This window comes from Microcoleus sp. AT3-D2, from assembly GCF_036705715.1.
In the GTDB taxonomy this organism is placed as follows: Bacteria; Cyanobacteriota; Cyanobacteriia; order Cyanobacteriales; family Microcoleaceae; genus Microcoleus.
This window is the reverse complement of the sequence record NZ_JAUBVE010000019.1, coordinates 9985-67655: the sequence shown is the minus strand read 5'-3', so window position 1 is coordinate 67655 and position 57671 is coordinate 9985. Positions and strand designations below refer to the sequence as shown.

The 57671-nt window shown below is 46.3% G+C and carries 36 protein-coding genes and 1 pseudogene (1 of these 37 running past the window's edge); 21 read left to right on the top strand and 16 right to left on the bottom strand.

The annotated features are described in order from the left end of the window. From QUB44_RS11305 to QUB44_RS11290, 4 genes are all read left to right on the top strand, one after another. Positions 1 to 3675, top strand: the 3' portion of a protein-coding gene (locus QUB44_RS11305; protein ID WP_333366788.1) for a PAS domain S-box protein. 1833 nt of this gene lie to the left of the window's left edge; 3675 of the gene's 5508 nt are visible here — the last part of the coding sequence; the start codon falls outside the window, past its left edge; the stop codon is at positions 3673 to 3675. Positions 3676 to 3984: 309 nt separating this feature from the next. Beyond that, the gene (locus QUB44_RS11300; protein ID WP_333366785.1) at positions 3985 to 4107 is read left to right on the top strand and encodes a hypothetical protein; all 123 of its coding nucleotides are present in this window, start codon (positions 3985 to 3987) and stop codon (positions 4105 to 4107) included. Positions 4108 to 4232: 125 nt separating this feature from the next. Beyond that, complete coding sequence (locus QUB44_RS11295; protein WP_333366782.1) at positions 4233 to 8369, top strand: ATP-binding protein; 4137 nt, start codon at positions 4233 to 4235, stop codon at positions 8367 to 8369. Between the two features lie 100 nt (positions 8370 to 8469). Further along, the gene (locus QUB44_RS11290; RefSeq protein ID WP_333366779.1) at positions 8470 to 9792 is read left to right on the top strand and encodes a response regulator; all 1323 of its coding nucleotides are present in this window, start codon (positions 8470 to 8472) and stop codon (positions 9790 to 9792) included. Between the two features lie 327 nt (positions 9793 to 10119). On the opposite strand, the gene QUB44_RS11285 is transcribed toward QUB44_RS11290, so the two are convergent. Continuing rightward, the gene (locus tag QUB44_RS11285) at positions 10120 to 10659 is read right to left on the bottom strand and encodes a GIY-YIG nuclease family protein (protein WP_333366776.1); all 540 of its coding nucleotides are present in this window, start codon (positions 10657 to 10659) and stop codon (positions 10120 to 10122) included. Positions 10660 to 10718: 59 nt separating this feature from the next. After that, positions 10719 to 11045 carry a hypothetical protein gene (locus QUB44_RS11280; RefSeq protein ID WP_333077206.1) on the bottom strand — a complete coding sequence of 109 codons (327 nt, stop codon included), beginning with the start codon at positions 11043 to 11045 and terminating at the stop codon, positions 10719 to 10721. Between the two features lie 231 nt (positions 11046 to 11276). Here QUB44_RS11280 and QUB44_RS11275 point away from each other — a divergent pair, with 231 nt between their 5' ends. Next, positions 11277 to 12074, top strand: a complete 798-nt coding sequence (locus QUB44_RS11275; protein WP_333366772.1) for a hypothetical protein — start codon at positions 11277 to 11279, stop codon at positions 12072 to 12074. A gap of 204 nt (positions 12075 to 12278) precedes the next feature. Here QUB44_RS11275 and QUB44_RS11270 read toward each other — a convergent pair whose 3' ends face one another. Next, positions 12279 to 13142, bottom strand: coding sequence for a sulfite exporter TauE/SafE family protein (locus QUB44_RS11270; RefSeq protein WP_333160005.1), 864 nt, complete (start codon positions 13140 to 13142; stop codon positions 12279 to 12281). A gap of 80 nt (positions 13143 to 13222) precedes the next feature. Beyond that, complete coding sequence (locus tag QUB44_RS11265) at positions 13223 to 14065, bottom strand: pentapeptide repeat-containing protein (RefSeq protein ID WP_333092378.1); 843 nt, start codon at positions 14063 to 14065, stop codon at positions 13223 to 13225. Positions 14066 to 14862: 797 nt separating this feature from the next. On the opposite strand from QUB44_RS11265, the gene ilvD reads away from it, so the two are divergent. After that, positions 14863 to 16548 (top strand): dihydroxy-acid dehydratase, encoded by a 1686-nt coding sequence (gene ilvD, locus QUB44_RS11260; RefSeq protein ID WP_333366768.1) that lies wholly within the window; start codon positions 14863 to 14865, stop codon positions 16546 to 16548. Positions 16549 to 16664: 116 nt separating this feature from the next. Here ilvD and QUB44_RS11255 read toward each other — a convergent pair whose 3' ends face one another. Both QUB44_RS11255 and QUB44_RS11250 read right to left on the bottom strand, forming a co-directional pair. Beyond that, positions 16665 to 17195, bottom strand: coding sequence for a hypothetical protein (locus tag QUB44_RS11255; protein WP_333366764.1), 531 nt, complete (start codon positions 17193 to 17195; stop codon positions 16665 to 16667). Positions 17196 to 17456: 261 nt separating this feature from the next. Then, entirely contained in the window at positions 17457 to 19385 is a 1929-nt protein-coding gene (locus QUB44_RS11250; RefSeq protein ID WP_333366761.1) for an ATP-binding protein, read from the bottom strand. 982 nt (positions 19386 to 20367) lie between these two features. Here QUB44_RS11250 and QUB44_RS11245 point away from each other — a divergent pair. From QUB44_RS11245 to QUB44_RS11220, 6 genes are all read left to right on the top strand, one after another. Continuing rightward, entirely contained in the window at positions 20368 to 28608 is an 8241-nt protein-coding gene (locus QUB44_RS11245; RefSeq protein WP_445299888.1) for a PAS domain S-box protein, read from the top strand. A 9-nt stretch (positions 28609 to 28617) separates the two neighbouring features. After that, positions 28618 to 29694: a hybrid sensor histidine kinase/response regulator gene (locus QUB44_RS11240; RefSeq protein WP_333366755.1), complete on the top strand. Its 1077-nt coding sequence runs from the start codon at positions 28618 to 28620 to the stop codon at positions 29692 to 29694. Between the two features lie 57 nt (positions 29695 to 29751). Further along, entirely contained in the window at positions 29752 to 30885 is a 1134-nt protein-coding gene (locus QUB44_RS11235) for a hybrid sensor histidine kinase/response regulator (RefSeq protein ID WP_445299890.1), read from the top strand. A gap of 424 nt (positions 30886 to 31309) precedes the next feature. Continuing rightward, positions 31310 to 31456, top strand: a complete 147-nt coding sequence (locus QUB44_RS11230) for a hypothetical protein (protein WP_333366752.1) — start codon at positions 31310 to 31312, stop codon at positions 31454 to 31456. A gap of 79 nt (positions 31457 to 31535) precedes the next feature. Continuing rightward, a complete protein-coding gene (locus QUB44_RS11225; RefSeq protein ID WP_333366749.1) occupies positions 31536 to 33179 on the top strand; it encodes a GTP-binding protein in 1644 nt (547 codons plus the stop codon). Positions 33180 to 33412: 233 nt separating this feature from the next. Beyond that, entirely contained in the window at positions 33413 to 34342 is a 930-nt protein-coding gene (locus QUB44_RS11220) for a phosphoribulokinase (protein WP_333366746.1), read from the top strand. 76 nt (positions 34343 to 34418) lie between these two features. Here the strand turns inward: QUB44_RS11220 and QUB44_RS11215 are convergent, their stop codons facing one another. After that, a complete protein-coding gene (locus QUB44_RS11215; protein WP_333366742.1) occupies positions 34419 to 34607 on the bottom strand; it encodes a hypothetical protein in 189 nt (62 codons plus the stop codon). Between the two features lie 110 nt (positions 34608 to 34717). On the opposite strand from QUB44_RS11215, the gene QUB44_RS11210 reads away from it, so the two are divergent. Further along, positions 34718 to 35698, top strand: coding sequence for an ABC transporter ATP-binding protein (locus tag QUB44_RS11210; RefSeq protein WP_333366737.1), 981 nt, complete (start codon positions 34718 to 34720; stop codon positions 35696 to 35698). 167 nt (positions 35699 to 35865) lie between these two features. On the opposite strand, the gene QUB44_RS11205 is transcribed toward QUB44_RS11210, so the two are convergent. Beyond that, positions 35866 to 37911, bottom strand: coding sequence for a S8 family serine peptidase (locus QUB44_RS11205; protein WP_333366734.1), 2046 nt, complete (start codon positions 37909 to 37911; stop codon positions 35866 to 35868). Positions 37912 to 38165: 254 nt separating this feature from the next. Here QUB44_RS11205 and QUB44_RS11200 point away from each other — a divergent pair, with 254 nt between their 5' ends. From QUB44_RS11200 to QUB44_RS11185, 4 genes are all read left to right on the top strand, one after another. Beyond that, complete coding sequence (locus QUB44_RS11200) at positions 38166 to 39221, top strand: UPF0104 family protein (RefSeq protein WP_333366731.1); 1056 nt, start codon at positions 38166 to 38168, stop codon at positions 39219 to 39221. A 220-nt stretch (positions 39222 to 39441) separates the two neighbouring features. After that, positions 39442 to 40095 (top strand): DUF1190 domain-containing protein, encoded by a 654-nt coding sequence (locus QUB44_RS11195; protein WP_333366728.1) that lies wholly within the window; start codon positions 39442 to 39444, stop codon positions 40093 to 40095. 294 nt (positions 40096 to 40389) lie between these two features. Then, positions 40390 to 41697: a glutathionylspermidine synthase family protein gene (locus tag QUB44_RS11190; RefSeq protein ID WP_333366725.1), complete on the top strand. Its 1308-nt coding sequence runs from the start codon at positions 40390 to 40392 to the stop codon at positions 41695 to 41697. 18 nt (positions 41698 to 41715) lie between these two features. Continuing rightward, entirely contained in the window at positions 41716 to 42441 is a 726-nt protein-coding gene (locus QUB44_RS11185) for a hypothetical protein (RefSeq protein ID WP_333366722.1), read from the top strand. A 160-nt stretch (positions 42442 to 42601) separates the two neighbouring features. On the opposite strand, the gene QUB44_RS11180 is transcribed toward QUB44_RS11185, so the two are convergent. Continuing rightward, complete coding sequence (locus QUB44_RS11180) at positions 42602 to 43351, bottom strand: amino acid ABC transporter ATP-binding protein (protein WP_333366720.1); 750 nt, start codon at positions 43349 to 43351, stop codon at positions 42602 to 42604. Beyond that, a complete protein-coding gene (locus QUB44_RS11175) occupies positions 43317 to 44780 on the bottom strand; it encodes an ABC transporter substrate-binding protein/permease (protein ID WP_333366718.1) in 1464 nt (487 codons plus the stop codon). The genes QUB44_RS11180 and QUB44_RS11175 overlap by 35 nt, the downstream gene beginning before the upstream one ends. 389 nt (positions 44781 to 45169) lie before the next feature. Between QUB44_RS11175 and QUB44_RS11170 the strand changes: the two are divergent. Further along, a pseudogene (locus QUB44_RS11170) lies at positions 45170 to 45301 on the top strand (GMP synthase (glutamine-hydrolyzing)); the annotation flags it as partial. A gap of 96 nt (positions 45302 to 45397) precedes the next feature. Here QUB44_RS11170 and QUB44_RS11165 read toward each other — a convergent pair. Continuing rightward, on the bottom strand, positions 45398 to 45931 hold the full coding sequence (locus QUB44_RS11165; RefSeq protein WP_333366713.1) for a DUF2726 domain-containing protein: 534 nt from the start codon (positions 45929 to 45931) through the stop codon (positions 45398 to 45400). Positions 45932 to 45952: 21 nt separating this feature from the next. Next, positions 45953 to 46225 (bottom strand): hypothetical protein, encoded by a 273-nt coding sequence (locus tag QUB44_RS11160; protein WP_333366710.1) that lies wholly within the window; start codon positions 46223 to 46225, stop codon positions 45953 to 45955. A 361-nt stretch (positions 46226 to 46586) separates the two neighbouring features. Here QUB44_RS11160 and QUB44_RS11155 point away from each other — a divergent pair, with 361 nt between their 5' ends. Then, positions 46587 to 50012, top strand: a complete 3426-nt coding sequence (locus QUB44_RS11155) for an NACHT C-terminal alpha/beta 1 domain-containing protein (RefSeq protein ID WP_333366708.1) — start codon at positions 46587 to 46589, stop codon at positions 50010 to 50012. Positions 50013 to 50554: 542 nt separating this feature from the next. Here the strand turns inward: QUB44_RS11155 and QUB44_RS11150 are convergent. Next, on the bottom strand, positions 50555 to 51475 hold the full coding sequence (locus QUB44_RS11150; RefSeq protein WP_333366705.1) for a cation diffusion facilitator family transporter: 921 nt from the start codon (positions 51473 to 51475) through the stop codon (positions 50555 to 50557). A 241-nt stretch (positions 51476 to 51716) separates the two neighbouring features. Between QUB44_RS11150 and QUB44_RS11145 the strand changes: the two genes are divergently transcribed. Further along, entirely contained in the window at positions 51717 to 52064 is a 348-nt protein-coding gene (locus QUB44_RS11145; RefSeq protein ID WP_015174783.1) for a hypothetical protein, read from the top strand. A 126-nt stretch (positions 52065 to 52190) separates the two neighbouring features. On the opposite strand, the gene QUB44_RS11140 is transcribed toward QUB44_RS11145, so the two are convergent. From QUB44_RS11140 to mtnA, 3 genes are read right to left on the bottom strand one after another with little or no spacing between them, the layout of a single operon-like run. After that, a complete protein-coding gene (locus tag QUB44_RS11140) occupies positions 52191 to 53048 on the bottom strand; it encodes a rhodanese-like domain-containing protein (protein ID WP_333366702.1) in 858 nt (285 codons plus the stop codon). Between the two features lie 3 nt (positions 53049 to 53051). Continuing rightward, on the bottom strand, positions 53052 to 53537 hold the full coding sequence (locus tag QUB44_RS11135; protein WP_333366700.1) for a type IV pilin-like G/H family protein: 486 nt from the start codon (positions 53535 to 53537) through the stop codon (positions 53052 to 53054). Positions 53538 to 53574: 37 nt separating this feature from the next. Next, complete coding sequence (gene mtnA / locus QUB44_RS11130) at positions 53575 to 54636, bottom strand: S-methyl-5-thioribose-1-phosphate isomerase (protein ID WP_333366697.1); 1062 nt, start codon at positions 54634 to 54636, stop codon at positions 53575 to 53577. A gap of 532 nt (positions 54637 to 55168) precedes the next feature. Between mtnA and QUB44_RS11125 the strand changes: the two genes are divergently transcribed. Next, positions 55169 to 57671 (top strand): DUF4347 domain-containing protein (locus tag QUB44_RS11125; protein WP_333366694.1); only part of this gene is annotated, 2503 nt, incomplete at its 3' end.

Below are 57671 nucleotides of genomic sequence, written 5' to 3'. Positions count from 1 at the left end.
CTGAAGGCTCGCGGGCGGGTAATGGGTTCCATCACTTGCTTTACCTCAAAGTTTAGCCGCCGCTACAGTGCAGAAGACATGGCAATGCTAGAAGACCTAGCATACCGCGTGGCGATCGCCCTAGACAACGCCAGACTCTACGCAGAAGCGCAGCAAGCACTATCTCAAACATCGCAATCCTTTGCGTTAATTGACTCGCTGTTAGAAGCATCTCCCCTAGCGATTTGCTTTATGGATCGCGAAATGCGCTTCATCCGTATCAATCAAGTATTAGCAGAACTCAACGGTTTGCCGATAGAACAGCATCTCGGCCAAGACTTCCGCCAATTGTTGCCAGAACATGCAGCCAAATTTGCGCCGATAATTCAGCAAGTTTTAGAAACCGGTCAGCCTGTTTTAAACTTAGAAATGAGCGGGGAACCTGATGGAAAACCGGGATATTTCGGTTACTGGCTAGCCAACTACTACCCAGTGAAAAATGAAAGGGGAGAAATAATCGGAGTCGGCCTAATTATCACAGATATTACCGCAGCAAAACAAACCGAATTAGCTTTGACAGAAAGCGAAATGCGCTTCCGCAGCGTGGTAGAATCTAACATGATCGGCATCGGTTTCTGGGATGTCAGCGGCGAAGTTACGGACGCTAACGACGCCTTGCTGGAAATGATCGGATATACGAGGGAAGACTTAGTTTCGGGACAGATCCGCTGGCTCGAACTCACGGCGCCGGAATATCTAGAACTCGATCGCATCGCCATCGCGCAAGTCGAAGCATCAGGAAGTTGCGCACCTTTTGAAAAAGAATATCTCCGCAAAGACGGCACGCGGTTCCCAGTTTTAGTCGGCGGCGGAAACTTCCCAGGATGCAAAGACAAAGGAGCATTCTTCGTACTAGATATCACCGATCGCAAACAAGCCCAAAACCAACTTCGAGAAAACGAAATACGCATTCGCCGCCAACTAGCAGAACTCGACTTAGTTTACAAAACCACACCAGTCGGGCTGTGCTTTGTCGATACCAATTTGCGCTACATCCGCCTCAACGAATGCCTCGCTGCGATCAACGGCCGATCGATCCGAGAGCACCTCGGGCGCACCGTTAGAGAAGTAATTCCCGAAATGGCCGATATGGTAGAGCGGATTTACCGCCAAGTGCTGGCGACGCAAACCCCCGTGCTCGACTTGGAAATTAAGGCAGAAACCAAGCAACAGCCGGGAGTCTTGCGGGATTGGCAAATCAGCTTTTACCCCGTGAGCGATGAATCAGGAACACTGCTGGGAGTCAGCACTGTGGTAGCCGAAATTACCGATCGCAAACAAGCAAAACGAGTAATACAGCAAAGCGAAAGCATATTCCGGCGGCTGTTCGAGTCAAATATTTTCGGAGTCGCGATCGGCGATTTTAGCGGCCGCATCGCCTACGCCAACCAATCCCTGCTCAACATGGTCGGCTACACCCGCTCAGACTTGCTCTCGGGTCAAATGCGGTGGGACAGAATGACCCCCCCCGAATACCTGCACCTCGACGCCCTGGCGGCCGGGGAACTGCGGGCTAAGGGAGTCGCAACTCCTTTCAAGAAAGAGTACATCCGCAAAGATGGCAGCCGCGTGCCGCTTCTGATGGGGGGAACCACTCTGTGCCCGGAAAACGGCGAACCAGAGACGATCGTCGCATTCTTCATCGACTTGACCGAGATCTCGCGGGTGGAAGCAGAACTCAAAAACAATCAAGAACGGCTGCAAATCGCTCAGCAAGCAGGCAAAATCGGAACTTTTGAATGGAACGTCCAAACCGGCGAGCTCGCGTGTACGCCGGAGTTCGAGGCTTTGTACGGGCTGCCTGCAGGCGGTATCGACAGCTATGAAAGTTGGGCCCAAATGGTGCATCCAGACGAGCGCGCTGTTATTCAAAAGCAGGTAAAGGCTGCGAGGGCGTCCGGGGAGGAATTAAACATTGAGTTCCGCATCTGCCGCCCGGACAAAAGCGTGGGCTGGATTGCTTGCAGGGCTAAGGTGTTTCCCGACGATCGGGGTTTGCCTTTGCGGATGATCGGGGTGAATGTCGATATCAGCGATCGCAAACAAGCAGAAGCAGCGCGATCGCACATCCATCAAACTTTAGAAGCCTTGATTCAGGCTTGTCCCCTAGCAATTACCGTTTTGGACTGCGACGACGGGACTGTGAAAATGTGGAACCCAGCAGCCGAGAAGATTTTTGGCTGGCATGAATCAGAAGCGGTAGGTCAATTTGTGCCCTGCGTTCCCGCAGACAAGCGGGAGGAATTCACAGCGAACTTGAAAAGAATTCGCCAAGGAAACGCGATCGCCGGCATGGAAACCCAGCGCCAAAGGAAAGACGGCAGCTCGATCGACATCAGTTTGTGGGCAACTCCAGTCCGCGACAGCAACGGCAATATCAACTGTATGTCGATCACCGCCGACATCAGCGATCGCAAGCAAGTCGAGGCCCAACGCGCTCAGTTACTTGAGCGCGAACAAGTCGCGCGGGCAGAAGCAGAAGCTATCAGCCGCCGGAAAGACGAGTTTCTAGACTCTCTTTCCCACGAATTGCGAACGCCTTTAAATGTGATTCAGGGGTGGGCACAGATCCTGCGCGCCCATCCCTACAACGAAGATAAATTAGCTTCGGGTTTGGAAGCCATTGAACGTCAGTCGAAGGTGCAGATTCAGCTAGTGGAAGATTTGCTCGACGTTTCCCGGATTATTCAAGGCAAGCTAGCCCTGAAACCCGGCTGGTTCTACATGGTAAGGACGATCGAGGCGGCTCATAATTCAGTTAGTTCGGCAGCCGAGGCCAAGTCTGTCACCATTTCGTCAGAATTTGACCCCGCAGTCGGCTTGATGTGGGGCGACGCCCAGAGGTTGCAGCAGGTAGTGTGGAATTTGCTGACTAACGCCGTGAAGTTTACGCCTTCGGGGGGAAATGTGCAACTGCGCTTGTCTGCGGTGGCTGTTAGCGGTTCCTCATCACCCAATTACGTGCAAATTACTGTCAGCGATACCGGAAAGGGCATTTCTGCTGAGTTTCTGCCCTACGTGTTCGATCGCTTCCGACAAGCAGACGCCTCTAAAACTAAGGCTGAGAGCGGTTTGGGACTGGGATTGGCGATCGTCGAGCACTTGGTGCAACTCCACGGGGGTACTGTGACTGCGGAAAGTCCCGGTCCAGACCAGGGTGCGACATTTACGGTGACACTGCCACTCAAACAGCCTCGGAGTAAGCAGCCGCACTTGAGAGGAGAAAGGAAATCCAATCCAAGGCATCCGGGTATTTTGACTGGTTTAAAGGTGTTGGTAGTTGACGACGAGCCCGACAACCGCCAGTTTTTGATGGTTGCGCTCGAACAGTGCGGGGCGACTGGGACTGCGGCTGCTTCGGCTGCAGAGGCGATCGACATTTTGCAGCAGTCGCCGCCGGATATTTTAGTCAGCGATATCGGTATGCCCGTTGAGGACGGCTACTCGCTGATCCGCAAAGTGCGATCGTCCGAATCCGACAAAATCAAGCGCTTGCCGGCCGTGGCGCTGACAGCTTATGCTAGCGAAGAAGGCCGCGATCGGGCGATCGCCACTGGTTACAACGAACACTTAACAAAGCCGATCGAACCTGCTCTCTTCGCCACCGTTTTAGCCAAGTTAACAAATGGGCATTAGGGCGATCGGGTTCGGACGATCGCACGAGTAATACCAGTTTAAGGTGAAGTTGCACATATCTCGATCCCCCTAAATCCCCCTTAAGAAGGGGAGTAGGGGTTGACTTTGAAAAGAATCTTGTCCCCCCCTTATTAAGGGGGGTTAGGGGGGATCAGATTCTATGCAGCCTCATAAAAAATTAGTATAAGATCATTTCCGTTTGATTCTGATTTGTATAATGTTAAATGTTGTAAGGGCGGGTTGACCAATAATAATTGCCCATAATCTACAATCTCATAAACCCGCCCCCGCTGGCTTTTCATTAACGACATGATTGCCGATACACACAAAGAAATTAGAAAAGTTATCACAGTTTATGTAAGTAAAAATGAATCAAATGCCCAACAGCTAGAAACAGAACTGACAGAAGCAAATTTTCGCATCCGCGTCTAATCTTTGCTAGTAGTTGGCTATATTGAACCGGGCGGAAAATTTCACAGTTTTTAGGGCGCGCCAATTGCCGGGAAGGCACGCTACAGCAGTTAAAATACGATTATCAGCGCAATTGGTTCATACCCATGCCCCTTTATCCCCTCAACCGCCTAACCGCCAAATTTTTCAGCAAGCTGCCGCTGCGAACGGTTCTGATTGTTCCGTTTGTTTTGCAAACAGTCAGCGCCGTCGGGCTAGTGGGCTATCTTTCTTTCAAAAGTAGTCAGGAATCAGTCGCAGATGTAGGCCACCAGCTAATCGAACAAGTAGAAGAACGGATTAGCGATCGCCTCACAGATAATGATGGACTCTCGGCAATCAATACCTTTCTGGCTAGGCTGCAATTCTCGGCTTCAGGACAAACTTTTATTATGGATCGATCGGGCAATCTGATTGCCACATCCACACTAGAAACACCCTTGGTGACGCCAACAAAAAAGCCACCGACGCCATTGCTAGCCATCAACAGTAAGAATGCCCAAACGCGAGATATTGCTAGACAACTCGCCAACCGATTTGGCAACCTCCGCACGTTGCAAACAACTCAGCGATTTACCTTGGCTAGCAAGGGCGATAGGCAGTTTGTCCGCGTCACTCCCTATCGAGATTTCCGTGGCTTGGATTGGTTGATTGTGGTGGTGGTGCCAGAGTCTGATTTCATGGCTCCAATTCAAGCAAATACGCGCAATACATTGTGGTTATTGATCGGTACACTGCCGTTGGCGATCGCGATCGGATTGTTGACTTCCCGTTGGGTAACAAAGCCAATTATGCGTTTGAATACGGCAGCCAAAAATGTTGCCAAAGGAAAATGGGATCAACCTTTAGAAAATAAACGCTTGGATGAAGTCGGAGAACTCGCCAATTCCTTCAATTTTATGGCAGCGCAACTGCAACAGGCTTTTGCAGACCAAAAATCTTTAAATGAAGCTTTAGCGCAAAGAGAGAGCCAACTCAAGCAATTTCTCGAAGCCATACCTACGGGAGTATCTATCCACGATACCTCCGGTAAAGTCGTGTACTTGAACGAAACTGCCAAGCATTGGCTCGGCGTAGCAACTATTCCCGATGCGACTTTAGAAGAAGCAGGAGAAGTTTATCAAATCTACCGCCAAAACCAGCTTTATCCCACTGAAGAGCTGCCCGCATTCCGAGCACTGCGTGGCGAAACAGTATTCCTTGAAGATGTAGAACTTCATCGAGATGGGAAATTTATTCCTTTTGAGGTGCGCGCCACACCAATTTTTGACGAAGGCGGAAACATTATTTATGCCATCAATGCTTTTTATAACATCGCACAGCGCAAACAATCTGAAAAAATATTAACTGATTACAATCGCACTTTAGAAACCGAAGTGGCAGAACGTAGCTACGCCTTAGCTGGTGCTAACGAACTATTACAATATGAAATTGCCGATCGCAAATTGCTTGAACAAAAACTTTACACTTCTACTGAGCAATTTGTGAAAATATTTGAGTCGATTACAGATAGTGTATTGATTTTTGATGTCCAAGAAGAAACCATCCAAATTATACCAACTAAGGGAATTTTTCAATACAACTATCATACGAATCAGATCGACTCCATCATCGAACAATTTTTTCAGGATGCCAGCGAGGAGATTTATTTCGCTCAAGTTCGACAGGCATTGGAAACCCAACAAACTATTAGTTTTGATTACAGTCTGCGGATTAATAACCAAGAAGTTTGGTTTGCTGCTAAAATTTCGCCGCTGTCGGATAGCTCTGCGGTTTGGGTAGCGCGCGACATTAGCGATCGCCAGTTTGCCGAAGCCCGACTGCTGGAAGCCCAAAAAATTGCCCGTATTGGCAGTTGGGAATACGATATCGCCACAGCAAAAACCACTTGGAGTGAAGAACTCTATCGCATTTATGAGCTCGATCCAACTCAAAAACCGCTGCCAACCGAACAATTAATCGAGCGTTTTCATCCAGAAGATCGATCGCGCTATCTGACAATGGTGCGCGATCAAGCTATGTCGGGGCAAAGCTTTGAAATTGATCTGCGGCTGATCCGAAGAGATGGCTCGCTTAGTTACATTGAAGTCCGAGGGAAACCTGTTTATGATGAAAAAGGGCAGTTGATCCGTTTGTTCGGCACTGTCTTGGATATTAGCGATCGCAAACAAGCCGAGTCAGCTTTGCGAGAAAGCGCCCAGGGAGAACAAGCCATCGCCCGATCGATCGAGCGCATCCGTCAATCCTTAGATATTGACACAATATTCAAAACCACAACCTCTGAGTTGCGACAAACCCTAAAATGCGATCGTGTCGGTATCTATCGCTTTAATCCTGATTGGAGCGGGGAATTTGTTGCCGAGTCAATGGCTCCTGGCTGGATATCTTTGATGAAACAACCCGACGATGGTAATGTGCCAAACACTCTCGTCGAAGACTCTCGCTGTACCGTGAAAACTATGCAAGCCGGCGGTACACCAGTGCTGGATACCTATCTACAAAAAAATCAAGGCGGTATGTACGCTAGAGGCATTCCTTACCGCATAATTGAAGACATATACAACGCTGGATTGAGTCATTGTTACATAGAACTGTTAAAACAATTTCAAGCTAGAGCCTACGTTATTTTCCCCATATTTTGTGGCAGTCAACTTTGGGGTTTGCTCGCCAGCTATCAAAATTCTGCACCCCGCACTTGGCGCGAAGCAGAAATCAATATTGGGCTGCAAATTAGCACTCAATTGGGAGTCGCCTTACAACAAGCTCAATTGCTCGAAGCCACTCAAAAGCAAGCTGTACAGCTTCAACAAGCCGCCTGGGCCGCAGAAGCTGCCAACCTTGCCAAAAGCACTTTCCTGGCAAATATGAGCCACGAACTCCGCACCCCGCTAAATGCAATTCTGGGATTCTCCCAATTGATGCAGCGTTCTACCAACCTCACTCGCGAACAACAGGAAAATATCCGCATTATCAACCGCAGCGGAGAACACTTGCTCGCTCTGATCAATCAAATATTAGATTTAGCCAAAATAGAGGCGGGACGGATTACAATCAATCCAACAGACTTTCAATTAAGCAGCCTGTTGAACGATCTGGAAGAGATGTTTCAACTTCAGGCAATGGAGCAACAATTGCAGTTAATATTTGACTGCTCTAGCGAAACTCCCGAATATCTACGAACAGATCAACTGAAGTTGCGCCAAGTTTTAATTAATCTGCTTTCTAACGCCATTAAATTTACGAAACAAGGAGTAATTAGGTTAAGAGTAAGTGCATTAATAGACGGTGAGAATCAGCAATTACCAATCAGTAATTACCAATTACATTTTGAAATAGAAGACACGGGTTCCGGCATAGCTGCTGATGAGTTAGATAAGCTTTTTCAAGCCTTTGTGCAAACCAAAACAGGAACCAAATCTCAGCAAGGAACAGGCTTGGGACTAGCTATCAGCCAACAGTTTGTCAAACTGATGGGCGGCGTAATTACTGTACGCAGTGAAGTAGGACGCGGCACCACCTTCGCGTTTGATATCCCCGTCAGCGCCGTTTATGCCCCAGCGGCTCAACCCGTACAGCCACCGCGTCGGGTGATAGCGCTGGAACGCAACCAGCCACGCTATCGTATTTTGATTGTGGACGATCGATCAGACAACCGCCAACTGCTGATTAAACTCCTCGCTGCCTTTAACTTTGAACTCGAAGAAGCCAGCAACGGCATGGAAGCTATTGAAATGTGGTCGAGTTTTGAGCCACACTTAATTTTTATGGATATGTGGATGCCCGTGATGGATGGACATGAAGCGACCAAACGCATTAAAGCCACCGTTAAAGGTCAAGCTACGGCAATTATTGCCGTGAGTGCCGGTAACGCCGAGGAAGCGCAAACCGTTACTGTATCAGATGATTGCGATGACTTTATCCACAAACCCTTTCGAGATACAGAAATTTTTGCCACCCTGCACAAACATCTGGGAGTGCGTTACATTTACGGTGAACCGGAGAGTGTTCCCGAGTCAACTCAAATCCAGGCTCCGACTCCAGAGACTCTGGCAGCTTTACCCGCAGATTGGCTGGCAGCTTTAGAGAAAGCCACAATTGAGTGCGATTTAGAGTTAATTCTGATCCAAATTGAGCAAATTCGCGATCGTAATGACGCTTTAGCTAGCGCTCTAGCCACATTGGCTAACGACTTTCAGTTCAATCAAATACTAGCTCTCATCCATCCCGAAACGAAAGAGAAATGATATTATACCGTGTTTGTAGTGAGTACGATCGTCCTCATAAAACCCGCTAGGACGATCGTACTCACTACAAACCTATAAAGCTTATTTTACCGAACTAGATATGAATTACGAACCAACTCCCGTCTTAAAAGGGAATATTTTAATTGTTGATGATATTCCGGCTAATTTGCAACTTTTAGCTCAAATACTCTCGCAGCAAGGGTACAAAACACGCACCGCACCCGACGGCAAACTAGCGCTAAGGTCGATCGAGTTAACTCCTCCTGACTTGATTTTGCTCGACATCATGATGCCCGGTATGGACGGCTACAAAGTCTGCCAAGCATTGAAAGCTTCTCCCACAACCAAGGACATTCCGGTTATTTTTATCAGTGCTTTGAATGAAGTATTAGATAAAGTCAAAGCCTTTGAAGTTGGTGGTATAGATTATATCACAAAACCGTTTCACGAACAAGAAGTTCTCGCCCGCGTCTCCAATCAACTCGTGCAGCGCCAGTTGTTCCAGCAAACACAATCCTACGCCCAGCAACTCGAACAAACCGTAACTGAACTAAAGAAAACTCAAGCTCAGTTAATACAGAAGGAAAAAATGGCTTCTTTAGGTCAGCTAGCGGCAGGAATTGCTCACGAAATCAACAATCCCGTCAGCTTTATCTACGGCAATATTGCTCTAGCGGCGGAGTATGCACGAGATTTGCTTCGCCTCGTCGAATTGTACCGACATTACTACCCCCACCCCGTGGCAGAAATTATCGGCGAATTGGACGAGATTCAACCCGAATTCATCGCAGAGGATTATCCAAAACTGCTGCATTCGATGACAGAGGGTGCTTCTCGGATTAGCGAAATTGTGATGTCTTTGCGGAAATTCACCCGCCTTGGCGAACAAAAGTACAAGCCAGTGGATATTCATGAAGGCATTGACAATACTTTACTTATTTTGCAGCATCGGCTGAAGGGAACAAACAAAGCTGGTGAGATAGAGGTCATTAAACACTACAGCCAACTGCCAAGAGTCACCTGTTACGCCAGTGAGTTAAATCAGGTGTTCATGAACCTGCTAAGTAATGCTATTGATGCCCTGGAAACTCAACCGTCTCCCCGAAAAATTACCATCAGCACTTCAGTAAGTTGTGAGTCAGAATCGGCCCTGCACAATCAAGATTCAAAATTAGCCACTCAAAACTCTAAATCCGTTGTTATTCACATTGCCGATAACGGTTGTGGGATGAGTGAGGAAGTGCGCCACCAGATATTTGACCCATTTTTTACTACGAAGCCTGTAGGCCGCGGTATTGGATTAGGGTTGGCAATCAGTCACGATATTGTAGTGGAAAAACATCGAGGTCACATCAGTTGTATTTCTGCTCCGGGCCTAGGAACCAAGTTAATTGTGCAGATTCCGATATCTGTTAAATTTTAATAAATTTCAACATTTTAAAATTTAACCGACCCAGAGGATATATCAGATAGATTGTACGCGAGCATCTGTTTAAGGTAAAACCGATAGTCTGTCAGTCCGTCAAGGGTTGAAACCCGAAACCCCTGCCTCAAAGCGAAAGTCCTCTTTTAGAGGACTGAATAATTTATTAGTCGTCTTTTAGAGGACTTTTGCTATTAGACAGGGAATTCATTCCCTGGCGGAGTGCCGGGTGAGCAGGAGGACTGTTTCATTCTCCTGCTACCGGATTTGATAGGAGTCCTCATTACAAACAGGGGGTGATTGTGGGGAATTGACCATAGAACGTATTTACTTTAAATCCAGCAATCCGCTAGTTTTCAGCTTGGGATTAAACCGGATTTCTTCTGTTACGCCGCGAGTTTTCAGCAGCGCGAAAATTTCATTTTCCACGCGCCGCGCGACATTTTTCAACAATTTATCTTTGGCAATTTCATCGGCGAAGATACCTTCATAATTTGCCGTTTCTTGGGCAGTCATTACAGTTTTGGTGTCGATGGGATCGTTCCACTTGGCAGCATCGGCACCGTTACCCTGGGGTTGGGAACCGTTTTCGGCAATCCAACTTGATCGGATGCTTTCTAGAATAGTGCGGCTGGGCTTGTCAATAGTTTGGACTTTCAGCCAGTAGCAATATTGGGTTTGGCGTACCAAATGCTGTTTGAGACTGAGGTAAATGTCGCGAGAATAGCCGACAAATTGCAGGACTTTCTCGCTGTCAAAAATCGCGTAAACGCCGATTTTCCCCTGGACAAAATCGGGCAATTTCCCCTCGGAGTCTATGTAGGGAATGAATTCTAAGCTGGCGAGAGATTGAATGTCTTCTGTCATCCGATTTTAGATTTTAGATTTTAGATTTTAGATTAAACCACAGATTAACCAGCCTTTACCTAACTCTTGAAAACTCGATAAATTGCACAGAGGCGGCTGGGTTTAAATATTTTGGCTTGGAACATGAAATTAGGGGGGACGTTGACGATCGCAAAATCGCTCGATTCATGATACTTTTCAAATTCCGCAGGCATTCCCTTCGGCGTCTCGCTGCTGTAAGGGACTGGCTGAAACAGTAACTCGGCAAACTCAATGCGCGAGCACTGCAATTGTAGCGCTACTTGTTTGACAAAGCTTTCACCGGTTAATAAACCGAACAGAGCAGTTTTAGCATCGGGTTCGAGGACAAAACTGCTATCGTAGCTTTCAATAATCTTAAGACCCATTTTCTGTATACTCCTGACAGACGGCGGTGAATGGTTATCGCTTAAATGTTTTGAGCGATCGACTTAATCCTGAATTTTACCTGAGATTGACCGTTTTGAAGGCAGAACGTATTCGGCACGAGGTCAATAAAAATACCACAATCAGGAAATTTTGACCAATAGCCCTGATTTATTTGCCGATCGCTTTTATCATGTCGGTATCGCCATCTATCCGACTACGACTAAAAGGCTATGCAGAAGATTGAAAAAGCATCATTCCCAACTTCCAGAAGTGCCCCGAACCAGCCGGACTGGCTAGAATTGGTAGAATACGCCTCAGTTGCTGGTTCAGCTATTGGCACGATTGCTGCAGGATTGTCGGGCCAAATTGTCTACGCTGCCGCCCCCTTAACCGCAGCACTCTCGATAAATCTCGCCAATCGCCAGCGTTTCGAGCAACAAATGCAACAAAAGGCAAATTCTGCGATTACGGACGTACAGGCCGCAGTAGAACGTCGATCGCAACAAGTTCAGATACTACCTGGAGAACCTGCGGAACTCTACACCGCTGTCTCCGACTTGCAGCAAAAACTCCTGGGCTTGGAATCCGGGGCCATCGCCGAGGTACAAGCTGCCGTAGCCTCCCTCGAACGCCAAGCCCAGGCGCTTCCGGCCGACTCTCAGGAACTCTACACCACCCTGTCCGATTTGCAGCAAAAACTCCGCATTTTGGAAAATAGCGCCCTCAGAGAGCATGATTGGGAAAATGTCAACGTCCGATTTTTATTGATGGGCGAAAAGTTAACTGAAGTTAAAACTATTACGGCTCAGTTACAGGAGCGATCGAACGAAGTAGACTTTGATACAATCCAAGGTTCTCTCAAGCAATTGCAGGACTTGCTCGATCGACCCACAATAGACACAGGGATGCTGCAAACCGAGATTCAGCATTTGCAGCAGCAAGTGTCCGAGTTGCAGAGGCAAAATCAAGAAATTGTCAAGCCTTATTTGCAGCGTCTGACTCGCGCCGTGAAAAAACTTAGTCAGTAGTCAGTAGTCATTAGTCAGGAGTCAGTAGTCATTAGTTAGTAGTCAACTGTCAACTGTCAACTGTCAACTGTCAACTTCAACTGTCATTGTAGCCTTAACCTTGTTCCCAGGCTCTGCCTGGGAATACATACCCGGAGGATCTGCCTCAATTACCAATTCTCAATTATCTTTACCAATTCTCAATTACCCATCACCCATTACCCGTTACCCGTTACTAAATTTTTGCCAAGCTTGCCAGAAAACATAAATCGATAACACTGCCAAGAGCGATCGAAAAGCTAAACTAACAATACGATCGGGCAATCTCGGCAAAAATCGCGTGCTCACCTGCGCCCCCAACAAACCGCCGCCGCCAAGAATTAACCCCACATCCCACAAAACATTCCCGCGCGCCGCGTGTCCCGCCGTCGCCGAAATTGCCGTGATAACGATGACGCCCAAGCTGGTTTGAATTGCAGTTTTAATGCTTTCTCCTAACAGCAAAATTTGCAGGGGAACCATAATTACGCCGCCGCCTACGCCGAACAAACCCGCTAATAAACCCGCCGCACTGCCGGTAGCAATTTTAGCAAAAGTTGGATGGAATATAATATTTGAATTATTGGGTAATTCGTGATTGGTAATTGGTAATTGAGCATTTTCTTCTTGTCCCGCTTGTCCTCCCAGTTCCCCTTGTTCTAGTTCCGCTTTCTTCTTAGCTGTCAGACGCTTGCGAACTTCAATCAAATAAATATTCAGCCACAGCAACAACCCAAAAGTAAGTAACAGCAAGTAAGGCGGAAATATCCCCGCCAAATAAGCACCGATTTGTGCTGTGATGACGGCTGGAAATCCGATGCCTGCGACTTGGCTCAAGCTGAGGTAGCCCATGCGCCAATTCTGGATGCTGCCAGAAATAGCTGTAATGACGATCGACAAACTGCTAGTAGCAACCGCTTGCACCGGAGCGTAATTGAGAGCCACCAACAAAGGCACGAGCACCGTACCGCCGCCGATACCCAAAAATCCAGCTAGAATTCCGGCAAAAATTCCCGCCGCACCCAACATCAATAATTCAGTGATAGTCATTAGTCAGTAGTCATTAGTCAGTAGTCATTAGTCAGTAGTCATTAGTCAGTAGTCATTAGTCAACAATCAACAATCAAATTTTAAGAATCATTAGTCGTGCCATCGGGCATAATTGCCCGCCTCAAATCTGCATCGCGGAAGTTAGTTCGATTGAGATTAGCATCAATCAAAACCGCTTCCACCAAAACAGCCCCGCTAAAATTAGACCAGCACAGCTTGGCACGGTACAAATTAGCACCGCTCAAATTAGCTCTTGCCAACGTTGACCAACTAACATTAGCAACTCTCAAATTAGCATTACTCAGATTAGCGTCGGTGAGATTAGCTCCAACCATAGTTACTTGGCGCAAATCTGCACCAGTCAGGTTGGCCCCGCTCACCATCGCCCCGCTGAGAATTGCCTGAGTCAGATTAGCTCTTTCTAAAAGCGACTCGCTGAGGATGGCATTTGTCAGGTTTACCGCTTTGAGAGTTGACCAACTCAAATTTGCCTTCATCAAATTAATGCGAATCATGCTAGCGTCGGTTAAGTTGGCCGCAAACAAATTCGCTTCGGTAAAGTTGGCTTCGGTCAAATTAGCTTCGGTCAAATTAGCCTTGGTCATGTTGACTTCTCTCGCCATTGATCCGCGCAGGTTGGCTCCCATCAGGTTAGCCCCGCTGAGATTGGCCCGGCTCAAATCGGTACCGATGAGATTTGCTTCGCTGAGGTTGGCTTCTGTCATGTCCACCCCTGCCAATTTCACCTCGCGCAAGTTCGCTCCCGTCAGGTTAGCGCCTTTAAGGTTTGCGTCTTGGAAATTCGATCTGGTAAAGTTAGCCTCGCTGAGGTTTACCCCTTTTAAGTCGGCCCCGACGAGGTTAATCTCTCGAAAATTTCTTTCTCCGGCCGCATATTGCCTCAGAATTCGATCGGCCTCCATGTCATTCGCCTCGCAATTTTTTTTAAACGTTAGAGTGATGGGTGTTACCACATCATCCCAGATAACCACGGTATTCACTCTGCACGCTGTAGTATCTGTAGAATTTTTCCCTTGCTTTCCGGACACTGCTGTGGCACTGCCTCCTAAAACGTCTGACCGAAAAACGAGACGCAAGCCCCTGGCTTCAGACACGGGGATAAGTCGGCAGCGGTTTCAACCGCCTTCAATTCTTGGTATAATTCACACAGCAAGTAAGAATAACCATCTACGTGTTGAAACAACAAGCGTACGGTGAAATCCCGGCAACGGACATATCCAACTTGATTCGGAATAGTTAAAGGGCAAACAAAAGGCAGGTTGTTGAGCGTACCTATCTGGCATTAGTGGTGGACTCTAAAAGCGCAAAAGCTAAAAGTATACGCAAAGTTTGGATTTGTCTAAGCTGAGTGGGTAGAGGCGCTTTGATTTCGCCTTTGAAAGTTCAGATACGAACTCTTCAAGAATCCCCGTCCCTTTAGGGCCCGGGAGTATCAAAAATATCAAAGCTTCTGAGAAAATCAACAATAGGGTAAAACTCTCGGCGCTCGGCACTGAGTCAGTCGATTTTAGATTTTAGATTTTAGATTTGCTCCACAGATTCATCTGGGAGCCGGAACTTTGGTCTAAAATTATGGGCTCACCACGACGATTATCGGAAACTTGTATTCGTTTTTGGGCGAGCTGGCAGTTGACAACTGACAACTGTCAACTGACAACTGACAACTGAACAACAGACAACAGAGAAAGGAAATTTTAAAATGCCTGAAAATTTGAGAAGCCAAGCTGTGACTGGAGGCGTGCAGCGCGCGCCCAACCGAGCAATGCTGCGGGCAGTCGGTTTTGGTGACGGCGATTTCACTAAGCCGATTGTGGGAATTGCCAATGGGTACAGCACGATTACGCCCTGCAATATGGGATTGAACGAGCTCGCTTTGCGGGCTATTGCGGGTGCAAGGGAAGCCGGCGCCATGCCACAGATGTTCGGTACGATTACTATCAGCGACGGGATCTCGATGGGAACTCAAGGGATGAAATATTCTCTGGTGTCGAGAGATGTGATTGCGGATTCGATAGAAACTGTTTGCAACGGCCAAAGTATGGACGGGTTGCTGGCTGTCGGCGGTTGCGATAAAAATATGCCGGGGGCAATGATTGCGATCGCCCGCATGAACATTCCTGCTATTTTTGTTTACGGCGGCACGATCAAACCAGGACACCACAACGGACAGGATTTAACCGTTGTCAGCGCTTTTGAAGCAGTCGGTCAATTCAGCGCGGGAAAAATTGACCAAACAGAACTCAATGCCGTGGAAGAGAAAGCTTGTCCGGGTGCGGGTTCCTGTGGCGGAATGTTCACAGCAAATACGATGTCGAGCGCTTTTGAAGTGATGGGCATGAGTTTGCCTTATTCTTCGACAATGGCTGCTGAGGATGCCGAAAAAGCTGACAGCGCTGCCGAATCTGCCAAAGTTGTCGTGGAAGCTGTCCGCAAACAGTTGTTACCGAGCCATATTTTGACACGCAAGGCCTTTGAAAATGCGATCGCGGTAATCATGGCAATCGGCGGTTCAACCAACTCTGTGCTGCATTTATTAGCCATTTCAAATGCGATCGGAGTAGAACTGTCCCTCGACGATTTTGAAACTATTCGAGCAAAAGTACCAGTGCTGTGCGACCTCAAACCCAGCGGCAAATACGTAGCAACCGATTTGCACAAAGCCGGCGGCATTCCTCAAGTAATGAAAATGCTGCTAGAACAGGGTTTACTGCACGGCGACGCGCTGACAATTACCGGCCAAACAGTTGCTCAAGTGTTAGCAGATATTCCAGCCGAACCCCGCACCGACCAAGAAGTCATCCGCCCTTGGAACAACCCGCTTTACGCCCAAGGACATTTAGCAATTCTCAGGGGAAATCTGGCAACAGAAGGAGCCGTTGCTAAAATTACGGGCGTTAAGAAACCACAAATTACCGGCCCGGCGCGGGTATTTGAATCTGAAGAAGATTGTTTGGATGCAATTTTAGCAGGCAAAATTCAAGCCGGAGATGTGATTATCATCCGCTACGAAGGGCCCAAAGGCGGGCCGGGAATGCGCGAAATGTTAGCACCAACTTCGGCAATTATTGGGGCAGGTTTGGGCGATTCCGTAGCATTAATTACTGACGGCCGCTTCTCTGGCGGAACTTACGGCATGGTTGTCGGTCACGTTGCACCGGAGGCGCAAGTAGGAGGCACAATTGCTTTAGTAAAAGAGGGCGATTCGATTACAATTGATGCTCAAAATCGCTTGTTGCAGCTCAACGTTTCTGATGCCGAATTGGAGCAGCGCCGGGCTCTTTGGCAGCCTCCTAAACCTCAGTATACTAAGGGCGTTTTGGCTAAATATGCTAAGTTGGTTTCTTCTAGCAGTCTTGGTGCTGTGACTGATTTGGGTTTGGGTTAAAGTAGGAAATTTTTTAACTGCAGATGAAGGCAGATAAACGCAGATGAACGCAGATAAAATCCTATCTGCGTTCACCTGTCTCCCTCCGCTGATATCTGCGGTTAAAAAATCCTAAATTAAGGGCGCTGATTCAAAAAGCGGCCTGCCATTGACATGGCGTCAGTAATATCTACATCACCGTCTCCATCTGAATCTAAAAACGTATTCAAAACGGGATTGCTGCCTTGGGCTGGATTTTGGGCGTTGCCGCCGGTTTGTAGCAAATTCAGCAGCAGCGGCACCAAAACAGGTATCATCGCCTGCACTGTGGCGTTATTCAAACCGGTTCTGTGGGCGATATCATTCACTATCTGCGTCAGTTGGCCGACTCCGAACAAACTCTGTACCGCTTGGGGATTGGGATTTGTACCGCTAAATTGGTTGACAAGTTGTTGAGCTTGTGCGTCTCCTGACTGCGATCGCACGTCTTGCAATGCCGATCGCACATATCCGCCCAAAACCGACATTGCTAGCTGAGTCGTGCCCGTATTGACGCCCTGGTTGCTGCTCAACTGCTCTACCGCACCGAGAATGTTGCCCAACTGATTGGGGTTTGCTTGTTGGTTGGGATTGTCGATCGCGCTCAAAATTTGGTCAAATAGTCCCATAATTTTCGCTCCGTACAGTGATTGCTCAACTTTGAATTATAGCAAATCCTGTTTTTCAAGATTACTGAAAATACTTTTGATTTGCGTATTATCACTCATTGAGTGGGAAAGCGACAGCCAATCAGTAAGCAATCTCATACAATTTAGATTGTAGATTGTAGATTTTAGATTTTAGAGTTGGAATAAATTAGGACATCAGAGTTTAGATCGCGGGCTGAGAGTGGTCTTATTTTTTGAAACTGCTATAAAAACTGATAATTTTTAATTTTTTACAGTTTCTCTATCCTCGGACTTGGCTTGTGCCTTACCGTTGTAGAGCGAATTCTCTTCGCGAGCCATTGGAGGTTTTACCTGCGTATTTTGCATCAAATCCTCATGCTTAATCGGCAGGGCGATCGAAAATTCCGTCCCCGTTCCCACCTCCGACCAAAAGTTAATCGTCCCCCCGTGTTTCTTAACGATTATTTCGCGACCAATTGCCAATCCCAAACCAGTACCTACACCTCTCGGTTTAGTAGTAAAGAATGTTTCAAACATTTTTTCTTGACTCTCTGGCGCTATTCCCATACCGTTATCAGAAATTCGCACTACCACTGAGTCGTCGTCCAAGTATTCTGTAGCAATCACAATCCTCGGCAAAAAACTCGGTGTTGCCTGGAGTGGCTCCGAAGCCGATTGTTTTTTCGCCTCCTCAGAGCTGGATTTCTCACTTTTTGCTTTCTCTTCCACAGCATCTAGTGCATTGTTGAGAAGGTTCACAAATACCTGGTAAAGCAAACCCATATAGCCTTCCACAGTCGGAATATTGCCGTAATGTCGCACCACTTCAATGCCTTGTTTGATGCGGCTATTAAGAATGAGCAAACTGCTGTCTATGCAGGCGTGCAAATCCACGGGATGAGGGGCTGCCTCATCGAGACGAGAAAAATCTTTCAAACTTAAGATAATAGCTTTGGCTCTTTCAGCGCCTACTTGCATTGAGTCAAATATTTTGATCAAATCTTCTTTGAGAAAATCGATGTCTATTTCTTCCCCTTTGGCGAGCACAGCAGCAGGGGGGGTGGAAATTTCTGTCTCGTAAGTTTTGAGCAAATCTAAAATATCTTCAACATAATTTCTGGCAGGAGCGATATTGGCATAGATAAAATTGATTGGATTGTTAACTTCGTGAGCAACACCGGCTAACATCCGCCCCAAAGTTGCCATTTTCTCATTTTGAAGTATCTGGCTTTGTTGTTCAGATTTCAATTCTTCGAGCAATTGATTTACTTTCTGAATCAGTTGATTCAGCGAAGCTGCTAATACTCCCACTTCATCGGTGCTGGTAACTGGTACTTGCAACTGAAAATTAGATTCTTCCGTCACTCGCTGAGCGATTTTAGTTACAGCGGCGAGGGGTTTGGCGATCGCCCGACTGGTGAAGCCCGCCAGCACTGCTGCAACGACGATCGACAGCGCCATGCTACCCAAAATTATTTGCACCCGCAGCGCCTGGGCTCGCAGCAGATCCTTCCGCCCTGCATCTTCTTGCTGTTGGGCGCGATCGATAATTTCTGCTATATCATTAACCGCCCTATCGAGTTGCAACCCAATTTTATCTCGATCGAAATTTAACAGCAACTTACGTTTAATACTTTGTTGAGCCGGGTTATTTGGCAACTTACTAATTTTTTTATTAACTATTTCTAGTGGATAAATATAATTAGCCCGTAGCGAATCGCCAGTTTTTCTAATTTTTTCTATCCCTTCAATGTGATCCAGATAGTTAGGTTTTTTAAATTCTGAAAATAACACTTTTAAAGTGGAAAGATTGTTTTGTAATTGTTGGTATTTTCTGTCAAATGTTTGGGGCTGTCCTAGCCCGTAAATCAGCCATTCTTGGCTGTTTTGCGTCCGCAGTAAAGCCACCTGCAACTTATTTAAAATCTGACTTTCTCGCTCGATGTGTACTTGATTATTAGTTATTCGATAGTAATGAGTGCCCACCAACATCCCGACAGCCGTTCCCCCAATCGCAACAAAAAGAGCCAGTGCGTACCCACGGCAGATTTTGTCGTGAATACTGAGGTTGCGGAAGGAACGGGCTATGTCAGCGAAATAATTGGGCTTTGGTGGCTGGGTCTCTTTGATGTGATGCTCGCAAGACGTAGAGAGTTCTTGTGAAGGCTGATTGAGATGTTTGAGGTGCATAGATGCTAACCTGTGAATAATTCACGCACTGACCATTCAGTCTAACTTAAGTCGCGGCTGATTTGAGAGTGCCGCATTGATATTTAATGTGATAATTTTTGTAAATTAGGGCGCTCTTATCTTGCCGAAGAAACCCGGTTTCTAGTTTCTACTTTCGGAGCTTCCAGGAGGCACTGGTGTTAAAAAACCGGGTTTCTGTTAATATAGCGCCCATATATTCAATTACCTCAGTAGAAACATTCTCTGTATTCACTTGTTTTTTTAACATACTTCGTTTTTTTGACGCCGACTTACTCAAACTCTATTTGATTGGTGACATCGTTTCAGATCAGCGGTTGTCTTCCCTTTCTTTTGATTTCTTAGTTTATCAACAATAATTATACAAATTGATATTCCGGCTAGTTCTTGTAGAATAAGGTTTAACCTAGCATTTTTCAAGCGTTATACTTTCAAGGTAATTTGCTTAGAAAATGCCATAGTTTTGGTTCATTACTTAATCCCCCTACACGAGATATTGCTGGTAGTGTTTTACGCTTAATATCACAAAATCCCACAGGAAAATAATTAAAAATCTCACAAACTCTCACTTGCGGGAATAGTGTTCGGTATGCTCTGTATAATTCACGGTAATCGTCAATCGTCAACAAATTTTATCGTTACGGCGGGCTCTCCGAGCTTCAACATAGTCGTAAAGTGTTTACGGCACTTTCTATTTTTATTATCTCAGGAAAGTGATGAAACAGCGTTACTTTCTATTTTTATTATCTCAGGAAAGTGATGAAACAGCGTTACCTTAGAGTCGCCGAATTTCCCTAACTGATTTCATGCAGAAGCGAACATTAAGTAAATATAATATTTAGAGAAAGTCGTGCAGCTAAGTAACTCTTCTGGTTACTATCGCTGACCCCAGGCTACGCTATCAGCTCATGTGTTTAAGGCGAAAAGTTTAAAAAAATAATCAGCAATCAAACCCTATAAACTCATGTTCATGCGTACTACGGCTCTCACTCCAATAGAACTCAGGACTGCGATCGTCCCGGAGCCCTTGGTGGTTTCGCCCGATACGACGGTGATGGATACGATCGCCCAAATGAGTGGCGTACGATCGCTCTGCAACACCCCTAGAACGGCGGATGGTCAACTCCACGACCTCCACATAGAGACCCGATCGAGCTGCGTGTTGGTAGTGGAAAACGAGCAATTGGTCGGCGTACTGACCGAGCGAGACGTGGTGCGGCTGAGTGTCCAGCAGCGTTCCTTGGAGAATTTGGTGCTCAGGGAGGTGATGACACATCCAGTCGTCACCCTCCGGGAGTCCGCCTTCACCGATTTATTTTTTGCGATTAACCTGCTCCAACACCACCAAATTCGCCATTTGCCCATCCTGGACGAACTCGATCGCCTAGTGGGCCTAGTGACTCACGAAAGTCTGCGCCACACCTCTCGACCGATCGACCTGCTGCGGTTGCGTATGGTAGCAGAAGTGATGACCCGCGAAGTGATTTGTGCTGCGCCAGATTCTTCCCTACTGGCGATCGTCCAACTTATGGCAGAGCATCGCGTCAGTTCCGTGGTGATTGTACACCCAGGCGGAATCTCTACTGAACCGCTACAAATTCCAGTGGGGATTGTCACCGAGCGGGATATTGTGCAATTTCAGGCCTTGGGCTTGAAGCTGGAAACCTGTCTGGCTGAGGCGGTAATGAGTACGCCGATTTTTAAGGTCAAGCCAGAGGAGTCACTCTGGACTGTGCAGCAGATCATGGAGCAGCGATCGATCCGTCGGTTGGCGGTGACAGGGGAGCTAGGAGAACTATTAGGCATCGTCACCCAGACCATTTTGCTGCAAGCCCTCAACCCGCTGGAGCTATACAAACTGGTCCAGAAGTGGGAAGAGAAGGTGGTGCGCCTAGAGGCGGAAAAGGTGGCGCTGCTGGCAAATCGCAACCTTGAACTCGAGCAGCAGGTGGAAGATCGGACAGCCGCCCTCAAAGCAAAGGCTGATCGAGAGCAACTTCTCAATACCATTGCCGAGCAGATTCGCTCGTCCCTGAATTTGTCAGATATTCTGCATACTACAGTGCACGAAATTCACTCGCTTCTGGGGTGCGATCGCGTCATCATTTACCAGTTTCGGCCTGACTTTAGCGGCACCGTGATTGCGGAAGCCATTACCGACACGGGGCGATCGGTGCTTCATAGGGACGCCCACGATCCTTGCATGAGCCCAGAATGGCTTGAACCGTATCGCCAGGGCAGAATTCGCGTCATCAACGACATCTACGGCGAAGAAATGACCCAGTGCCATCAGGAACTGTTAGTGGGGTTTGATATTCGCGCCAAGCTGATGGTGCCGATCGTGATTGAGGAACAACTGCGCGGATTAATGATCGCCAGTTATCGAGCCACTCCGCACCCTTGGACGACTGACGAGATCGAACTTCTGCGACAAGTTTGTCTACAGGTGGCGATCGCCCTTGGGCAAGCCACGATCCAGCAACAATTGCAGAATGAACTGGTAAAGCGACAGCGGATCGAAGCCACCCTGATCGAGAGCAAACAACGCTACGCCGCCCTTGCCGCTGCTGCTCCGGTCGGGATTTTTCGCACCGATGCGGAGGGGCTATGTACCTATGTCAACGATCGCTACTTTCAGATCAGCGGACTCAGACCAGGAGCCACTATCGCACAGGGATGGCAACAAAGAGTGCACCCCGACGATCGCGATTGGGTCATTGCCCAATGGGAGCAATTCATTCAAGGTAGCGACTCTTTTGAACTCGAATATCGCTTTCAACCTCCCGACGGTGGGGTAACGTGGGTTTATGGGCAGTGCGTCGCCGAACTCGATGCCAATGGACATCGGAGTGGCTATATAGGAACCATTACCGACATTAGCGATCGCAAACGAACTGAAGTCCGCTTGCAAGAAAGCGAAGAACGCTACGCCAGCCTAGTGGCAGCCGTACCCGTGGGGATTTTTCGCGCCGATGCTTTCGGCAAGTGCATCTATGTTAACGATTGGTGGTGTCTGATCAGCGGACTCACCCCAAAAACCGCCATCGGGGAAGGATGGCAACAAGGGCTACACCCCGACGATCGCGATTGGGTCATCGCCGAATGGGAGCAATCTATCCAAGAAAGTGGCTCTTTCCAACTCGAATATCGCTTTCAACATCCCGACGGTGCTGTGGCTTGGGTATATGGGCAGTCCGTTCCCGAACTGGATGCAGACGGGCAAGTAGTCGGCTACGTAGGAACTACTACAGACATTAACGATTGCAAACTTGCCGAACAACAACTCCAGCAACTCAACCAACAGCTAGAAGCAAAAGTCGAAGAACGCACCCAAGAGCTTTGGCAAGTCAACAGCCTGCAACGCGCCATCCTCAATGGTACTGATTACTCCATCATCTCCACTGACCCAACTGGCATCATCCAGACCTTTAATGCTGGAGCCGAAAGGATGCTGGGTTACAGTGCTCAAGAAATCATCGGCAAAGCCTCCCCCGCACTCTTCCACGATGCAAATGAGGTAATTGACCGGGCAGCATCACTATCTGCCGAACTCGGGCAAAATATTCCCCCCGGCTTTGAGGTTCTTGTTGCCAAAGCACGCCAAGGTATTGTCAGCGAAGAAGAGTGGAGCTATATCCGCAAAGATGGTTGTCGATTTCCTATGTCGCTATCCATCAGCACCCTCAAGGATGTCAATCAGCAAATTATCGGCTTTTTAGGCATCGCCCAAGATATTAGCGATCGCAAACGTGCAGAAGTGGAACTACAGAAAGTATCGGATCGCCTCGCTTTGTCCCTCAAATCAGGGGCGATCGGCTGTTGGGACTTCGATATTGTACAGAACACGGTCTTTTGGGATGAGCGAATGTACCAACTGTACGGTGTCACAAAACAATCTGATGCCCCTCTGCCTTACGACATTTGGGCAAACCGGCTACATCCCGAAGACCGCACCGCCACCGAAACATTGCTCCAGCAAGCCGTCTTAGGACACGCAGAATTTAATACCGAATTTCGAGTGTTGCATCCCGATGGCAGCCTCCACTTTATTAAAACCTTTGGTATGGTCTTGCAAGATGCCCAAGGCAATCCCCAGAGCATGATTGGGGTCAACTTGGATATTAGCAGACGCAAACAGGCTGAACTCCAACGCCACCAGTTAATTCAAGAATTATCAGCCTTTAAACAGGCCTTGGATCAGTCTGCCATTGTGGTCATCACCGATCGCGAAGGGGTGATATCCTACGTCAACGATCGCTTCTGTTTAGTCTCTGGCTACTCCCGCGATGAACTGATCGGACAAACCCATCGCATAGTCAACTCTGGCTATCATCCCCCTGCTTTCTTCCAAGACTTGTGGCGCACCATTAGCAGCAGTCAGATTTGGCGCGGTGAAATTTGCAATCGGGCAAAAAACGGTAGCCTGTACTGGGTTGCCACCACCATCGTCCCCTTTTTGGACGAACAAGGGCGACCTTTTCAGTATCTAGCCATTCGCTTCGACATTACCGATCGCAAGTTGGCCGAAGCAACGCTTCAGCAGGAAAATACTTTCCGTCAACAAATTGTAGAAAACATGGCAGAAGGGCTGTGCGTTTTCCATCAAGTTGAGGAGTTTCCCTTTGTCCGCTTCACAGTCTGGAATCAGCAAATGCAAGCGATTACGGGTTACACGTTAGAAGAAATTAACCGTCTGGGGGCGTATCAAAGCTTGTACCCGAATCTAGAAGATCGAGAACAGGCGATCGCCACCTGTAGACAGATGCAGCCGAGCGCTGTGGAAAGGGAAATCCAGCGTCAAGATGGACAGAGGCGCACTATCTCCATTTCCACCTCTGTCCTATCGTGTGATGATGGACATCTCTATTCGCTGGCCCTGATCCAAGACATTACCCATCGCCAACAGACAGAGCGAGAAAATCGCCTGTTGAAAGAACGCCTCGAATTTCTTCTGGCATCCAGTCCCGCGATGATCTATAGCTCTAAGCCCTATCGCGACTATGACTCAACTTTCATCAGCAAAAATATCGAAGCCATTTTGGGTTACAAGCCAAAAGAAGTTGTATCGACCCCCAGCTTCTGGATTAACCATCTTCACCCAGAAGATGCCCCTAGAGTTTTGGCTGATCTATCGGCTCTCTTTGAGTACGACACTCATCAGCATGAATATCGATTTTTGCATCGCGATGGTCACTACGTTTGGATACGGGATGCAATGCGCCTGGTGCGAGATGAACAAGGTCGCCCAACCGAGATTGTTGGCTATTTTGCCGATATTAGCGATGTCAAACAAACCCAAGAAACCCTAAAAATACAACTGGCGGCAATTGAGGCGGCGATCGACGGCATTGCGATTATCCAAGGAGATACCTACCTCTATGTGAATCAAGCCCATCTAGAACTGTTTGGCTACGAACATTCTCAAGAACTGCTGGGCAAAACCTGGCAACTTTTGTATTCGCAACACGAGTTAGAACGGTTTGAGCGGGAAGTCTTTCCCGTGCTGGGGTACGATCGCGCTTGGGAGGGAGAGGCGATCGCCAAGCGCAAAGATGGCTCTACTTTTGCCGAAGGGCTATCCCTCACCCTCACAGACGATGGATTATTGATTTGTGTATGCCGGGATATCAGCGATCGCAAACAGATCGAAGCCGAATTAGCAGAGAGTGAAGCTAAATTCCGGCGGCTGGTAGAAGGGGCTAATGATTTGATCTGGTCATGTGAACCCGATGGCATACTCACTTATTTGTCACCGCAATTCAAGACGATGTTTGGCTGGGAGGAGGGTGCATGGATTGGCAAGTCGTTTATATCTCTGGTGCATCCAGACGATCGCCCTTTGGTGGTTACTGGTTATCAGGAGAATATCAAATTTGGTAAAAAGTCAAGTGATTATGAGTTCCGACATCGCCACCGAGATGGCAATTATGTCTGGGTGAGAAGCAGTGCCACACCCGTTATAAATGCTGAAGGGGAATTGATTAGCATCCAGGGAATTTTATCGGATATCAGCGATCGCAAACAAGCTGAACTCGCCAGGGAAAGCAGTGAAATGCGCTTCCGCCGGGTGTTTGATTCCAGTGTCAGCGGCATGATGTTTGCCGATTTTCAGGGGAACATTACCGATGCCAACGATCGCTTCTTACAGATGGTTGGCTACACTAGGGAGGAACTAAATGCTGGGATGATTCATTGGGGTGCTATGACCCCCCCCGAATATCTCGCCGCTGATGTTTTAGCGATCGATCGCCTGAGACAGGAGGGCGAGATCGAGTCCTTGGAAAAGGAATACTACCGTAAGGATGGCAGCCGGATTTCTGTTTTGCTCGGAGCCGCACTCCTCTCAGGCTCAGAGGATCAAACTATTTGTGTATTAGTAGATATCAGCGATCGCAAACAGGCCCAGAAGGCTTTGCAAGAATCTCAGCAGTTTCTGCAAACGGTACTCGATACCATCCCGCTCGCCGTGTTTTGGAAGAATCGAGAGTCTGTTTTTTTAGGATGCAATCAGCAGTTTGCCAAAACTCTAGGCTTGCCATCTACGATCGAAAGTATAGGTAAAAGAGATTTAGATATTTGCCAGAAAGAAGTGGAGGCGAACGAGTATTGTGCGATGGATCGGCGGTTAATCGAAACGGGTGAAGCTATATTAGGGATCGAAGAAACGCTAACTCTACCCAATGGTAAACCAATATTTCTCGAAACCCACAAGGCTCCCCTGCGAGACTGCTCAGGTAATATTATTGGTCTGGTAGGCACGTTTCAGGATATCACCGATCGCAAAGAAGCCGAAGTGAGATTGCAACAACAAGCAAAACATGAACGTTTGCTGGGAGCGATTACTAAACGGATGCGATCGTCTCTGCATCTCGACGAGATTCTCAATAGCACTGTTGAGGAAATCCATCAGCTCTTGCAATCAGATCGAACGCTGGTTTATCGGGTTTTTCCTGAAGGGACGGGGGCTACCATTGCTGAATCTGTTTCGCCAAATAGGCTTAAGCTCCTGGATATCCTATTCCCAGAAGAGGTTTTTCCCGAAGAAAACTACGAGCGCTATATCCAAGGAAGAGTTTATGCCCTCAACGATAGGGAAGATGAAAACGGGTCAATCTTACCCTGCTTAGTCGAATTTCTCGCAGACATCCAGGTCAGAGCCAAACTCGTAGTTCCAATTATTCAGAATCAAGCCCTCTGGGGGTTGCTGATTGTTCATCAATGCGATACCCCGCGCCAATGGCAAGACTGGGAAATCAATTTACTTAAACAAATTGCTAACCAATTAGCGATCGCAATTCAGCAATCTTACCTCTACGAACAGGTACAATCAGAATTGGCTATCCGCAAGCAAACAGAAAATGCGATCGCTTTACAACTACAACGGCAGCGAACTTTGGGATTCATCGCCCAGCAAATTCGCGAATCGTTGGATATTAACCAAATTTTGGCGACTGTGACACAGCAAGTCAAAGAAATCTTGCAAGGCGATCGAATCATCGTAATCCGGCTATTTGGCAATGGCAGAAGTGAAATAGTTGAAGAATCTGTGTTGACCGAGTTTTCCGCGCTCAAAAACCTTTACTGGGACGACCAACTGTGGTCTCAAGAAATCCTCAACCATTATTGCCAGGGCAAGCCCCGTATCGTCCCCGATATAACGACCGATATGGGGACTAATTGTTTGGTGGAATACGCAAGCGTTGGTCAAGTCCAGTCCAAAATGGTTGCACCTATCCTGCAAGAAGCCCGAAGCAGCGAAAGCCATAGAGGGGTTGCCCCTGGGGCAACCAACAAGCTCTGGGGGGTTTTAGTTGTCCATGCTTGTCGAGAAAAGCGAGTCTGGCAAGAGTCTGAAGCGCAACTCCTGCAACAAATTGCTAACCAGTTGGCGATCGCTGTTCAACAAGCTAGCCTATTTGAGCAGTTGCAGCAAGAACTCACCGAACGGCAACAAGCCCAGCAGCAACTCACCGAGCGCAACGAACAACTGGCAGTCTCTAACCAAGAATTGGCCCGTGCTACCCGCCTCAAAGACGAATTCCTCGCCAACATGAGCCATGAACTCCGCACCCCCCTCAACGCCATTCTGGGCATGAGCGAGGGGCTACAAGAGCAAGTATTTGGCATCGTCAACGAACAACAAATCAAAGCTTTACAAACCATCGATCGCAGTAGCTCTCACTTGCTAGAGTTAATCAACGACATTTTGGATGTCGCCAAAATTGAATCGGGTCAAATGGAACTCGATTGCACCCCAGTTTCAATCAATCATCTCTGTCAATCCAGTCTGGCCTTTATCAAACAACAAGCCCTGCAAAAACGCATCCAGCTAGAGATTAAAGTGCCACTCAATCTGCCCGACTTATTGATTGATGAACGGCGGATGCGCCAAGTCTTGATCAACCTTCTCAACAACGCGGTCAAATTCACTCCTAACGGAGGACGCATCACCCTAGAAGTTAGCCGTCAACAGCCTCGGGCCGACCCAGATTCTGCCGATTCCTCACCCCATTTTTTGGTCAGAGAAACCCTGCAAATTGCCGTCATCGATACAGGTATTGGTATTGCCCCAAAACATATCAACAAACTGTTTCAGCCCTTTATCCAAATCGATGGCGCCCTGAATCGTCAATATACAGGCACTGGCTTGGGGCTTGCCCTGGTGAAACGCATTGTCGAACTCCACGGCGGGCAGGTGGGGCTCACCAGCACCGTGGGTGTAGGAAGTTGCTTCGCGATCGACCTTCCCTGCACTGCTTGTGCGCCATCCTCTCTTGCCCTGGAACCCCAGACAGAGTACCGCATCGAACCCAGCGGGCCCGAACAGCAGCGAGGCTCTCCCTTAATCTTGCTGGCGGAAGACAACGAAGCCAATATCAGTACGGTTTCGAGCTACCTGAGAGCTAAAGGCTATCGCATTCTCTTGGCGAAGAATGGAGAAGAGGCGATCGCCCTGGCCAAGTCGGAAAACCCCAATCTAATTTTGATGGACATTCAAATGCCTGGTATGGATGGCCTAGAAGCTATGCAGCAGATTCGCCTCGATCCTAGGTTAGTCGATGTGCCGATCGTTGCCCTAACTGCCTTAGCCATGACTGGCGATCGCGATCGTTGTCTTGCCGCCGGAGCCAATGATTACCTCACCAAACCCGTCAAGCTGAAGCAATTGGCAAGCACTATTCAACAACTTTTAGCTTCTAGGTAAAGATAACCCGTGAACAGACCATCCGTTTTAGTCATTGACGACGATCCCAATAATTTTGATGTAATTGAAACCCTCTTGAGCGAGCAGGATTATCAATTACATTACGCTGCCAGCGGGGTAGAAGCGATCGCATCCCTCGACGTATTTGAGCCTAATCTTATTTTGCTGGATGTGATGATGCCAGGAATAGATGGCATCGAAGTTTGTCGGCAAATCAAAGCCATGCCAAAATGGCAAGCCGTTCCCATCATTATGGTGACAGCATTAAACTCAAAATCCGACCTTGCCCATTGTCTCACTGCAGGCGCTGACGACTTCATTAGTAAACCTGTAAATGCTATTGAACTGCGTGCCAGAGTTCACTCCATGCTGCGAATTAAAGACCAGTATGACGACCTGCAAAGCTTACTAAAATTGCGGGAAGATATGGTTAAAATGGTAGTCCACGATTTACGCAATCCCCTGGCTGGTATCTTGCTTGGCTTGGAACTCCTAAAAAGCATAGAGTATCCTAGAGAAAAACAACAAAGGCAACTGGATCGAATTTACTCATCAGCCCAAGCAATACAGCTATTAATTGATGATTTATTGCAAATTGCTTTACTCGAATCCGGTAAAACTCGTCTCAATTACACAGAGATTGATCTGTGCGATCTCATAAAGTCTGCCATATCAAACTTTGAAGCGATCGCTGCTAAAAAAAATCAGTCGCTGGTCGCTCAATTACCAGGAGAAACCAGTAGGAAAGTCTCGGTTGATGCCACTATGATACATCGAGCGCTGGATAACCTTCTCTCGAATGCAATTAAGTTTTCCCCACCCAATAGTCAAATCATAGTGAATGTAGAATTCCTCAGATCTGGCAACGCCAAAATCCAGGTTATAGACTCTGGACCGGGTGTTCCTGATACATTGCGGCACAAGATTTTTGAGAAATACGAGATTGGGAATCTGATGTCGGAGGTCTCTCAAATAGGGTTGGGTTTAGCTTTCTGCAAAATGGTAGTTGAGGCACATGGGGGCGCAATTGGTGTCAAAAACAACCAACCACAAGGTGCCATTTTTGAAATAACTTTGGCAGCATAGCTGACGAGTATCACATTAACTCATAAAACTTTTTACATTATTGAAAGCGTGGAAATGATGTCTCAATTCTCTCTCTTAATTGTTGATGATGAGCCGGATAACTTTGATGTGATTGAAATCCTGTTATCAGAGCAGGATTATCAATTGCATTATGCTGCCAGCGGGCAAGAAGCGATCGCATCCCTGGATATATTCGATCCGGATCTTATTTTGCTGGATGTGATGATGCCGGGAATAGACGGTATCGAGATTTGTCGGCAAATCAAAGCCATGTCAAAATGGCAAGCCGTTCCCATCATTATGGTGACAGCATTAAGCTCAAAATCAGACCTTGCCAACTGTCTAACTGCCGGAGCCGACGACTTCATCAGTAAACCTGTAAATGCTATTGAACTGCGTGCTCGCGTGCATTCAATGCTCAGAATCAAGCAACAGTATGATAATATCCAGAACTTATACCACATCCAAGAAAATACCACCAATCTCTTGGAAAGCACCCTTAATGAGCTGCGTGGCAACTTAGCTTCTACTCTATCCCACGAACTGAATACGCCCCTCAATGGCATCTTAGGCACGATCGGGTGGCTCAAGGACGAGCTCGAAGGCATGGAGATAGCCCAAATCCGTGAGATGTTAGGCTGGGCACATGACTCTGCCCGTCGCCTAGAAAAATTAACGAATAAATTCCTGATTTATTTAGGATTAGAACTATCCGCAAGTCAACAGCACAAGATGGAATCTGCCCGGACTCAATTTGTAGCTTCCGCCATTGAAGCCGAGTTGAAATACCAGGCTCAGAAGGTAAACCGTAGCAACGATTTGTTGTTAACTCTTGAGGAAGCGGATATCGCTCTATCAGAACGATATCTATCAAGGCTGCTCTATGAATTAATTGATAATGCACTGAAATTCTCCTCACCAGAGACAACCATTAAAGTTAGTAGTCAAGTCGTAGGGGAGATGCTGCATTTATCTGTACATGACTCAGGGCAGGGCATGACAGAAGAGCAAATTGCTAAAATTGGTGCCTTCATGCAGTTTGAGCGCAAAAAGTATGAGCAACAGGGCACCGGTATCGGCTTAAAAATTGTCCAGAAAATTGTCGAACTGGCAGGAGGAGAGTTCTCAATTACCAGTATCTATAAAAAGGAAACAACGGTACATCTCACTCTGCCGATTGTCTGCAATTAGCAATCGATTCCGGTTGCACTCCTTATCATTGTTGACTGTTGACTGTTGACTGTTGACTGTTGACTGTTGACTGTTGACGTTGACTGTTGACTGTTGACTGTTGACTGTGAGTCAAAAAAATGAAAATGGCGTGAATTATTTGTTGGCATCGGGATTCGACTTTACGCCCGACGATGAAGCGCGGAATTGATATGAGAAGGAATAAATTTGCTTTGGCTGGGAGTGGCAACACATCAAAAAAGATGAACGATCAGGACAAATATTTGACTCCGAATTAGAGCTTGCTTCTGGGAGAATTCATGGGGTGAAAGGTAAATAAAAAACCGTACACAACCTTACACAACCTATTAAACTTAACTCGAATCACTCTACTTAATCTTTTGTTACATACTGGCGAATTTTGCCACCGACTTAGTAAGTTCTCGTGCAAGCTACAATTGCAGACTGCGGGCGCGATCGCACTCCATCTGCACCCGCTACCCCTAAAACCCCGCAAATCGCGCCCGCAGTGCGACAGAATCGGGATTTGCGGGTTCGCGCAGTACGATCATCGGGCGCTTGGCCATTTTAGATTTTAGATTTGCAATGACTGATGACTATCGGCGTAGTGTAAAAATCAAAGCATAACCCTTTTATTTGCCACTCCCCTCATGCCTTTGCCGCGCCTGTTAACCTTAATTGCTGCTTTCTGCCTCGCCCTGGGGCTGATTATTGGGCTGGTGAGTTCCTTAACAGGGCTTTACAGTCAAGTTGCGTGGTCTGCTTCTCCGCTGCTGGCTAATTTGCTGATTTTCCTGATAATTGTACTTTTGGGAACGCTAATTTTTGCCCTGGTTTACTATTTTAGGTTGCTGCAACGCCCCCAGAAAGTTAAGGGAAAACGGCCGATTACTCCAAAGGTTCCTGTTGTGAAAAGTGAAGCAGCTTCGGAAAATCTCAAAGCAATCAGGCAACAAGTCGATCGCATTCAAGATGAAGTAGCGCGGCAAGCTTTGCTGTTGAGAGCTCGCGAAATTGAAGCTAGCATGGCTCGCGGCAGCGTTCGAGTAGTTGTTTTCGGCACCGGTTCTGCGGGCAAAACTTCCGCTGTGAATGCGCTGGTGGGGCGGATGGCGGGACAGGTGGGCGCGCCGATGGGAACTACCGAAGTTGGGGAAACTTACACTCTGAAATTGAAAGGAATCGATCGAGAATTAGCAATTACTGATACCCCAGGCATCTTGGAAGCGGGAGTTGCGGGAACTTACAGAGAGGAATTGGCGAGGCAGTTGGCGGCGAGGGCAGATTTGATTTTATTTGTTTTGGACGGCGATTTACGAAAATCCGAGTACGAACCGCTGCGGACTTTGGCGGAAATTGGCAAAAGGTCGATCGTGGTTTTTAATAAAGTTGACCTTTATCCCGACACCGACAGAGATGAAATTCTCGATCGACTGCGGCAGCGAGTCAAAGGTTTTGTATCAGCAATGGATGTAGTCGCGATTAGCGCCAATCCGCAAAAAGTTGTACTAGAAGACGGCACAATTTTTCAGCCATACCCGGATATTATGCCATTAATTCGGCGCGTTGCTGCAATTTTGCGAGCCGAAGGCGAAGACTTAATTGCGGACAATATTTTGCTGCAATCTCAGCACTTGGGAGACCAAGCGCGTAAGTTAATTGATGCTCAAAGAAGGCGGCAAGCTGATAAAGCAGTAGAGCGATTTCAGTGGATCGGAGCCGGAGTAATTGCTGTAACGCCTTTGCCAGTTGTGGATTTGTTAGCGACAGCAGCAGTTAATGCTCAAATGGTAGTAGAAATTGCCAAGATTTACGGCTGCGAATTAAATATCGATCGCGCCAAAGAATTGGCATTGTCTCTAGCAAAAACCCTAGCAAGTTTGGGAATAGTTGAAGGTGTAGTTCAAGTAGTATCAAGGGCGCTGCAGTTAAGCGTAGCCGGGTTTGTACTTGGCAAAGCAATTCAAGCAGTCAGTGCGGCTTATTTAACCAGAATTGCCGGTAAAAGTTTTATTGAATATTTCCGTCATGACCAAGATTGGGGCGATGGTGGCATCACCGAAGTTGTGCAAAGGCAGTTTCAGTTAAATCGGAAAGACGAGTTTGTCAAAGCATTTGTCAAAGATGCGATCGCCCGCGTTGTCGAACCTTTGAACATTTATCAGCAAGAATCGGAACCCGAATTAGAAATGTCAGCGGAATTGGAACCAGAAATAGAACCAGAGCCCTTGTATCAGCCGCCGCAACAAGACGATTGGGAAACTTACAACAACAAACGAAAGGATGACTGGTAATGAGGCATTGGGAATTGGGCAAACAGGGAATTGAGAATTGGGTAATTACGATCGTTCAATGAGATGTTCCCTGAGTATGCTTTGTTGAATTTTATTAAGAAATTTTACAATAATTTTACACATGGTGGAGACTCCGGGGGGATCAAGTCAAACCGAGCGATCGAACCGAACACAATTTTGATAAGATTGAAGATTGACAACAAAATTTGCTATTGTGCGTCCGGGTAAAAACAATGAGCGATCGACCAATTATTCTCGGTATTGTCGGAGACAGCGCAGCGGGCAAAACCACCCTGACGCGGGGAATTGCCCAAGTATTAGGGCCAGAAAATGTCACTGTGATTTGCACTGACGACTATCATCGCTACGACAGAAAGCAGCGGGCAGAAATCGGAATCACAGCATTGCATCCCGACTGCAATCACCTCGACATTATGCAGCAGCACCTCAGCCTGCTGCGTACCGGACAAGCAATTCTCAAACCCATCTACAACCACACCACAGGTACATTCGACCCACCCGAATACATCAAGCCCAGCAAATTTGTAATAGTTGAAGGTTTGCTGGGTTACGCAACCCGAACAATCCGCGATTCTTACGACGTAAAAGTGTATCTTGCTCCTCCCGAAGAGTTGCGAAGTCAGTGGAAAGTTAAGCGCGATGTCATGAAGCGCGGTTATACTGAAGAACAGGTGCTTGCAGAAATTAAAAAACGGGAACCGGACTCGGAAGACTTCATTCGTCCTCAGCGCAAATCGGCCGACGTTGTAGTTAGTTTTTACCCGCCAGAAGCGGACAATGAATCGAATTTGAGCGTCCGTTTAGTGCTCAGACCGACAATTCCTCACCCTGATTTTACTGAGATTTTAGGTCGAGGCAGCGAGAGCTTTAAACCTGCAATTCGCTTGGGACTCGATCGGGATATGGGCAAACCTGTTGACGTTTTGGAAGTAGACTCCCACGCTACCAGCGAGCAAGTAAACGAACTAGAAATGATTTTGTGCAGCGAGTTGCCCCACCTGCGGGGATTTTGCTCCGCCCAAGGCAACCCGGAAATTGGCAAACTTATCGGCACAACTGGTGAAGTTTTGCAAAGTTACCCGCTAGCTTTGACGCAGTTGCTAGTTGCATATCACATGATGAAAGCAATTCATGTCTATTAGTTAGTTGTTAGTTGGCAGTTGTTGGTTGTTAGTTGTTAGTTGCAATGATTAATAACTAATAACCAATAACCAATAACTAATGTACTCGCAAAGTCGGGTTGGCAGTGCCTAATTGCTGAATAGGCATGGAGACGGGCAACTGACTTTGAGGTGCGGGCAGCATTTCGCCTCGGAAGTCGAGGAGGGTGACGAGCAGCAGGTAGGCAACTGCTAAAATTATAGAAATCACTCCGGTGATTATAGCAATAATTTTTGAACGTTCCATATTGAGAAAATTTTAACTACAGCTAATATTAGTTTAACATTAAAAATAGCAATTATTACTTAACTTATGCAATAGAATATAATCAGGTGCTAGTTATTTCTGTGACAAAAATGGAACCTCTTATAGATGCGCCAACTTCCACCGAGATGCCCGGAGCTACCCCAGTGGTGGAAACATTTAATCTGGGGAAGTTATACCGTACCGGCTTCTGGATGAATGAAAAAATTGAATCGCTCAAAAATTGCACTCTGACTGTCTCTGAGGGCGAAACTTTCGGGTTGTTAGGGCAAAATGGAGCGGGGAAAACTACGCTGCTGAAAACTTTGCTGGGTATAGTGCGCCCCACTTCTGGCCGAGCGCTGCTGTTGGGGAGGCCTTTGGGCGATCGCACTGTGAAGCAGCGAGTCGGCTATTTGCCAGAAAATCCCTATTTTTACGATTATCTCACCGGTTGGGAATTCTTGCAATTTGCGGCAGGCTTGTTTGAAATTCCCCCCTCGATTCAGCGACAGCGAATTCCGAATTTGCTAGACTTAGTTGGGCTATCTCAATCGGCGGCAATTAAAAAACAGTTGCGCCAGTATTCTAAGGGAATGCTGCAACGTATCGGCATGGCTCAAGCTTTGATTAATAATCCAGATGTGGTGTTTTTAGATGAGCCGATGTCGGGTTTAGATCCGATGGGACGCTATCAGATGCGGGAGATAATTTTATCGCTGAAAAATCAAGGAAAAACGATTTTTTTTAATTCGCATATATTGTCTGATGTGGAGAAGATTTGCGATCGAGTGGCAATTTTGGCGAAGGGTGAGTTAATCTGCATTGGTGCGATCGACGAACTCCTCGGCAATACTGAAACTTATCGGGTTGAAGGTAGGGGCGGTCACTTGAATATCCTGAAAAAGTGGATACCGGATATGGAAGTTGATAATGATTTGTGGTACGGTCATTTGCAGGGCGAGCCGAAGGAGTTTCTTTCTAGTCTGAGCGGTACGGGAGGGCAGCTAATTGGGATGAATTTGGCTAAGCCTAGTTTGGAAGAGTTTTTTATGCAGCAACTGCAAGAAAGAGGGATTTATTCTAGTGGTTGATGTATCTTAAAAGAGGTAAATTGGGATTGATGGTGGCGCGGGGGCGGGTTTATGAGATTGTGGGTTTTTGGCAATTATTGTCTGTGAACCCGCCCCTACGAAATCTGGTAACAGTATGTCAAGCCCATTACCAATTCCCAATTACCAATTACCAATTATCAATGAATTCAAACCGCTCGATTCGCAGTTTCTGCAAGAATCCTCTTAATATCAGCAGGAGTCAGACTCGGATTAGCCTGCAACATCAAAGCTACCACGCCGGATACTTGTGGCACTCCCATTGAAGTACCGGAAAAATATCGATAGGGAATCCCTGGTTGAGAAAGCGGTACAGTTGAATAAATATCAGCAGAATCCGCCCTACCACCGTCGCCGCCCGGAGCAACAAAATAATTAATAGTCTCCGCACCTGCCCGGTTAGAATAATCCGAAAACAAGCCATTTCGCGTAACACCACCGATAGCAATTCCTACCTCATTGGCAAACCGAGCCGGATAATCTACTTGTGGGCGAGCATCATTTCCCGCCGCCGAAATCACGATCGCGCCTTGAGCTTCAGCCGCTCGAATCGCATCCAATTCTTGAGCATTCAACTGTAGGCCACCCAAACTCACATTTATGATCTTCGCTCCATTTGCCACCGCATAATTAATCGCATTAATTTCATCCCGAATTTTACCCACCCCTGCCCCATCAAGTATTTTCAAAGGCATAATCTTCGCAGTTGGAGCCGTACCAGTAATCCCAACCCCATCTTTTTTCGCAGCAACTAAACCCGATATATGAGTGCCGTGATTGTTATCATCCATCGGGTCATTATCGTTGTTGACAAAATCCCATCCTCGGAAATCGTCAACAAAGCCATTGTTGTCATCATCAACCCCGTTGCTAGCTTTATTGCGACCGATCGCATCAACGCCGGTTTCCCCCGCATTGCTCCAAATATTCCCCGTCAAATCCGGGTGATTGTAGTCAACTCCGCTATCAATAACTGCCACGATAATTCCGTCTCCAGTCAAGCCCTGGGCCCAAACCTCTGGAGCTTTAATTAAATCTCTACCCCACTCGTCGCCACCCAAGTCGGGAACATCAGGAAAAGTTGCAGTACCTTGAGCTTTAGCAACTGCCGCCGCTGCATTCACTAAACCGAACCCAAAACGAGAGTCAAAACCTTGCAAGTTGCTCGGATTGTTAGGAGAAACAGTTGCAGGAGTTGCAGACAGATTTAGGGTGAAATCTGTACTGCCTTGGTATTGATAAACTCGGACAAAGTAAGTTCCTGCGTCTAAACCGTCGATGTCGATCGACTCCGGCGATAAATTCGGTTGTTGAGAAGAAGCAATAATATCGGTGAAGTCAATAGAATTGTCGCTGTTAAGATCTTTAATCACAGCAACGTCAACATCCGCCGTCAAACCGCTGACAGTTAATTTAAAGTCGCTAGTGGCAGGCAAAGTAAAGCGGTAAAGGCCGTCTGGCCGGGCGTTGCTAACTGAATCTGCGATCGTTTGAGTGCCGCCCAAAACGCCTAAATCGCGAGCTTGATCCAGTTGGTTGCCCAATACGGTAGTTGCAGAGATGAATGTACTGGCGAGGTCTTGTGGAGATGCGTTGGCTACCAAGCCTAAAATAGCATTGGATTGGCGAATTTTAATTAATGTATTGGAAATACCGGGGGCGATCGATATTTCTTCGAGAATCAAGTCAGCTTCGGTAAGATTGTCAGTCAGTCCGATCGAATCCACAAAACTGTTAAAGTCAGTAATCACGTCTGCAGCAGCCGGATCGGAGACTGCGGAGTCGCTGCGAAGGACAAAGGTATCTGGGCTCAAACCCCCTGTCAGCGTATCTTTACCCCCATCGCCCACTAAAACGTCGCTGCCGTCGTCGCCGTTGAGGGCATCATCTCCCTTACCTCCCTGCAAGGTATCGCTGCCGGCATCGCCAAACAGGATGTCGCTGCTGACACCGCCGTTAAGCACATCGTTGTCTGCACCCCCGAACAGGGTATCGGAATTGCTGCCGCCGAGAATGCGATCGTTACCATTATCGCCACTGATGCGATCGGCATCCGACGAACCGACAATAAAATCGTTGCCGCCGAGGGCAAAAAATCCGTTAGGATAAGGAGTCAAAAAGCCCGGAGTCAAGGCGAAACTATTGGGGCTATCATCTAAAAGATAGGAAAGACCGTCAGGGCTCGGGCCGGGCATAGAAATGTACTCCTAGTGAGGTATATCGATCTAAATTTTAGATTTTAAATTTAAGTTTGTGGTTAAGAACGCCCTAAATAGTCTGTAAGGCGGGCATTACGCACAGTCTGTAGAGGCCTGCATAGGTTAGGTTAAACAAATTTCTTCCGTCATATCATGCCGTGTAAATCAACCACAATTCCGCCTTAGCCCCTCTAAAATGTAAAATCTAAAACAGTATAACTTAATCCCAAATTCAAAATCGGGATCAGAAAATGGGAAAACAACACTTGCATCGAATTCAAAATTTTTTCAACATCGCAAAGTCGCATTTAAAGCCTTATTTGCGCTATTTGATTTTGGGCGGGACGTTTTTATTTATTGCCAAAGCGTTTTTGACTCACTGGCGAGAAGTCGCGAATATCCAAATTCGAGCCGAAAGTTTTCCGTTACTGGCGATCGCCCTTGGCGTCACTTTACTTTCTCTAATTTTTGTCGGCTGGGTGTGGATGTTGATTTTGCGGGAATTCCGTCAACCTGTAACGGCAGCCTGGGCGATTCAAGTTTTTCTCAAAACTAATATTGCCAAGTATTTGCCGGGGAATATTTGGCATTTTTGGGGTCGAATATTGGATGCAAAAAAGGCAGGTATTTTCCCGAAAGCTGCTACTCTCAGCGTGTTGCTGGAACCGCTGCTGATGGCTTCGGCGGGCGTTTTGATTGGGTTGATTTGTTTTGACCAATTCAATTGGTGGTTGCGGATTGTCGGTTGTGTTGCTATTTTAACGGCGATTCATCCCCGCATTTTAAATCCGATCGTTCTCTTTGTAGAGCGGTTGAAGTTATCAAAGAACAATGGGGAAAATTCAAAGGCTGGGGAGGCTGCGGAGGAGCAACTAAATTTTACTACAGAGTCTACTTCCAATATAGCTAAAAAAACATCTAATGTCAAGTCCCGCCGCAAAATTAATTTGCCAATTAAACGCTATCCTTTAGTGCCGTTAATCGGACAAATGTGTTTTATCGGATTGCGGGGCTGCGGTTTTTTGCTAACTGTAACGGCTTTAACTCCGGTGGAATTTAGCAATATTCCCAACTTGTTCGGTGCTTTTTGTTTTGCGTTTGTTGTCGGTTTAGTTGTGCCTGGTGCACCGGGAGGGATGGGAGTATTTGAAGCAACGGCGATCGCCCTGCTTTCCGATCGCTTTTCTACGGGTATAATTTTGAGTGCCGTGGCTTTGTATCGGATAATTAGCATTCTGGCGGATGTTTCCGGTGCATTTTTAGCTAAGCTCGATCGGCAGCGAAATCAGCGCAGTCAAAAAAGGTGAATTTGAAATAAAATATTTGAGGAATATAATTTGCTGCGTTCGAGGAATCCCTGAATCGGGCAATGTAGTAAAAGCTATAATCAAAGTCGTGAGTGCCAACTCACAAACTTAGGTAATTTACTTGAATTCTGGCTGACCGTGTAAATCCAATCATCTCAGTGGCAGCAAATTCATCACATTACAGCTTCTTTGAAATAATGACTCTAACCTTCGGTTAGCCATGACTCATAACAACAATCGAACGACAACAATTCGTTACCTTCTAATTACATCAGGTGTACTGGCGATCGGTGGATTAGGCTATCTTGCTTATACCATGTTGCGCCAACCCAAGGAAGTACGCTACTACGCATCCGAACAGCAATGTATTGTAGATGCGACGAACCAAAGCAACGGGTTCACCAAAGAGCAGTGTCAGGCCCAGTTCCGGTACGCAATGCAGGAATACGAACGCATTACGCCCGTGTATCGCACGCAGCCAGAATGCCAAGAAGACACAGCAAGCATTTGCTCGCAGGTATCGAATTCCAGCGTTGCTACCCCCGGATGGCGACCAGAGTTCGGCGGCTTCTATTTCACCGATGATGTCGATGATGAGCCCCCTCCAACAGTGGTCAACGGCGGCTCCAGCGGCTCCTACAGGGTTTATCCAGTGCAACCCGTTTACCGCTCCAACATCGGAATTGTAACTCCAGATAGAACCCAGATTACTCGTCCCCTACAGGGCATACCGCTAGATTCTCCCTACTTTTCCTCCAGTCGCGATACCCCAAATCGCCCCCCAGGCCACGCAGCTCGGGGAACCATCAAGGGACGAGGGAGCTTTGGTAAAGCTGTCCGCTCCACGGGTTCTTTGGGAAGCGGAGGCAAGTGACATCGATTCCGGTTGCACTCCTTATCATTGTTGACTGTTGACTGTTGACTGTTGACTGTTGACTGTTGACTGTGAGTCAAAAAAATGAAAATTGCGCGAATTATTTGTTGGCATCGGGATTCGACTTTACGCCCGACGATGAAGCACGGATTTGATATCATTCCGGCGCAGCGGGAATTGATATGATGCAAGCATTTTTGAGCGGCGATTCATCCCACAACTATTTTTTCTCTAATTCTTTCCTCTGTTTTTGTAAATCATTGAGTTCCACCCCACTAGCAAGGCGCTTCAACCATGTATCCCTTTTTGTTTCAGCGACGACGCAACTGGCAGCAGCACGTATTAGATAACGCCTACCAATGTCAGCCTCTTGCAGACATCAACCAACGCTACTGGGCAGAAGCCTTAGACCGTCCCTTTGGGGTGATGTTTTCGCGCCAGGAAGAGGCGAGCATCTGGGATGCTACTGAGGCTCTTTGGGATATGTGTCGGGAGTTTTTGGACTGGTTTTTCACCGCTGATGGCCTAGAAAATCGGATGAAAAAACTCGCTATTCCCCCTGCTTTCTGGGAAGCAATTCAGATTTCGTGGGATCGGGTTGACGAAGCAGAAGATATGTCTCTTTATACCCGTTTCGATCTTGCCGTCACTGAAGATGGAAAAATTAGCCTTCTAGAAATCAACGGCGAAACTCCTCTCTTGGGTGCAGAAACAGTTTATCAATGGTTGTGGTTAGATGACATGAAAAAACCAAGCCGAGATTTGCGATCGCTTCCCAACGATGCCAATCAGTTCAACAACTTTTGGGACGAAGTTGCGGGTCGATTCCGCACTCTAAGTCGTCATTATGATTTAAAGCAGTTCGGCCTGAGCTTGTTAATTGACGAGCATCTGTCAGAAGATACCGAGATGGCAGGACAACTGGTCGAAATTATTAATCAAGAATTGGGAAACTATCGCTTTTTTACCCAACTTGTAGGATTGCGTAACCATCTGGGCGTGGATGAAGAAGGATTTTTTGTCGATCAATTCAATAATCGGATCTTGCGGCTGTGGAAAATCGTCGATTGGCTGGATTTGCAACTCGCAAGCGAATCCTTTAATGCAGATGAAGCCCTAGCATCGCGCCTGATAGCAGGGGACGTGAAAATCATTGAACCGCTGTGGAAACAGATTTTAAGCAATAAAGGAGCGATGGTGTGGATGTGGGAATTATTTGGCAACCACCCAGTGTACGCTCAATTCTTGCTACCCACTTTCTTCACAGATACTATCTCGCTCGAATCCACAGCATTGCTGACCCAAATGCACGTCAAAAAGCCCCTCGTCGGTCTAGAAGGTGTTGGGGTTTCTATTGAAACAGGCGATTTTGTTGCCGGAGCCGTTCACGCCCGCGAGGCGATGGGCTACGATCGCGAAGGATTCATTATTCAGTCCTATCAACCCTTGCCCGAATATTTTGGCTACCACTTCGTCGTAGGTTCCTGGATTGTCGGCGATACTCCATCCGGCATCGTATTGCGAGGAGATACCAATCCGATCACCGGACGACATTGCTTAATTGTTCCGCATATCGTGAGCGATCGTCTGGTGAATACTTAACTTCTAATCACAAAAACTATGAAATTACAAACTCATGATGTCCGGGGAATTCCGATTCTTAGCAGTGAGTGGAGTGTAGATGAATTTATTGCCGATGAGTTGAAAATTCCCGAAGTCGCGCCTACAATTCAGGCTGGATTTATGGATCTCCTGAGCCGAGATGTGTTCTCTGAGGGAGACAGTCAGCCACTCTACGAGCATCTGCTATCTCGCAGTTCCGAGTTCTCGTTAGAATTCATGAGTGCGATCGAACTTTGGCTGCAAGATGAATTACGGCATTACGTTGCTCTACGTAAGGTCTATCACATGGTATCAGGTTTGTCCCCAGAGGCGATCGACCAAAAAAACCAGAGTCGGGTGCATGAACTCGAACCGATCTCGTTTCTGATTGAGAACGAATTCACCATTCTAGTTGGTTTAATGTTTGACGAAATGGGTTCCGTGTGGTCTTATCACCGGGATATTAAGGAATTCTACCAACACTATGGGAAGGGCTTTGCTCGCGTAGGACATTTGGTCACGCAGGATGAGGGGCGGCATTTTAGGAATGCTGCGACTCTCATCCAACATCGCCATCCCGACAAAATCGATCGGATCGAACCCTTATTAGAAAAGATTAGCGAGATGGAAGCCAGTCTTGCTTATTATCCCAAGACTTTCTTTCTCGATCACGCTCAGGAAAGACACCGCTTTCCGAAAGATTTTAATACCCAGGTGATTCAAAGAATTCTCTCCTTTTTCTAACAGAATTACCAAGTTAATCATCGGATCAACATTATTATACTTTCCGTGGCGATCGAGCATCTCCAACCTGACGAACCCTACCGCAACTGTCTCTTTCTCCTCTAACTCTCTCTGTGTCCTCTGTGTCCTCCGCGGTTAAAAACTCTAATTATTATATGAATTAAAGCATTTTTTCCAAAAATTGCTTGGCGCGATCACACTGAGGGTTACGAAAAAACTCCTGCGGCGGCAAATCTTCCGCCACCTTTCCGCCATCCAAAAATAAAATCCGGTGGGCGACTTCCCGCGCAAAACCCATTTCGTGAGTTACAATCGCCATCGTAATTCCCGTTTTCGTCAAAGCTTTCATCACATCTAACACTTCTTTAACCATTTCTGGATCGAGTGCAGAAGTCGGTTCGTCCATCAACAAAATCTCCGGTTCCATAGCCAAACAGCGGGCGATCGCCACCCGCTGTTTTTGTCCCCCCGAAAGCTTAGAAGGATAAACCTCGGCCTTATCTGACAAACCCACTTTTTCCAGCAATTCTAACCCCTTCAGACGCGCTTCATCCTTAGCCACCTGCTTCACCTTTACAGGCGCATACATCACATTTTGCAGCACAGTCATGTGCGGGAACAAGTGGAAATGCTGAAAAACCATCCCCACTTTCTGGCGGATTTTCAGAATATCTGTCTTCGGCAGAGTAATATCCACCCCGTCAATATATATGTGTCCCGAAGTCGGAATTTCCAGTAAATTCAAACACCGCAAAAAAGTAGACTTGCCGCACCCCGAAGGGCCGATAATGGCAATCACTTCTCCTTTATGAATCTCAGTAGTTATCTCGCGCAAAACCTTCAGATTGCCAAAAGATTTATACAGGCGATCGACCTTAACTGCTAGTTTGGAGTCTACGTTCAAGTACATTGGCCCCCCAAGTTAAACTAAGCACCATCAAATAATAAATTGCGCCGACAAATATCAAAGGTTCAAAGTAAATATACTTTTCAGCTCCCACAATTGTAGCGCGGCGCAGCAAGTCTTCTACGCCAATTACTGAAACTAAAGCTGAATCCTTCAGCAAAGCAATACTTTCATTCACCAATGCAGGCAAGATATTTTTCAACGCTTGCGGCAAGATAATATCGCCCATCATCAGTTTGTAGGGAACGCCAAGGGATTCTGCGGCTTCTTTTTGACCTTTATCTACGGCTTGAATTCCGGCGCGGATTGTTTCGGAAATATAAGCCCCAGAATTCAGGAAAAAAGTAATCACGCCAGCTTGCAGCGCCGATATATTATAGCCCGTAAGCTGCGGCGTGGCAAAATAAACTAACGTCAACTGCAAAATTAGCGGTGTTCCGCGAAAAATTGAGGTGTAAGCAGTGGCAAACCAAAACAGCGGTTTAATGCTAGAAATCTTAAACAGAGACAGCACGATTCCCCAGATAAATCCCAGAAATGCCGACAGCAAGGTAAAAGTTAGCGTTACCCAAATCCCGGACAAAATATAAGGCAAACTCGGCCAAATTTTGCCAAAATCTAACCCGAACTTGGGCGCTACCGGAGGCTGATTTGCTTGAGCAGGTTCTTGCGGAATTGGTCGAGAAAACCACTTAGTAGCTAGTTCCTTAATTTGACCACTGGCTTTCATTTGCTGGAGGATTCGGTTGAATTCTGGAACTAATCTTGAACCTTTCGCAAAGGCGATCGCCGAACCGCTTTCTTCAGTATTCGGAATTGTGTTAAATTCCAAGTCTGGGTTCGCTGCTGCATAACCCGTAGCGACAGTATCCTCGATCACTCCTGCGGCGATGCGGTTCGATTTAATTTCTTGAATGATGTCAGGAATCCTATTGAGAGCAGCCAGTTGCACACCGGGCATTTTTTTCACAGCTTCCTGCTGAATGCTTCCGAGTTGAACGCCTACTTTTTTCCCGGCTAAATCTTCAGGTTTGGTCAAATTGCTGCCTTTATTGGCGACAATTGTATTTTGAGCTTCGTAGTAAAGGTCAGAAAAAGCAACATTTTTTTTCCTTTCTGCTGTGGGAGTCATTCCAGCCATCACAAAATCGGCTCTTCCCGCCTGCAAAGCGGGAATTAAGCCGTTAAAATCCATGCCAACTACTTTCAGTTCGTAGCCCAATTCTTTAGTAATATATTTGGCAATATCGATGTCAAAACCGATGATTTCGTTGCCGCTAACAGCCGTATCTTTAAATTCATAGGGCGGGTAATCTGGGGAAGTCGCCAGGGTTAAAGTCTTGTTGGCTTGGGCGTAGCTGGCGATCGCAATTAAACAAAGGGCGATCGCGATCGCCGCCGCCAGCATTGATTTTAATGTTAAACGTTTCATATCGAACATTGTCCTAAAAAATCCCCGCGCCAACAAAACATACCACAAATCGGAATCCAGTCACGATTGTAAAGGAAGATATACTCCTGGACGCACGGGTTGCCAGAAACCGGATTTGATGGACAAACAAACTGCATAATTAGCCTTTAACAAGGGTAAAAAACCAGGTTATAAAGGTATTAATGCGCGCAGAGCTAGAGATAGATAATTGTGCCACCAACTTATATTTAAAAAATGTCCGAAATGCACAACTTTTAACATTTTAGAAAGTAAAGCTTGTCCGCACAACTCCCACCAATGTTGTACCGTTGTCCTATTTGCGATCGGTATTTGTAATCATCCAGCATATTCCATTTGTGGGACACGGTATTCAGTAGATCAGAGCAAAAGCTGATTGGGCGCGGGTTCCTTACGATTTGTTGGAACTGATCAGGAATCGGATTGTGAATGAGGTTAAGGGGGTGAACCGGGTGATTTACGATATTACTTCTAAGCCGCCGGGAACGATCGAGTGGGAGTAATACCATTGTCGATTATTGATTTTCGATTTGGATAGATGCCGTCTGTAAGTCCTGTGTTAATTACAGGACTTACACAGAAAATTTATAGTCTAAGAGTCAACTGTCAACTGTCAACTGTGTCGAATAGTGTTGCAAAAATCCTTCCAGTTCTGTTCGTCCTTGTTGGGTAATTGAGTTGTAGAAGACTTCTTTTTGTCCATTGGGAGTGTAGAAACGATAGAAGCGTCGATCTCGATCAATTTGTCGCAGGTATACTAAGGGAACGCCAACAGATGCAAGGAGTCGGGCTTTTTTGCGATCGCGCACCTGCACCTCTGGGCGATCGTGCCAATGAGATTGACATTCTATCACCAGTTTGGCTTTGCGACTAGCACAATAACCGCGTTCCATCAAGGCGATATCGACTCTGGAACTCACCCAAAATTTCCAAAGTTCAATGGGAAGACGGGTGAAAGTTTCTGGACGAGAACAGATGATTTCTAGGGAAACTTGGGGACAGTAACGGAAGCGATCGCCTAAAATCATCTCTAGAATATCGATAGCGATCGTTTCTAACTCGTTGATGATTTCTCCGCTTTGGAATTGGGGAAATGAAGACAAAGAATTGTCACAGTCAAAGGCGTATAGCATTAGTTTTGTTTCCGATTAGGGTTAGTGGGAATTAAGGGGGTTGTAGAGAACTGTCCAAGCGTTTGCACCAATAGCGGTGGCAGTCCAAGTGCCCTTCTGGTAAGGTTTGCCTTCTTTCCGAGCGCGGTAGAGAGTTGTGGTGGATACCTCCAGCAGTTGTGCGGCTCTATGGGTTGTGCAGGATTGCTCAATTACTGTTGGTTGGGATGGGAGTTTTACCCTTCTCTTTTTGTTAAGGGAGTCGAGGGGAGTGGGTGGCTCGTCTGGGAAAAGGCTGAGTTGGAAGGCTGTCATAAGCTGAACCTTTGAGTGTTAATGATTCAAGCCTATTGGGGTTAACTGAATTTCTCCAGAGCAAAACGGTTCAGAAAAAAGTGAACTGATCTGAACTGGTCAAGAAACTTGATGCTGACTATGCTAGGGATAGTTTTGATTAAGATTTTGCGCCTGTGCTGTTGTCCCGCCGTGGACTCAAGTCCACGGCTCATAGCGAAAGTCCACTCAAGTGGACTGAAGAGCGCTTTTTTGGGTCAGAATTTAGTCCTCTTTTAGAGGACTTTCGCTATGAGCCAGGGGTTTAAACCCCTGGCGGGCTATGCAACTGATGCAAAATTCCCAATTTCATCCACTCTGATTGTTAGGAATGAGTCAAACTATGGCATCTAGCACTGTTCGGATTGATGGCGCAGGTTTGGATAAAGTTCGTCAACGGATGGCTGAATTGGAGAAGCCTGACACTTTCGATAAAAGAGGCAAAAAGTGCTGGACTGAGGAACATCTGAGGGATCAAACCTTTGTGAGTCTTAGCACAGTAAAACGCTTTCTCAGAGGAATTCCAGTGGGTAGGGACTCTACTACCTCCATTCTTAAAGCATTGGGATTTGAACCCATAAAATTTATTGCCGAACATCACCTGAAATTGCAGACTTCCAGCCAAGAGCCACAGCCAAACATTACCATTGATTGGCAGCGAGTTTGCCAAGAAATGTTAAAGGAACAGCAAGAGGAGCAACGCTTTAGACGGAGAGCGACAGAAAGGGGATTTGAAGTTAATGTTTTTGTACCGCTAGGATTAATCGAACGGAAACAGCAGCAGCGTCGCAGTGGCAATGTGCCTATGGAACTGTTACATCAATTAGAACCGGAAGTTGTTACCCGAATTTACGAGCATGATGAATTCATGACTGACGTTATTGGACAAAACCCTACTGGAAAAAATCAGCATATTGCTATTGTGGGCGAACCAGGAGCAGGAAAGACAACGCTGTTAGATAAAATCGCCACTCACATTCAGGAAAATAATCAAGATTTGCCGATTTGCATTGCGCTGGCAAGTTTGCAAGGAAAGACACTGAAAGACTATATCCTTCAGGAATGGTTGCCGGAAGCTATGGCTCTGGTTTATCCTGATATTGATGTAGAGAAGTCTCACAAAACATCTCTACAAAAACGCTTGCGTCACGGTGGGGTGTGGCTGTTACTCGATGGTGTTGATGAAATGGCTGTAGGGGCGAACAGTTGTTTGTCCCTGGAAGAAATCAGAAACCAGCTTACTGATTGGTTGGGTAATGTGCGGGTTGTTTTGACCTGTCGAACCAATGTTTGGGATGCCCGTCTCAACAATCCCCTCACAGGCTTTGATACTTACAAAACTCAGGAGTTTAAACAAGAGCAAGTAGATGATTTTATTCAGCAGTGGTTTGCGGAAGCAAAAAATATTCAACGGGGACAGGAGTTACAGAAAAAGCTGCAAGAACTGCAAAAAGAACGCATCCGCCAACTCGTAAAAAATCCGCTTCGCTTATCTCTAATGTGTCAAATATTCAGCCAAAACAAGAAAGTCGAATTACCAGAAACAAAAGCAGAACTATATCAACACTTTGTCCGCTATTTCTATGAATGGAAACCAACCCAATCGGTTATTGATTGGGCAACTCAACCAATTTTGCAAGAAGAATTACATCAAGCCCTCGGTCGTTTGTCTATAGCAGGATTGGATAGCGATGCTAGATTTCGGTTGCCGCTGAGTTTAATTGAAAAACAAATGGGCGATAGGCTTTTTAAATTAGCCTGGGATCTAGGTTGGCTGAATTTGGTAGATCGAGAAGCTGCAACAGATGAACCTGTTTACGCATTCTTTCATCCTACATTCCAGGAATATTTTGCATCTTTAGTAATTGATAATCAATTTTTCATGGAGCGCTATCGAATTTTTGAAACCCAATGGCTAGAACCAGCTATATTATGGTTAGAAAACCCCCAAATTTCAGCATTGCTAAAGAAAGAATTGAACGACACAATAATCAATTTTAAGGAAGATATATGGAAAAATATGTATCGGCTTAAGCTTCTACCATTAAATATAGTTTATTCGTGTCAATCTGGCGAAATAGAATTTATTGCTGGACAGGTGTATTTCGTTTGCTTGGATGATCGTATACAAACAAAAGTAGACAAATTAAGGTTTCCGGGTTATGAGGAATTCATCATAGAATCGTTAAAATATTACGCTCCCAAAGAAGTCTGTGATATGATAAGTGAATTCGTCATAAATAATAGTGATTTAGAACTCTACAAACTATCTAGGCTTTTGGAAGTTTTATTTAAGATCAACCCGGAGCATGAATGCTTAAAAGTATTAATCCCTAAATTATTAAAAGATGATAATGAGGGACGTGCCATAAAAGTAGCAAAAATAGCTTTAAAAAATGATAATTTCCGGCAAATTGCTGCTGATTTTTTAGTGAGTGCTTTATTGAACGAAGATGAGCAATACGACGAAAGACAAAGTTTTGATATCGTTAATATTTTAATGGATTCTAAGATTTTGGACAAAGTGGTTATTGATAAGTTAACATCATTTTTAAATAGTCAAAATTCAATAATTCAATTTATGTCTTTATTTTATTTTTTGGAAAAACAAGATTTGATTGGGGAAAATATTAATAAATCAATCAAATTAATTGCAAATGAAGAAGATACATATGAATCTATAGATTATGCTCAAAGACAGGATTTAAATTCACCCACAAATAACTCTACAAAAAATATAGAAGCTTATTTCATGGAGCAACAAGAGAAACAATATGTTGAATTTATTTCACTAATTTGCGATGCAGAAAAATTAAATTTTACAAATTTGATGGACAATTATTTTGCAAGAAAATTATATATAGGTGATGAAATTGCGATCGCCAAAATTAAACAAACTAATTTTGAAGTCATCGATAAAATGATTGAGATTCTCCAAATAAATAAAGACAACATATTACGCCATATTTGTATTGAGATATTGATTAAGATTGAAACATTATTAAAACAATCGATTATCGATCAATTAGTAAATCTAACCGTCAATTTAAAAGACAGCCAAATTCAATGGTTTCTTGCCGCCGAATTCAAACAAATTACTCACAAAGCACAACTGCAAAGGTTAGTTTTTGGTTTCAAGGATTATGTAGAAGATGCAGTTGCTAAGTCAGACAAGGATTTATATATAATTGCTTATTCAGTGCTGTGGCATTGTGCTAATAACTTGAGTTATACAGAATTTTATGACGCTTGTTGCGTTCAACCATCCTGTACTGACTTAGAGGCACTTGAAAACATCTCTATTGCTAACTCTTCTACTCCTCAACTCCTCAACAACGTTGAGCAATTTTCAGTCCTTCAGTCTGCGGTTTCCCATAATGAAAAACTCGATCAAGCAGTACAACTGATTTGTATTGATGGTCGCGAATTTAATCCTCTAGATAATCCTGCCACTGATATCTATATCCAAATGGTAGAGCAAGGTTGTCCACAACGACAAGAAGGAATACCCACAACTATGCCACTGCTCAAAGCCTATTGGCGACTGAATTTGAGAAACCTAGAAAAACGAGTTGCTTTGGTGTTCTACAACTCTAAAATCGATCGCGAATTTAGCGAACCTTTTCTAACTGCACTGAGTGCTTTTGGAGGCACGATCGCAATCATCACCGATCGACCATGCGACAATGTAAAACGCATTTCTCCTAACCATCCGAATCTCATCGATGCAGTTTTGAAATGGCTGCATCGATCGATTTTGGAGGCTTGAAATTTGATTTAAGGAGAAGGCGATCGCTTTTTCACCAACTCAGGCGCGATCGCACTCACACCCCCAAATCCAACTCGATCGAAACATTTCTTCATCTTTCTCTGAATTAAGAAAATCGTCCGCTAAAACAGAGTAGGAGAATTTCCGCTACGATCGAGAGTAGATAGGCTAGCACCAGATAAAATAAAGTAAAAATTCCATCCGCACTACCCCTTGAGATGGCTGCGAGATCTCGGTTCAAAAGTGGAGATTTTGCTACCTTGGCATTTGCGGGGGAAAATGGCTACAGAAATTCAAAATACTTGGAATTTATACAAATAGAAAGACAGAAATCGACGACAGCCGATCGATCTATTGTGGAAAACTTGCCCTTTTCTGTGGAAAACCCTCGTTTTCCTGTGGAAAACTGCTACTAAATTAAGTGCGATCGCTCTAACCCGATTGATAGGATTTAAAAAATTGGAGGAATTGCGGTAAGTAAAAATACTTTCCCGATTCTTCAATTAATCCGTGTATCCGTCTCAAAATCACTGGTTGTGCCTTCATTTTTCAGAATCGTAGCTAATTTGGTCGGAATGGTAAGCCGGCGGCTCAACGTGAATTAAGATGCGTACAGGGCTGAAACGTTCTTCCAAACGGGCTTCTACTTCTTCTGTAATCCCGTGAGCTGTTTCTACATCGACAGCATCCACAATCATGTGCATCTCAATAAATACTTGACGCCCTACAACGCCACGGGAGGCGATCGAGTGACAGTTGACAACCCCCGGTACATCGATCGCGATCGCATGAATAACTTCCGGTGCGATCGCCATTTCATCCACCAACCAAGGCAGATTTTCCCTTAAAACTTTCCAACCGCTGCTAAATACCAAAACAGCCACAGGAAAAGACAAAAACACATCCAGGAATTGCAGTTGAGGTATATTCCAAACCTGCCCTTGCCAAACACCAATCAACCCGCCGATGACCATAATTGTCACCCAAACATCGCTCATCGTGTGCTGAGCATCAGCCACTAAAATCGCGCTACCGAGACGTTTGCCAACTCTGCGCTCGTAAAAAGTAACAAAAATATTAATCCCCAGTACAATCAGCAAAATCCACAGTTCATTTGGGGATATTTTGACAACTGTGCCACCTTTGAGCAACCTTTCGACAGCACCGCTGAGAATTTCAAAACAGGCAATTCCCAGAAAAGCTGCAATTCCCAGAGCTCCGAGAGCATCAAATTTTTGGTGTCCGTAGGGATGATCGCGATCGGGCTGCGGATTGGCATAATGATTAGTTACCAATCCTAAAATATTATTAGCGCTGTCCGTGACGCTGTGCAAAGCATCTGCCAGCAAACTGAGGGAACCAGTCAGCCATCCCACGACTGCTTTAATTGCCATCACCAGCAAATTGAGCAATAAGGTAATTATTAAAACCTTGCGGACTTCGGAACGGTTATCGGCAACCATAAACTCTCCTCGATCGGCCGTCAAGTTTTCTGGCTTCTAGTTTAAACCTTATCAAGTCATAAAAGGTTAAAAGTATTGCTGAATCTAGCTTGCGACTAGATTTATATTCATTAATTTAGCCTAGCTTCTTGAGACAATTTTTAATTAATACAAGTTTCGCAGTCCAATTGAGCTGGAATGTACTTCTTTTGGGTTACTATATTTTTTATCATTAACAATAGTATGTTAAATTTCATTGCCCATGTCTCTTTCTCCGCTGACACTGAATTTAGTCGAAGGTTCTGTCTCCTTTAGCTTTTCCCCGCAAGCCGCGCGGGATTTGCAAAGCGAAATTGCAGCTTTGATGGAAAGCTTGAAAGCTGTAGCAGCCAAAACCGCTGGCGCTAAAGCTTCTCCCCAAAAACCGATGGAATATCGGTATGCAGGAGATGTATTTTTGGAAGTTTTCTGCAACCCGAATATCTGGCCAACTCCTTTTGCTGCGAAAGTGCTGATTACGGTTCGGGACGATCGTGTGCGCGTGACCACCGAAGCCGAACTCAGCCGCCTGCGCGACGATCTCGCTCAGTATATCGAACAAGTAGGTTGAAATTCTCAACCTCGATCGTTTGTAGTTAATAGGTTGAATCTGAGTTCAGATACCATTCTCAAGAACAGGCTTTCCAGCCTGTTCCACAAACATTAAATTTTCTTGTGGGGAGTAGGGGTTGGGCTTCTAGCCCGCCCGTGAAAGGATTACTGACAAAGGATAGCTATCTGCAGGCGACGCCGACCATTCCCACATTGAACCTGCATAATTCTTAGCATTAAATCCCAAATTTGTCAAGACACAAGTCAACCATGCAGAACGAATTCCCCCGGAGCAATAAACCACAATTTGAGTTGACTGCGAAACTCCTTTCTGGTGCAAAATAGCGACAATTTCCCCACGACTCAGCAGTTGTCCCTGTTTGTCCATTAACTGTTTGTAATAGAGGTGAACCGCACCGGGAATGTGGCCGCCCCGCTTTTCTCCGTAAGGCGTTTTACCTGCATATTCTCGCGGCTCTCTGGCGTCAATAACTGCTAAATTAGCATCTCCTAAAATAGCTTTCAATTCATCCCGCTGAATTTCCCAATTCGAGCGGCGAGATATTACAAAATCTCCTGTTTGCGTTGGATTGTTTGCAGCTTTTACTCGATTAATTCCCGCTTTGATTAAAGCCCGATATCCTCCATCGACAAAAACTGCTTTTTCGTGTCCCAAAGTCCGCAACATCCAAACAATTCGCCCGTCTTCGCCCCACCCTTTCACCGAATCGGCAACCACTATCACAGGTTTGTCTTGACAAATACCAATTGCTTGCAGTTTTTGAGTTAAAACTGTGTTATTTTCAATAATTTTTCCCTTTTGGGGAAAGTCGGAACGCGAAAATTCCTGCCAAGTTACGGGAATAGCTGGTGGGAGACGGCAAAACCACTTTAAAATGGGTGTGCGAGCATCTAGTAAAGTAGCTTCTTGTTCCAGCAATTGCTTAGCTAAATCTGCATTTACTATCCAGTTATTTGCTAAATTACCCAGTAAATTAGACATAATTTATTGAGTAACTTTTGCTGTATTAGCACCGCAGGCTAAAACCCCTTTGGTATTAGTTGGATTTGCTGGTTTAGTCTTGCCCGGAGCAGCATTTATACACAAGATTGTTTGGGTATTGTTTTCCACCAAAAAGACTCCCCCCACAAAACTTTTGAGATTAGCTTGCTTCGATACTCCGTAGTTAAATACAGCACCTTTTTTCATCATGCCGATCGAGTAGCTGTAACTGGCTGAGTTAGGTTTAACTTGGAGACCGAGATAAACCAATAGATTGGAAACAGAACTTGTAAAGCCTGCTTTTTCAGCATAGTAAACTTGCTGAGCTTTATTCATCGAACCCACAAAATTTTTCGCTTGTGATTCCTTAGCTTTAAGCGTTTGTGACACTTGAGCTTCCGAGACAGGACTGAAAACAACTGGCACAGTTAGAGCTGCGATCGCAACTTTGATCTGCCAGTTGCTGCTATAAATTCTGCTTAATTTCACATACACCCGGTGGAATGAGCAGTTTAGTAACATACAATTAAACCAATTGTTTTGCTTGAAACTGTTTCAACGCTCCAGGAGCAACCGTGCCGTGTTCTGTAATAATTCCCGATATTAATTCCGCCGGAGTTACGTCAAAAGCGGGATTGTAAAATTCGACTCCCACAGGACAAATCCGCGTAGTTCCAACTTGATACATTTCAACTGGATCGCGTTCTTCAATGGGAATTTTGCTGCCGTCGGAAAGTTCAAAATCTATGGTAGATAGAGGCGCAGCGACAAAGAAGGGAACGTTGTGAGCTTTGGCAACAATTGCTAAACTGTAAGTGCCAATTTTATTGGCAGCATCGCCATTAGCAGCTATTCTATCTGCACCGACAACTACTGCGTGAATCATGCCGAGTTTCATGCAGTGGGCTGCCATATTGTCAGCTATTAATGTGACAGGAATTCCTTCTTGCACGCATTCCCAAGTGGTGAGTTTTGCACCTTGGAGACGGGGCCGAGTTTCGTCTGCAAAAACTCTTCCGAGTCTTCCTTCTCGCCAAGCAGAACGAAATACACCTAAAGCAGTACCGTAGCCGGCAGTTGCTAATGCACCTGCATTGCAGTGAGTTAGTAAGTTCAATTTTTCCGGTGTAGCGGGCAGAACTTCTAAACCTTTGTCGCCGATATCTTTACAAGTTTGCAAGTCTTCTGCTTGAATGGTTTTAGCCATTTCTAACAAAGTTTTTTGCACTTGTTCGACAGAACCGCTAGTTTTCTCGGCTGTTTTGAGCATTCGCGATATTGCCCAAAACAAATTAACCGCAGTGGGACGAGTCGATCGCAATAACTCGCCAACTTGTTCTAATTTAGCGAGAAATTCGGTACGATCGCCGGTTTCGATTTCCCTCGCCCCCAAATACATCCCGTAAGCTGCTGCTACCCCGATCGCCGGAGCACCTCGGACTATCATAGTTTTAATCGCCTCAGCCATATCTTCGTAGCGGCTAATTTCGACTACACCGTATTCTTTCGGCAGTCGGTTTTGGTCAATTAGCAGAACTCTGTCTTCTATCCAAGTGACGGGGGAAACAGGGGAGTTTTGAGCGGTCATCTATTTCAATTATGTGAGGGACAAGTTTCTATGATGCCATGAAGGCGACTATTCCTCTATGTTATGAGGGACACGCTGAATTTGCCAAAATCCCAGCCATGCGGTTTTAGCTTCGAGACTGGAGATTTGAGATTGAATAATTGCTGCATACCCACGACTCTCTGGGTTTGGAACTTATACAGAGTTGGATTCTTTTTCACAAAAGTGTACTTAGTAAAAAACCGAACATTAAGTTGTGTAAATTATACTTACGTTTTTTGAAAAATTTCCGTAACCGGGAACAAGCTAGCTGTACCTGGGGTCTGGTTTTTTTAAGTTGAGAATGAAAAAGTGCGATCGAGCAACTTTCCAGCTCCAACAGATTTACAAGAAGCACAAAAATAGATAATTGTAAAGCTTTGTCTGTACAACTTTTACTGAGTTGAAGGCGGGTTTTGTGGTAGCCGTATTTGTGGTGGATTGAAGTAGCGATTATAATCGCACGGAAACAACATTTTGAAAACCTACTTAGGTGCATGGGGGAACAGTAATTATGAAAAACCTACACATAGTCTTCGTAGATTCAGCAGTTGAAGATTGGCTAAGTCTGGCGGTTGGTGTTAAAGCGGGGATGGAGGTAATTTTAGTCGATCGGACGCGGGACGGCATCGAACAAATTGCCGAAGCACTGCATATCCGCAAAGGTATAGAAAGCGTTCACATTATTTCTCACGGGGAATCGGGAAGTTTGCAGCTAGGGCCAACTATCCTGAATTCCGACAATTTAGAAACATATAGCGACTGTTTGAAACAGTGGTTTTCGTCATCTGTAAACTCAATTAAAAATCAATTTGAAATTCTGCTATACGGATGTAACGTAGCAGCAGGTGAAAAAGGAGAGGCTTTTGTACAAAAGCTAAGCAAGTTAACAAAAGCTAATATTGCTGCTTCTTCAGATATTACGGGGAGCGCCCAAAAAGGCGGAAATTGGGTACTTGAATACGCTACTGGAGCGATTAAAACAGGATTGGCGATCGAGCCGGAGGTGATGGCAAATTATGCACATACCTTGGCGACGTTTACTGTTATTAATACCGCTGACGCTGGGCCGGGTTCGCTGCGAGATGCGATTACTCAAGCAAATGCCACTGCCGCACCACCGCACAATATTAACTTTGCCATTGGTACAGGCTTGCAAACGATCGCTCCCCTCTCGATATTGCCACCTATTACCGCTCCCATAATCATCGACGCTACCTCGCAGACTGGATTTGCAGGCATCCCACTTATTGAGCTATCTGGCAACAATACTGTTGGAAACGGTCTGATCCTTGCTGCTGGTAGCGGTGGTAGCACCGTGCGGGGATTAATAATCAATGGCTTCACCACCGCAGGCATCTCCGTTGAAAGCAATGGGAACACAGTATCTGGCAATTACATCGGTCTTGATGCCACCGGCACTCTGCCCAGGCCCAACGGCGTATTTGGCCTCGTCATTCAATCCGGTGCGACCGGTAACATAATTGGCGGGCTTAACCCGGGCGATCGCAATGTCATTTCCGGCAATACTACTTTCGGTGTCATCATTGCTGGCGGGAGCAACTCTGTACTGGGCAACTTCATCGGCACTAATGCAGCGGGCACGGCTGCAGTAGCCAACATCGGTGCCGGAGTAGTTATCCAAGAGGCAGCTAACAATATAGTTGGGGGCAGCACGGCGGCTGCCCGCAATATTATTTCTGGTAACGGTACTGGCGCAGTCATTGCTGGCACGGCAGCCATCAACAACCAACTCTTAGGCAACTACATCGGTACAGATGTCAGCGGTAACAATGCAGTTGCAAATAGTGTGGGCGTAGCTCTCCAGGGAAGCGCAAACAATAATACGATTGGCGGTAGTGTAACAGGTGCTGGCAACGTCATTTCCGGTAATGCTAACAGCGGCATCAGCATTGTTGACAATAGCAGCAGCAACGCTGTCCAAGCCAATTTCATCGGCCTCAATGCCGCTGGAACAACATTGAGCAACGTTGCTGGCGTCGTCATAGATAATGGGCTCAACAATACGATCGGTGGCAATACAGCAGCGGTTCGGAACATTATTTCTGGCAATGTTGGCAGTGGCATCAGCATCTCGGGTGTCGGTGCCACAGGGAACAGTGTGCGGGGCAATTTCATCGGCACCAATACCGCAGGTACGGCAGCCATCGCCAACGGCGGTTTTGGCATTGCTATCACTGCGAATGCCACCAACAATACAATTGGCGGGGACTCCACGGCAGGCGAGCGCAACGTCATTTCTGGCAATAGCAATAGCGGTGTCATCATTAATGCCGGGGCTACAGGTAACTTTGTGCGGGGAAACTTCATCGGCGTCGGAACCGACGGCACTACCGCAGTGGCGAATAACGCTCCGGGCGTATTGGTTGACTCTTCCAATAACGCGATCGGTGGCACAGCACCTAGCCTGGGGAATACAATAGCCAATAACGCTATAGCTGGGGTCACAGTTAATTCCGGTACCGGCAACAGCATCCAAAACAACTCCATCTTCGCCAACCTTGGCTTAGGCATCGACCTCGGCAACAACGGCATCACCGCCAACGATGCCGGCGACGCCGACATCGGTGCAAACAACCTCCAAAACACCCCCGTACTCACTACGGCTACCGCCAGTGCTGGCAGCGTCACCGTCGCGGGAACTTACAACAGCATTCCCAGTACCACATTCACCCTGCAAATTTTCGCCAACACTCCCCCCGGCACCCAAGGTCAAACCTTCATCGCTTCTATTCCGGTAACTACTGACGCCGCCGGCAACGCTGCTTTTAATCAAACTTTCCCAGCAGCCGTCACCGCAGGCCAATTAATCACCGCGACAGCAACAGACGCCGCCGGCAACACCTCGGAATTTTCCGCACAGCCTGTGCCCGTGGTCGTACCGCTGAGTACCATCACCGGCATCAAATTCAACGACATTGACGGCAACGGCACTCAAGCTGCCGGAGAACTTGGCGTGCCCGGAGTCACTGTTTTCCTCGACACTAACAACGACG

Excerpts from the sequence above, each read along its gene's own strand:
- QUB44_RS11285 (WP_333366776.1), bottom strand. The coding sequence starts at position 10,659 with ATGACAGAAGACATTCAATCTCTCGCCAGCTTAGAATTCATTCCCTAC.
- QUB44_RS11255 (WP_333366764.1), bottom strand. The coding sequence starts at position 17,195 with ATGGGACTATTTGACCAAATTTTGAGCGCGATCGACAATCCCAACCAA.
- QUB44_RS11185 (WP_333366722.1), top strand. The coding sequence starts at position 41,716 with ATGAAATTACAAACTCATGATGTCCGGGGAATTCCGATTCTTAGCAGT.
- QUB44_RS11220 (WP_333366746.1), top strand. The coding sequence starts at position 33,413 with ATGAGCGATCGACCAATTATTCTCGGTATTGTCGGAGACAGCGCAGCG.
- QUB44_RS11295 (WP_333366782.1), top strand. The coding sequence starts at position 4,233 with ATGCCCCTTTATCCCCTCAACCGCCTAACCGCCAAATTTTTCAGCAAG.
- QUB44_RS11225 (WP_333366749.1), top strand. The coding sequence starts at position 31,536 with ATGCCTTTGCCGCGCCTGTTAACCTTAATTGCTGCTTTCTGCCTCGCC.
- QUB44_RS11180 (WP_333366720.1), bottom strand. The coding sequence starts at position 43,351 with ATGTACTTGAACGTAGACTCCAAACTAGCAGTTAAGGTCGATCGCCTG.
- QUB44_RS11270 (WP_333160005.1), bottom strand. The coding sequence starts at position 13,142 with ATGACTATCACTGAATTATTGATGTTGGGTGCGGCGGGAATTTTTGCC.
- QUB44_RS11280 (WP_333077206.1), bottom strand. The coding sequence starts at position 11,045 with ATGGGTCTTAAGATTATTGAAAGCTACGATAGCAGTTTTGTCCTCGAA.
- QUB44_RS11145 (WP_015174783.1), top strand. The coding sequence starts at position 51,717 with ATGTCTCTTTCTCCGCTGACACTGAATTTAGTCGAAGGTTCTGTCTCC.
- QUB44_RS11200 (WP_333366731.1), top strand. The coding sequence starts at position 38,166 with ATGGGAAAACAACACTTGCATCGAATTCAAAATTTTTTCAACATCGCA.
- QUB44_RS11265 (WP_333092378.1), bottom strand. The coding sequence starts at position 14,065 with ATGGAGGCCGATCGAATTCTGAGGCAATATGCGGCCGGAGAAAGAAAT.
- QUB44_RS11150 (WP_333366705.1), bottom strand. The coding sequence starts at position 51,475 with ATGGTTGCCGATAACCGTTCCGAAGTCCGCAAGGTTTTAATAATTACC.
- QUB44_RS11275 (WP_333366772.1), top strand. The coding sequence starts at position 11,277 with ATGCAGAAGATTGAAAAAGCATCATTCCCAACTTCCAGAAGTGCCCCG.
- QUB44_RS11245 (WP_445299888.1), top strand. The coding sequence starts at position 20,368 with ATGTTCATGCGTACTACGGCTCTCACTCCAATAGAACTCAGGACTGCG.
- QUB44_RS11210 (WP_333366737.1), top strand. The coding sequence starts at position 34,718 with ATGGAACCTCTTATAGATGCGCCAACTTCCACCGAGATGCCCGGAGCT.
- QUB44_RS11165 (WP_333366713.1), bottom strand. The coding sequence starts at position 45,931 with ATGCTATACGCCTTTGACTGTGACAATTCTTTGTCTTCATTTCCCCAA.
- QUB44_RS11195 (WP_333366728.1), top strand. The coding sequence starts at position 39,442 with ATGACTCATAACAACAATCGAACGACAACAATTCGTTACCTTCTAATT.
- QUB44_RS11205 (WP_333366734.1), bottom strand. The coding sequence starts at position 37,911 with ATGCCCGGCCCGAGCCCTGACGGTCTTTCCTATCTTTTAGATGATAGC.
- QUB44_RS11290 (WP_333366779.1), top strand. The coding sequence starts at position 8,470 with ATGAATTACGAACCAACTCCCGTCTTAAAAGGGAATATTTTAATTGTT.
- QUB44_RS11215 (WP_333366742.1), bottom strand. The coding sequence starts at position 34,607 with ATGGAACGTTCAAAAATTATTGCTATAATCACCGGAGTGATTTCTATA.
- ilvD (WP_333366768.1), top strand. The coding sequence starts at position 14,863 with ATGCCTGAAAATTTGAGAAGCCAAGCTGTGACTGGAGGCGTGCAGCGC.
- QUB44_RS11300 (WP_333366785.1), top strand. The coding sequence starts at position 3,985 with ATGATTGCCGATACACACAAAGAAATTAGAAAAGTTATCACAGTTTAT.
- QUB44_RS11175 (WP_333366718.1), bottom strand. The coding sequence starts at position 44,780 with ATGAAACGTTTAACATTAAAATCAATGCTGGCGGCGGCGATCGCGATC.
- QUB44_RS11235 (WP_445299890.1), top strand. The coding sequence starts at position 29,752 with ATGTCTCAATTCTCTCTCTTAATTGTTGATGATGAGCCGGATAACTTT.
- QUB44_RS11140 (WP_333366702.1), bottom strand. The coding sequence starts at position 53,048 with ATGTCTAATTTACTGGGTAATTTAGCAAATAACTGGATAGTAAATGCA.
- mtnA (WP_333366697.1), bottom strand. The coding sequence starts at position 54,636 with ATGACCGCTCAAAACTCCCCTGTTTCCCCCGTCACTTGGATAGAAGAC.
- QUB44_RS11190 (WP_333366725.1), top strand. The coding sequence starts at position 40,390 with ATGTATCCCTTTTTGTTTCAGCGACGACGCAACTGGCAGCAGCACGTA.
- QUB44_RS11155 (WP_333366708.1), top strand. The coding sequence starts at position 46,587 with ATGGCATCTAGCACTGTTCGGATTGATGGCGCAGGTTTGGATAAAGTT.
- QUB44_RS11250 (WP_333366761.1), bottom strand. The coding sequence starts at position 19,385 with ATGCACCTCAAACATCTCAATCAGCCTTCACAAGAACTCTCTACGTCT.
- QUB44_RS11160 (WP_333366710.1), bottom strand. The coding sequence starts at position 46,225 with ATGACAGCCTTCCAACTCAGCCTTTTCCCAGACGAGCCACCCACTCCC.